Genomic DNA, 48704 nt, shown 5'->3' on the forward strand with positions numbered 1-48704 from the left:
TAGATAAAAGCGACGGTGTCGCTCCGTGCCGTCGGGGGTCGTAAGTGTCTGTCTGCACATAGTTTTGGATAGGACTGCAGCGGCACCGCATGAAGTGGCCTGGTGCCGCTCGAACCGAGAAGGCATTCAAAATCAACGTTCCGAGCGCCATCGTTCGCAGCATGGCGTCTTGTTGCGCGTGCTCGGCGGGATGTCCGGCCATGATCGCATGGGAGGCCACTGCCGGACCAACGGAGCGCCGTCAAGCGCTTCGCGCGACCGGCTCCGCCGGCTTGCGGGCCTTGACTGCGCTCCGCTGGCCCCGCTCTTTTGCTTCCATGCGTCCATGGCCTGCTCTGCGCGATCGCGCTCAAGCGGCTGTACGACGCCATCGAAAATGGGGTCGCCGACGTCTCCGATCCGCTGCTCAAAGAGCGCGTGACCGAGTTGAAGTCCATCCGCGATCAGGCCCGCGCCTGACGCAGAGCGGGCCAAGGGCGCGCTTGATCGGGCTGGGCCGAGCAATCACACCCCAGGCACTCAAAACCTTCGCCGGCTAGGCCCGTAGGCGGATGCGAACCGAGGCGGGCGGCTACCGGCGCGACCACCTCCGTGCGCTGGCCCAGAGCGTCGAAGTGGACGCGAAGGAAGTTCGCATCATGGGATCGAAAAGCGTGCTCTTGCGCACTCTCGTCGCCGCGTCCGGCGCAAAAACGGCAGGTTTTGGAGTGCCCAGTTTTGTACCGAAATGGCGCGCCCGGAACGATTCGAACGTCCGACCCTCAGATTCGTAGTCTGATGCTCTATCCAGCTGAGCTACGGGCGCGTGTTTCGCAAACAGCGATTGCGGGCATGGCCCGCATCTTCCGGACGGAGCCGGAAGCGGTGCGAAAGAGCGCTCTGACTAACCGCTCTTTCCTCGGTTGGCAAGGTCCGGGATGAGGGTATTTGGGGCATTTTCCGCCTCCTCCTGGTCATTCCGGGATGGCCCCATCGGGTCCGGCCTTCGGCCGGCCCGATGGCAGGCTCCGGGCTCGCGACTTCGTCGCGCCCCGGAATGACACGTGTGGAGTATGCGAACTCCAAAATGACAACTGGGAAAGCACTCGGCCGCTGGCCTAGCCTTACGCCCTCGCCCGCTCGTTGCGGATGGAGAGGAGTTCCACGGGGCGGTCGGGGATGACGATCCGGAAGGTGGCGCCGATGGTGCCTTCGACCAGATGAATGTCGCCGCCATGGGCGCGGACGAGCTCGGCGGCGATCGCAAGACCGAGACCGCTGCCGCCGGGGCGCCCCGACGTCTGGAACGCCTCGAACAGGTGCTCCCGGGTCTTTTCGGGCACGCCCGGGCCGGTGTCGGAGACTTCCAGGATCGCGACCGCGCCTTCGCGCTTGCCGGTGATCCGGATCTGCTGCACGCCACCGTCGCCGGACGAATGGGTCTCCAGTGCCTGGGCGGCATTGCGCACGAGATTCAGCAGCACGCGGAAGAGCTGATCGGGATCGGCATCGATCGCGAGCCCACGCTCGATCGCGGCAACCCAGGCGATTGATGCGTCAGTGACGAGGCCCGCGGTCTCGCGCACCTCGGCGACCACCGGCTCGATCAGGATCATGCGGCGGTCGGGCGCGGCCTCCTGAGCGCGGCCGTAGGACAGCGTCGACTGGCAGAAGGCGATGGCGCGCTCGAGCGAGCGCACGAGCTTCGGCGCAAAGCGTTGCACCCGCGGATCGGGCACGCTGGCGAGCTGGTCCGACAAAAGCTGCGCCGAAGCGAGCAGATTGCGCAGGTCGTGGTTGATCTTGGAGACGGCAAGGCCGAGGGCCGCGAGCCGGCTCTTCTGATGCAGCATCGACATCAGGTCGCGCTGCATGTCCGACAGCTCGCGCTCGGCCACCCCGATCTCGTCGCCGCGCTGACTCGGCACGATGATGCGCGCCGAGCTCTCGGGATTCTCGTGGAAACCGACCAGGCTCGCGGTGAGCCGCCGCATCGGCCGCACGAAGAGATAGTGGAGCGCGAGGTAGACCAGGCCCGCGGTCAGGGCCGCGATGATCAGCGCGACCACCACGACATTGCGGGAGAAGCGGTACATCGATTGCCGCAGCGGCTGCTCGTCGGTGACGATTTCGATGAACTGGGCATTGCCCACGCCGGGGCCGACGATGCGGATGGCCTGGTTGCCGGTCTCCAGCATCATCTCGAACGAGCCGGTGATCGCCTGCCACGCCGTCATGTCGCGCAGGTCGATGTCGTGCTCGATCGCGGCCGGCAGGTTGTCGCTGGCGAGCAGCCGGCGCTGCTGGCCCATCTTGATCGCGACCGCGCGCGCATTGATGCTTTTCAGGATCTGCCGCGACAGCGAATCGGGAACCATGCCGAGCGGCGCCGCGTCGAGCACGAGAGCTGCGGTGTTGGCTGCGGCGACACGGTCGTTCAGGCGGTTGACCCAGAAATTCGCGATCGCCGGCACGTAGAGCAGGCTGGCCGCGATCATCACCAGGGGAACGGTCAGCACCAGCAGCTTGCCGGACAAGCCGAGCCGGCGCGGCTCACGCGGCCGCGGCGCCGGCCGGTCCGGCTGATCCATCTCCTGGGTCGGCTGGAGGTCTGTCGCTGCCACGAAATTCGCCCTCACTGCCTTCGCTTGTGAAGAATGCGGTCCGCTGCCAGCCCCGGTCAAATTACGGATCGCTAATCTCCCGGGGTCGGATGTAAGCCCGGAAGCCGCGAGTCGCTACCTCTTCGGTTAAAAACACCGCCGAAACAGCGATATTCACTCGACCTGCGCCTACCTGCGGCGTTGACGAAAAGGAGGCGCTCGCATATAAGCCGCGCCGAATTGTCCGCGATGACCCGGCTTGGTCGGGAGCGGCTCTCTTGGGGCCGGAAAGGGCCGCTTTGGGCCGCATCTTCCGGACTTTACCATCAATTCTACAGGCAAATTGCCCGGTCAGCGGAGAACAACCCGTGAAGCGGACTTATCAACCCAGCAAACTGGTGCGCAAGCGCCGTCACGGCTTCCGCGCCCGTCTCGCCACCGCCGGCGGCCGCAAGGTCCTCGCCGCCCGCCGCGCCCGCGGCCGCAAGCGTCTGAGCGCCTGAGCCGGACCCTTTTGGGATTTCATCATGGAACGGCTGAGGCAGCGGGCGGATTTCCTCGCCGTTGCCAATAGCGCGCGGGTGAACGCCAGCGCGTTCATCCTGCAAAGCCGTCGCCGTGATGACAGCGGCCCGATCCGGGTCGGCTTTACCGTTACCAAGAAGAACGGCACCGCCACCGAGCGCAATCGCATTCGGCGCAGGCTTCGCGAATTGGTGAAGCGGCTCGAGCCGGTGTCAATGCTCCCCCATCATGACTATGTACTAGTCGGCCGAAGGGAGGCGCTCACGCGCGACTTCGCGACGATGCTCGACGACCTCCGCGCCGCGTTCAGGAAGCCCGCGCGGCAGGCGCCCAAGGGACTGCCGAAGGGACCGTCGAAGGGACGCGGCGTGAAGCCCGCCCCGTCCTCCGCGACCAGCCGCAAACCGGATTGATGACGAGACACAAGAGATGACCGACAACCGCAACACCATTCTCGCCGTCATTCTGTCCGGCCTGGTGCTGATCGCCTGGCAGTATTTCTACAACGTGCCGCAGATGGAGAAGCAGCGCGCCCAGCAGCAGGTGCAGGCCGAGTTGCAGAAGAACGCGCCCCAGCCGGCGGCCTCTCCGACGCCGGGCGCCACGCCGCAGTCGGGCAACGCGCCACAGCCCGCCGCGACGCCAGGTGCAAGCCAGCAGGCGCAGCCGGCCGTCAGCCGCGAGACCGCGATTGCCGCGGCTCCGCGCGTGAAGATCGACACACCGCGGCTTGCCGGCTCGATCTCGCTGAAGGGCGGCCGCATCGACGACCTCGCGCTGGTGCAGTACCGCGAGACGGTCGACCCGAAATCGCCGCCGATCATCCTCTATTCTCCTTCCGGCACGGCCGAACCCTATTACGCGGAGTTCGGCTGGGTAGCAGCGACGGGCGTGACGGCGAAGATGCCAGACGCCCAGACCGTCTGGCAGCAGGACGGCAGCGGCAACCTGACGCCGTCGACGCCGGTGACGCTGAAATGGGACAATGGCGAGGGGCTCACCTTCCGCCGGACCATCTCGGTCGACGACCACTATCTCTTCACGGTCAAGGACGAGGTGAGCAATGTCGGCAACGCGCCGGTCACGCTCTATCCGTTCGCGCTGATCTCGCGCCACGGCACGCCGCAGGTCTCGGGCTACTACATCCTGCATGAAGGCCTGATCGGCTATCTCGGCGAGCACGGCCTGCAGGAATATGCCTACAAGAAGATCGACGAAGCCAAGCAGGTGAATTTCAAGGCCACCAATGGCTGGCTCGGCATCACCGACAAGTATTGGGCCTCGGCGCTGTTGCCCGACACCAGCGCGCAGCTTCAGGCGCGCTTCTCGTCGAACCCCACCGGCAACGTACACACCTACCAGACCGACTATCTGCTCGATCCCGTCACCGTTGCGATCGGCGGCACGGCGACGGCGAAGGCGCGGCTGTTCGCGGGCGCCAAGGAAGCCGGTGTCGTCGGCATCAACTTCCCACTGGCGGGCCTCGGCGGCTACAACAGGGAGCTCGGCCTCAACCACTTCGATCTCTTGATCGACTGGGGCTGGTTCTACTTCATCACCAAGCCGATGTTCCTCGGCCTCGACTTCTTCTACCGCTTCTTCGGCAATTTCGGCATCTCGATCCTGCTTGTCACCGTGATCGTGAAGCTGCTGTTCTTCCCGCTGGCGAACAAGTCCTACGCCTCGATGGCGAAGATGAAGTCGATCCAGCCGCAGCTTCAGGCGCTCAAGGAGCGCTATCCCGACGACAAGGTGAAGCAGCAGCAGGAGATGATGGAGATCTACCGCAAGGAGAAGATCAACCCGGTCGCCGGCTGTCTTCCCGTAGTGATCCAGATCCCGGTGTTCTTCTCGCTCTACAAGGTGTTGTTCGTCACCATCGAGATGCGGCACGCGCCGTTCTACGGCTGGATCAAGGATCTCTCGGCGCCCGATCCGACCAACCTGTTTACCCTGTTCGGCTTGATCCCATTCGATCCGACCACGATCCCGGTGTTCGGCCATTATCTCGCGCTCGGCATCTGGCCGATCATCATGGGCATCACGATGTGGTTCCAGATGAAGCTGAACCCGACGCCGCCGGATCCGACGCAGCAGATCATCTTCAACTGGATGCCGCTGATCTTCACCTTCATGCTGGCGGGCTTCCCGGCGGGCCTCGTGATCTACTGGGCCTGGAACAACACGCTCTCGGTGGTCCAGCAGAGCTTCATCATGCGCCGCAACGGCGTGAAGGTGGAGCTGTTCGACAATCTCAAGGCGACGTTCGCAAGGAAGGCGACGTAACCGTCATTGCGAGGAGCGAAGCGACGAAGCAATCCAGACTGTTTCCGCGGAGAGAGTCTGGATTGCCTCGCTTCGCTCGCAATGACGTGAGGAAACAGCGAGCCTTCGCATGAACGACGATAAAGATGCGAAGCTGATCGAAGCCGGGCGAAAGCTGTTCGCCCGCGACTGGCAGTTCATCTGGGCCTCGCCCTCGATTGCGACGCTGCCACCGATGGCGGGGCTGGAGATCGCCTTTGCCGGTCGCTCCAATGTCGGCAAGTCGAGCTTGATCAACGCGCTGACCGGCCGCAACAACCTCGCGCGCACCTCGCATACGCCGGGCCGCACGCAGGAGCTGATCTTCTTCGAAGTCCCGGGAAGGTCCGACCTGCGGCTCGTCGACATGCCCGGCTATGGCTACGCCAAGGCGCCGAAGACGCAGGTCGCGTCCTGGACCGGCCTGATCCACAAATTCCTGCTCGGGCGCGCCAGCCTCGCGCGCGTCTACGTGCTGATCGATGCGCGGCACGGGCTGAAAGACGTCGATCTCGAGATCCTGAAGACGCTCGACCGCTCGGCCGTCAGCTACCAGATCGTGCTGACCAAGGCCGACCAGGTGAAGGCCTCCGAGCTTGCCGCGCGTATCGCCGAGACCGAAGCCGCGCTGACCAAACACCCGGCCGCCTTCCCGAACGTGCTTGCCACCTCCTCGCGCAGCTCGGCCGGCATGGCGGAGCTGCGTGCCGCGATGGCGCGGCTCCTGGACGAGCGGGGCTCGTGATGGCAGCCTTGCGCGTGCTGATCGGGCTTGCCGGCCTGATGGGCGCCGCCGGCGTGGCGCTGGCGGCCGCGTCCGCCCACGGCGCCGATGCCGGCCGGCTCGCCTCCGCGAGCGCCATGCTGCTGTTTCATGCAACCGCCATACTCGCCTCAGTCGCACTGCTCGCACGCGGACTTCTGCACGGCGGAATTGGCCTTACCGCCGCGTTCGGCTTCGTGATCGCGGCGACGCTGTTCGCCGGCGACCTCAGCTTGCGCCAATACGCCGGCCATTCGCTGTTTCCCTACGCCGCGCCGACGGGCGGGACGCTGATGATCGTGAGCTGGCTGGCGGTGACGCTGGCGGCGGTGTGGCGGCGGAATTAGCGCCGTCTTCCTTCTCCCCTTGTGGGAGAAGGTGGCGCGCAGCGCCGGATGAGGGGTCTGTCTCCGCGGTTAGAGACCAGAGGGTAGAGCACAACGCTTTGCGCCAGCCCCGCCAATCGGATAGAACGCGGCCCGACAGTCCCGCCAGCGAGATCCGCCCATGACCGACATCTCCCCGCTCGACCAGGCCCGCATCCTGTCCGAAGCGCTGCCGCACATGCAGCAGTATGACGAAGAGACCATCGTCATCAAATATGGCGGTCATGCCATGGGCGACGAGGAGACTGCGAAGAACTTTGCCCGCGACATCGTGCTGCTCGAGCAGACCGCGATCAATCCGGTGGTGGTGCATGGCGGCGGGCCGCAGATCGCGACCATGCTGAAGCGCCTCGGCATCCAGTCGGAGTTCGCCGCCGGCCTGCGCATCACCGATGCCGCGACCATCGAGATCGTCGAGATGGTGCTGGCCGGCTCCATCAACAAGCAGCTCGTCGGTTACATCAACGAAGCCGGCGGCAAGGCCGTCGGCCTCTGCGGCAAGGACGGCAACATGGTTCGCGCCACCAAGGCGACGCGCACCATGATCGATCCCGGCTCCAACATCGAGAAGGTGGTCGATCTCGGCTTCGTCGGCGAACCGGAGAAGGTCGACCTGACGCTGCTCAATCAGCTCATCGGCTACGAGCTGATCCCGGTGCTGGCGCCGCTCGCGACCTCGAAGGAGGGCCAGACCTTCAACGTCAACGCCGACACCTTTGCAGGTGCCGTGGCCGGCGCGCTCAAGGCCAAGCGCCTGCTGCTCCTCACCGACGTGCCGGGCGTGCTCGACAAGTCCAAGAAGCTGATCCCGCAGCTTTCGGTGAAGGACGCGCGCAAGCTGATCGCCGACGGCACCATTTCCGGCGGCATGATCCCGAAGGTCGAGACCTGCATCTATGCGCTCGAACAGGGCGTGCAGGGCGTCGTCATCATCGACGGCAAGATGCAGCACGCCGTGCTGCTCGAGCTCTTCACCAATCAGGGCACGGGTACGCTGATCCATAAGTGATGCGGGAACGCGAGCAGCGGAAAAAGGTCGTCATGCCCGGGCAAGAGCGCGAAGCGCGTCTTCGCTCAAATGACCCGGGCATCCACGCCTCTCCGCACGCGCGGGCGCACCTGGATGGCCGGGACTTGTCGGTTGAGACGCGCTCCGCGCTTTTGCCCGGCCATGACGAGCGGAGAGCGAGGCGGCACCGCCGCTCGGCCTTCACCCGCTTCCTGATGACGTTACCGGCCGCAGCCGTCTCGTTCTTCTTCTCCTCCGCACCGGCCATCGCCGATCTCAAGATCTGCAACCGCATGTCCTACGTCGTGGAGGCCGCGATCGGCATCGACGACAAAGCCGCGACAGCGACGCGCGGCTGGTTCAGAATCGATCCCGCCACCTGCCGCGTGGTGGTGCAGGGCACGCTGACCGCCGACCGCATCCTGCTCAACGCCCGCGCCCTCGGCGTTTACGGCACCTCGCCCATCCCGCAGAACGGCCGCGACATGCTCTGCGTGGCGCAGGACAATTTCGTCATCGCCGCGGCGCGGCAATGCCGCAGCGGTCAGACCCAAGCCGCCTTCACGCAAGTGACGCCGACGCGGGGCGACGACGACAATTTCGTCGCCTATCTCGCCGAGGATTCCGAATATGACGACGAGCAGGCACGGCTCGCCGGCATCCAGCGGCTCTTGGTGATCGCGGGCTATGACGCCGCGCCGATCGACGGTGTCGACGGGCCGAAGACGCAAGGAGCACTTGCCGCGTTCCTGAAGAGCCGCGGGCTTTCGTCCGACATCGTGTCATCGCCGAACTTCTTCAAGACCATGGTGGATGCGGTGCAGACGCCCTCGGCAAGCGGTCTGACCTGGTGCAATGACACGCCCCACAAGGTGATGGCGGCGGTCGCCACCGATGACGGCAAGTCCGTGACGAGCCGTGGCTGGTATCGCATCGATCCCGGCAAATGCCTGCATCCCGACGTGACCGGCCAGCCGAAGCAGCTCTTCAGCTTCGCCGAGGCCGTCGATGGCGACAACCGTACCATCAAGCTGAAGGACCGCCCGCTCAACTGGGGCGGCGACAGGCAGCTCTGCACGCGCGACAGCAAGTTCGAAACCCACGAGCAGAACGATTGTCCCGCACGCGGCTTTGCTGCCACGGGCTTTGCTGCGGTCGACATGTCGAGCGGCGGCAAGACGCTGCGCTTTGCGATGCCGTGATGGCTGAAGCCATGATCGCTGCTGCAATGATCGGAACGCTGGCGCCACAAACACCGCCGTCGTCCCGGCGAAGGCCGGGACCCATAGCCACAGGATTTGGTTGTGATGCGAGATGGTGGTTGTCAGTCTTCGCCAAACCACTCCCTGGGGTTATGGGTCCCGGCCTTCGCCGCGACGACGATTGAGGGCGGGGCCACCGCCTCAATGGACGGATAGAGTATTGTGATGAACCAACCCCGCACCTTCGCGCACGTCGACACCTGGGTGTTCGATCTCGACAACACGCTCTATCCGCATCACGTCAACCTATGGCAGCAGGTCGACGCGCGGATTGGGGAGTTCGTGTGCAATTGGCTGAACGTAACGCCCGAGGAAGCGCGCAAAATCCAGAAGGACTATTACCTGCGCTTCGGCACGACCATGCGCGGCATGATGACCCTGCATGGCGTGCGCGCCGACGACTATCTCGCCTATGTCCACAAGATCGACCATTCGCCGCTGGAGCCGAACCCGGCGCTCGGCGAAGCCATCGCGAAGCTGCCGGGACGCAAGCTGATCCTGACCAACGGCTCGGTCGACCACGTCGACGCGGTGCTGGCGCGGCTTGGCCTGGTCTCGCATTTCGACGGCGTGTTCGACATCATCGCCGCCGAGTTCGAACCGAAGCCGGCGCCGCAGACCTACCGGAAATTTCTCGCAGACCATGCCGTCGATCCGACCCGCAGCGCGATGTTCGAGGACCTCGCGCGCAACCTCACCGTCCCGCACACGCTCGGCATGACCACCGTTCTGGTGGTGCCCGACGGCACGCAGGAGGTGGTGCGCGAAGACTGGGAACTGGAGGGCCGGGACGCCGCCCATGTCGACCACGTCACCGACGACCTGACGGGGTTTTTGGCGAGGCTGTCGCGGTGACGCCGTAGCGGAGATGAAGCCCCAATGAGGCGTCATACCCCGCGAAGGCGGGGTATCCAGTAGTCACTGCTGTCTCGATTCATCACGACCGCCGCGGCGTACTGGATCACCCGCTTTCGCGGGTGATGACGGCGAACCAAGCTTGACTCCTCCCACCCAAATCCCGAAAAAGCCCCCCAATCCATCGCCAGACCCTGCCTTCCCGAGAGGAAATCCCGATGTCCCTCCAAGCCCTCGAATCCACCATCAACAGCGCCTTCGACGCGCGCGACGGCATCTCGACCTCGACCAAGGGCGAGGTCCGCGAGGCCGTGGATCAGGCGCTGGAGATCCTGGACAAGGGCGAGGCGCGCGTCGCCGAGCGCGGGACCGACGGCAAGTGGAAGGTCAATCAGTGGCTGAAGAAGGCGGTGCTGCTCTCCTTCCGCCTCAACGACATGGGCGTCATTCCCGGCGGCCCGGGCAAGGCGACCTGGTGGGACAAGGTGCCCTCGAAGTTCGAAGGCTGGGGCGAGAACCGCTTTCGCGATGCCGGCTTTCGCGCGGTGCCGGGCGCGGTGGTGCGCCGCTCGGCCTTCATCGCCAAGAACGTCGTGCTGATGCCCTCCTTCGTCAATCTCGGCGCCTTCGTCGATGAGAGCACCATGGTCGACACCTGGGCCACCGTCGGCTCCTGCGCGCAGATCGGCAAGCGCGTCCACATCTCCGGCGGCGCCGGCATCGGCGGCGTGCTCGAGCCGCTGCAGGCCGAGCCTGTCATCGTCGAGGACGACTGCTTCATCGGCGCGCGCTCGGAGGTCGCCGAGGGCGTGATCGTGCGCAAGGGCGCGGTGCTGGCGATGGGCGTGTTCCTGGGCGCCTCGACCAAGATCGTCGACCGCGAAACCGGCGAAGTCTTCATTGGCGAAGTGCCTGAGTATTCGGTGGTGGTGCCTGGCGCCCTTCCCGGCAAGCCGATGAAGAACGGCCAGATCGGCCCGAGCACCGCCTGCGCCGTGATCGTCAAGCGCGTCGACGAGCGCACCCGCGCCAAGACCAGCATTAACGAATTGCTGCGGGATTGAGACTCGATCCTCTCCCTCTCCCCGTTCTTACGGGGAGAGTGTTGGGGTGAGGGGCACATCCGCAAAGACGGTGGGTGTTGCCCTCGCGGAGAGTCCCCCTCACCCGGTCGCTTCGCGACCGACCTCTCCCAGCAAGCGGGGCGAGGTGAACTGCGGCGCCAGCCCACTCAATCGAACCCACCATCCCTCCATCGCGCCAATCACCGGGCGGCCTCTAGCCCGCCCGGCAGCATGCATGTTAAGCGGAGCACATGACCGATGCTCTCTCCATTGCCCGCGATCTCATCCGCTGTCCCTCGGTAACCCCGGCCGATGCCGGTGCGCTGGGAGTTCTTGAAAAAGCGCTCACGACGGCCGGCTTCATTTGCCACCGCGTGACCTTCTCGGAGGCAGGCACCGCCGACGTCGACAATCTCTACGCGCGGATCGGCACCGAAGGTCCGCACATTACTTTTGCCGGTCACACCGACGTGGTGCCGCCCGGCGACGAGAGCGCCTGGAGCGTCGGTGCGTTCTCCGGCGAGGTGAAAGACGGCTTCCTGCACGGCCGCGGCGCGGTCGACATGAAGGGCGGGATCGCCTGCTCGGTTGCCGCGGTGCTGGAGCATCTCGCCGCGAACGGCGGCAAGCCGCGCGCGGACGGCCAAGAATCAGGCTCGGGCTCGATCTCGTTCCTGATCACCGGCGACGAGGAAGACGTCTCCATCAACGGCACGATCAAGCTGTTGAAATGGGCCGCCGAGCGCGGCGAAAAATTCGATCATTGCGTGCTCGGCGAACCCTCCAATGTCGAGGTGCTCGGCGACACCATCAAGGTCGGCCGCCGCGGCTCGCAATCCGGCACGCTCTACGTCGACGGCGTGCAGGGCCATGTCGCCTATCCGCACCGCGCGTCCAATCCGGTGCCGGACATCTCGCGGCTGATCGTGGCAATCTCCGACGAGCCGCTCGACCATGGCAGCGCGCAGTTCCAGGCTTCCAATCTCGAATTCACCTCGGTCGACGTCGGGAACAGCGCCTCCAACGTCATCCCCGGCCAGGCCCGCGCCAAGTTCAACATCCGCTACAACGACAACCACACCCAGGCGAGCCTGCGCGAGCTGGTCGAGGCGCGGCTGGCAAAAGCCTGCGGCAACCGCATCCGCGCCCGCATCGTCTGGGAGCCCTCGAACTCCAACGTGTTCGTGACCAAGCCCGGCCCGTTCACCGACCTCGCCGTCGCCGCGATCGAGGAGGTGACGGGGCGCAAGCCCGAGCTATCGACGAGCGGCGGCACGTCGGACGCGCGCTTCATCTCGAGCTACTGCCCGGTGATCGAGTTCGGCCTGGTCGGCCAGACCATGCACCAGGTCGACGAGCGCGTGCCGGTGGTGGATCTGGAGAAGCTGACGAAGGTCTATCGCGGGATACTTGCGCGGTATTTCGCTTAAACTCTGATGCGCCACACGTTCTGCCGTCATCGCCCGACCTGATCGGGCGATCCAGTATTCCAGAGACTGCGACGAATACGGAGAAGCCGCGGCGTACTGGATGCCCCGCCTTCGCGGGGCATGACAGTGGTGGGTGTGGCGAGAGCGCGCCCTCGCGTCAGTAATCCACCCGCACCAGATACAGCCCCTCCGGCGGGGCGACGATGCCGCAGGCGGCGCGGTTGCGGGCTTCGAGGGCGGCGGAGAGATCGTCTGCGGTCCAGCGGCCTTCGCCGACCCAGACCAGCGAGCCGACCATCGAACGAACCTGGCTGTGCAGGAACGAGCGCGCTGAGGTGAGAATCGTTACCTCGCGGCCGTCGCGCAGCACGTCGAGCTGATCGAGCGTCTTCTCCGGCGACTTGGCCTGGCATTCGGTATCGCGAAACGTCGTGAAATCGTGCTTGCCGATCAGGCGCTGGGCTGCCCCATGCATCGCATCGGTGTCGAGCCTGCGCGGCACGCGCCAGGCGTGACCGACATCAAGCGCGAGATTGGCGCGGGTGTTGACGATGCGGTAGCGGTAATGGCGCTTGATCGCCGAGAAGCGCGCCTCAAAACTCTCGGGCACGATCTCAGCATCGAGCACGGCGATCGGATTCGGGCGCAGATGCGCATTCAGCCCGTCGCGAATGCGGTCCGGCGCAAACGGCTTCTCGATGTCGACATGCGCGACCTGCCCGAGCGCGTGCACGCCGGCATCGGTGCGGCCGGCGCCATGCACCCGCACATCCGCGCCGGTCATCGCCTTCACAGCTTTCTCGAGCGCGCCCTGCACCGAGGGCAGCGTCTCCTGCACCTGCCAGCCGCAGAACGGCGCGCCGTCATATTCGATGGTGAGCTTGTAGCGGGGCATCTCAATCCGGGTGGTGTCATCGTCCGCCTTGTGCGGGCGATCCAGTACTCCGCAGCCTATCCGTTCAACCGAGGGGTCTCGGCGTACTGGATACCTCGCCTTCGCGGGGTATGACAGTGTTAGGTGAATCTCGTGCCCGCCTTCAGCGGCACGCCGCGCAAGAAGTCCGCGGCCTGCATCCGCGCCTTGCCTTCGCGCTGCAGCTCGATGATGCGGATGGCGCCCTCGCCGCAGGCGATGGTGAACTGGTCGTCGAGGACATCGCCCGGCGCGCCCGCGCCCTTCGCCAGTTTGCAGCGCAGGATCTTTACGCGCGCATTCTCGTTCAGCCCGGCGAGCTCGGCCCAGGCGCCGGGAAACGGCGACAGGCCATGGATGTGGCGCAGCACCGCGCGCGCGGGCTTGCTCCAGTCGATGCGTGCCTCGGCCTTGTCGATCTTGGCGGCGTAGGTGACGCCGTCCTCGCTCTGCCTTGAGAGCTGGAGGCCGCCGCGGTCGAGCGCGGCCATCGCGCGCACCGTCAGATCGGCGCCGAGGCGGGCGAGGCGATCGTGCAGATCGGCAGCGGTCATGTTGTCGGTAATTGCAAGACGCTCGGCCATGGCGACATCGCCGGTGTCGAGGCCGACGTCCATCTTCATCACCATGACGCCGGTCTCGGCGTCGCCGGCCATGATCGCACGATTGATCGGCGCCGCCCCGCGCCAGCGCGGCAGCAGCGAGGCATGCAGATTGTAGCAGCCGAGCTTTGGCGCATCGAGGATCGCCTGCGGCAGGATCATGCCGTAGGCGACGACGACGGCCGCGTCCGCGTCGAACGCGCGAAACGCGTCGAGCGCTTCCTGTGTCTTCAGCGTCTTCGGCGTCAGCACGGGCACGCCGAGCTTTCGCGCCGCTTCCTCGACCGGCGTCGGCTGCAATTGCAGGCCGCGCCGCCCGCCCGGCTTCGGCGCGCGGGTATAGACCGCCGCGATCTCGTGGCCATGCGCCACCAGCTCGAGCAGCGTCGGCACGGAAAAATCGGGCGTACCCATGAAGATCAGGCGGAGGGACATGACAAGGACTCGGTACGTTCCCTCCCCCTTGCGGGGGAGGGCTAGGGAGGGGGTGCCACACGGCATGCACGCTCGGCTCGAGAGCGAACTAGTTCTTCGCCCCAGATACACCATTTCCTGGGCCACCCCCTCCCCGCCCCTCCCCCGCAAGGGGGGAGGGAGTGCAGGAAGTACGGGGCAGCACGAAAACTCACTCTCCGGCGCGCTTGGCGGCTTTCTCGAACTTCTTGAACACGCGGTCGCGCTTGAGCTTCGACAGATAGTCGACGAACAGCACGCCGTTGAGATGGTCGATCTCGTGCTGGATGCAGGTGGCGTAGAGCCCCTCGGCGTCCTCCTCGTGCACCTTGCCGTCGAGATCGGTGAAGCGCACGCGCACCTTCGCGGGCCGCTCGACCTCCTCGTAATATTCGGGGATCGAGAGGCAGCCCTCCTCGTAGACCGAGAGCTCCTCGGACGCGGAAAGGATCTCGGGATTGATGAAGACGCGCGGCTCGTGCTTGGTCTCGCCGTTCTCGTCGCGCTTGGCGAGATCCATGGTGATCAGGCGCAGCGGTTGCGCGACCTGGATCGCCGCCAGGCCAATGCCGGGCGCGTCATACATGGTCTCGAACATGTCGTCGGCAAGCTTGCGGATCTCCGGCGTGACCTTCTCGATCGGCTTGGAGACCAGACGCAACTGCTTGTCGGGCAGGATGATGATTTCTCTGAGGGCCATGGCGGCGATTTAAGCCGCGCGCCGGATGCGGTCAATGCGCTGGGAACCCGTTAACGGTCCGGTAACCATAAAACTTAGGGTCTCGTTAACCATAAAAAATTAGCGGACTGTTAACCGAACGCGTTCCCTCTTCGTTCGCCTCTGTGTGCGAATCGGCTAGAAGGGCTGCATGAACGAGATCATTTTCATGGCTGGCGACTGGCCGGTGCGCACCATCGATGCGTTGATTGGCTTCGGCGCGCTGGTCATCATCCTGCTCGTGGCGATCGCCACCATCATCGCACGCTCTTCCCGGCGCGGCGCGGAACTTGCGATGGCCCAGACCATCCGGGCCGACGAGCTCGAGGAGCGGCTGAGCGAGATGCTGCGAGCCCAGAGCGAGGCCTCGGGCCGGGTCGATGCCATGACCCAGGCGCTCGCCGGCCGCCAGGCCGAGATGGCGCGCGCGGTCAACGAGCGGCTGGATTCGGTGACCCATCGCGTCGGCCAGTCGATGGAGCACTCGACCCGCAACACCATGGAGAGCCTGCGCGCACTGCACGAGCGGCTCGGCATCATCGACAGCGCGCACAAGAACCTCACCGACCTCACCACGCAGGTGACCACCCTGCGCGACGTGCTCGCCAATAAGCAGTCGCGCGGTGCGTTCGGCCAGGCGCGGATGGAAGCGATCGTCCAGGACGGACTGCCGAAGGGCTCCTACGAGTTCCAGTTCACGCTCTCGACCGGAAAGCGGCCGGACTGCGTGGTGTTCCTGCCGGATCAGCGGCCGCTCTGCATCGACGCGAAATTTCCGCTGGAAGCCATGACCGCGCTGCACGATGCGCGCAGCGATGAAGAGCGGCGAATTGCCACGCAGAGGCTGCGCGGCGACGTCATGAAGCATGTCAGCGACATCGCCGAAAAATATCTCGTCACCGGCGAGACCCAGGAGATGGCGCTGATGTTCGTGCCGTCGGAATCGGTCTACGCCGAGATCCATGACGGCTTTGACGACGTGATCCAGAAGGCCTATCGCGCCCGCGTCGTGCTGGTGTCGCCTTCGCTCTTGATGCTGGCGATCCAGGTGATGCAGCAGATCATGAAGGACGCGCGCATGCGCGACGCCGCCGACCAGATCCGCACCGAAGTGATCAAGCTCGGCGACGATCTCGGCCGCCTGCGCGACCGCGTGCTGAAGCTGCAGAAGCATTTTTCCGACGTGAACGAGGACGTGCGGCAGGTGCTGATCTCCGCCGACAAGATCGAAAAGCGCGCCGGAAGAATCGAAGAGCTCGATTTCAGCAAGAGCGACACGCCTGAGGGGCCGCGATTGGTGACAAGCGCGCCCGAGCTGTTCCCGCGCAAGCTCCAGGCGGGGGAGTGATTCTCCTCCCAGGTCCGGTACGCTGTCGCCCCAATTTCGCTGTCGTCGCCCGGCTTGACCGGGCGACCCAGTATTCCAGAGACGGCAGATGGGCGCACGCAGCTACTACGTCTACATTCTCGCCAGCAAGATTGGTGGCACGCTCTACATCGGCGTGACCAACGATCTCATCCGCCGGGTGGCAGAACATAAGCTGAAACTGATTGAGAGCTTCACGAAGGACTACGACGTCGTAAGGCTCGTCTACTTCGAGCAGTTCGATGATCCCGAGAATGCGATCAAGCGGGAGAAGCGGCTGAAGAAGTGGAAGCGCGCGTGGAAAATCGCGCTGATCGAGAAGGACAACCTAGACTGGAACGATCTCTATTCGGGAATAGCGGGTCCCCGATAACTTCGGCCTCTTGAATACTGGGTCGCCCGGTCAAGCCGGGCGACGACACCTCGCTTGTGGCGGCCAGAATCTGCTAACACCTCCCCATGACCGCACCCGACGCGACTTCCGGAACTGCCCCGGCGACCGCCGGCACTGAGGCCTCCGCCGCCTCCTGGCGCGATAGCCTTGCCGTGTACCTGCAACCGCGGGTGCTGATCGTGCTATTTCTCGGCTTTTCCTCCGGGCTGCCGCTGGCGCTATCGGGATCGACGCTTTTGGTGTGGATGCGGGAATCCGGGGTCGATCTCGGGACCATCGGGCTGTTCGCGCTGGTCGGCACGCCCTACACGCTGAAGTTCCTGTGGGCGCCGCTGGTGGATGCGCTGCATGTGCCGCTATTCACGCGCGCCTTCGGCCGCCGGCGCGGCTGGCTCTTGTTCTCGCAGCTTCTGCTGATCGTCTCGATCCTGCTGCTGGCGCTGACCGATCCGGCGCGCTCGCCATTCTTCGTCGCGGTCGGCGCGCTGCTCGTCGCGACGACATCGTCGACGCAGGACATCGTGGTCGACGCTTTTCGCGTGGAGAGCCTGCCTGAAAGCGAGCAGGCCGCCGGCATGGCGTCCTATGTCGCAGCCTACCGCATCGGCATGCTGGTCTCGACAGCCGGCGCGCTGTTCATCGTCTCCGGCTTCGAGGGCACCGGCATTGCGAGGTCGTCCGCCTGGATGTGGGGCTATGTGGTGATGGCGGCGATGGTGCTGATCGGCACGATCACGGCGCTTATCGCGACCGAGCCCGAGCAATCGGTGCGGGCCGAAGCCGCGACGCAAGCCGAAACCGCGATCGCGCGCGTGCTGCATGCCGCGATCGGCGCCTTCTCGGAATTCCTGTCGCGCAAGGATGCGCTCGCCGCGCTCGCCTTCGTTGTACTGTTCAAATTCACCGACGCATTCTCAGGCACCATGACGGCGCCGTTCGTGATCGATCTCGGCTTTTCCCGCAACGACTATGCGGCGATCGTGAAGGGTGTCGGCCTTGCTGCAACGCTGATCGGCGGCTTCGCCGGCGGTTTCGTCGCGCGGCGCTATTCGCTGGCGACGAGCTTGTGGATCGGCGGCGTGGTGCAGGCGATCGCGAACCTGTCCTTCTCCTGGCTCGCGCTGGTCGGCACCAACCAATGGGCGCTCGCATTTGCCATCACCTGCGAGAATTTCACCAGCGCTATCGGCACCGTGATCTTCGTCGCCTACCTCTCGGCGCTGTGCCAGAATCCGCTGCACACCGCGACACAATATGCACTGCTCACCGCGCTCGCCGCCGTAGGACGCACATATCTGTCTTCGGGCGCAGGGTTCGTCGCGAAGCTGACGGGCTGGCCGCTGTTCTTCATGATCTGCGTCGTGGTCGCGGTGCCCAGCCTGATCCTGCTCGCGTACTTGCAGAAGCGCAGGCATTTCGAGACGCTGGGGCCGGTGCGGGTTTGATCACCGCTCGCTGTCATGCGCCGCGGAAGGGGGGCATCCAGTATTCCAGAGACAGTAGTGATTGACCGAGAGGCCGCGGCGTACTGGATCGCCCGGTCGAGCCGGGCGATGACACTGAAGTCGTGGAGAGGTCCTTGCCTCCCTACTGCTTCTTGATCAGGCTCCACTTCGTGATCACGGCCTCGCTCATCTGGCCGGCATCGCTGGCGCAGGCGATCTCGTCGACCTTGACCGAGATCTCCTTGCCGACGAGCGATTTCAACTGCGTGGCCTGCGCGTCGCTCGAGGTGACGAGTTGGAAGGTCTCGGGTCCCGTCTCGAGATTGCACAGACCACTCGGCGGCGGCAGGCGGCGCGGCTCGGACGTGATCAGGTAGGTCGCAACCCTCTTGCCGCCGTTCTTGACGTCGCGCACGCGCATGGCGTTCAGCTCGCCAGAGAGCACGTCGCCGGTGTTGATCGGCTTGCCGGGCTTCGGCGGCGGAGGCGGTGCCTCGTCGCCGGGCTGCGCGGCGACGGCGGGTGTCACCAGCGTCATCATCGTCGCGACCAAGGCCAGCCGTTTGGCGAATCGTTTCGTCATGTCGTCCGTTCCGTAACTTCCGTGGGATTGCTAGAACAGGGTGCGCTGCCGCATCGCGGCCGATAGCGTACCTTCATCGAGATAATCAAGCTCGCCGCCGACCGGCACGCCATGGGCGAGCCGCGTCACCTTGACGTTGGCGTCCTGGAGCAGGTCGGTGATGTAATGCGCGGTGGTCTGGCCGTCGACCGTCGCGTTCAGGGCAAGGATGATTTCGTGCACCTGCGCATCATGCGCGCGGGCGACCAGCGCATCAATGGTGAGATCCTGCGGGCCGACGCCGTCGAGCGGCGACAATGTCGCGCCAAGCACATGATAGCGGCCCTGCGTCGCGTTGGCCCGTTCCAGCGCCCAGAGATCGGCGACGTCGGCGACGACGACGATGATTGAGGGATCGCGCCGCGGATCGGTGCAGACCGTGCAGGGATTTTGGGTGTCGATATTGCCGCAGGTCTTGCAGACCTGGACCTTGTCGAGCGCGACCTGCAAGGCGCCCGACAGCGGCATCATCAGCGCCTCGCGCTTCTTGATCAGATGCAGCGCCGCGCGCCGCGCCGAGCGCGGACCGAGGCCCGGCAGCCGCGCGAGAAGCTGGACCAGCCGCTCGATCTCGGGACCTGCAACTGCGCCCATGTTTATTGGCCGAACAGCCCCGGCGGCAGGCCGAGCCCGCCGGTGAGCGACTGCATCTTTTCCTGCATCGCCGTCTCCGCCTTGCGGCGCGCATCGCTGAATGCGGTGACGAGCAAGTCCTCGAGCACCTCGCGCTCTTCCGGCTTCATCAGCGAGGGATCGATCCTGACGCCCTTCACGTCCATCTTCGCGGTCATGCGCACCGCAACCAGGCCGCCACCGGAGATGCCCTCGACCTCGACATTGCCGAGTTGCTCCTGCATCTCCTGCATCTTGGATTGGAGCTGCGCCGCCTGCTTCATCATGCCGAGAAAATCAGCCATCGGTTATGTCCTTGGAAAGCTGGCTCAGAGATCGTCGCTGTCGGAACCGTCGACCGGATCATCACTGCCATAGTCCGAGTTAATATTGGATTCCGGCGCCTCGGGGGCAAGCCTGCGAACCTCGACGACCTTCGCACCGGGAAAGCGCGACAGCACCTCCTGCACGCGCGGATCGGCCTCGGCGGTACGCGCATGCTCCTGCTTGGCGGCCTGGTTGACCGAACGCAGCGTCGGCTGGCCCTGCTCGTTCGAGACGATCACTGTCCAGCGGCGGCCGGTCCAGAGCTCGAACTTGCGCGCAAGCTCGGTGATTGTCGTCTTGGAGGCGTTGGGTTCGAGCGCAACCTCCAGCCGCCCCTCCTCGAAACGGACGAGGCGCATATCGCCTTCAAGCGCGCCCTTGGTCATGAGATCGCGCTTCTGCCCGGCGAGCGCGACGAGCTGGGTGAAGCTCGTGATGCGCAGCGCGGGCGCGGCGCCCTGCGGATCGGGCGCGGGAGCCGCCATCTGCGGCCGGGCACCGCCGCCGAACGATGACGGCGGCGAGGTCGGCATGCGGACCGGAGCAGCGGAGGCCACCGGCGCTGCCGGCGCACTGCGCGTCGCGCTTCCGCCGCCGGCGCCTAGCGATCCGCCGCCATTCTGCTCCAGCATCTTGATCGCTTCGTCCGGGGTCGGCAGGTCCGCGACATAGGCGATGCGCACCAGCACCATCTCTGCGGCGGCCGCAGGCCGGGTCGCGGCCTGCACCTCGGTGATGCCTTTGAGCAGCATCTGCCACATCCGCGACAGCACCCGCATCGAGATCTTCGCGGCGAAATCGCGCGCGCACAACCGCTCGGTCTCGCCATAGGCGACGTTATCGGCGGTCGCCGGCACGATCTTCACCCGGGTGACGAAGTTGACGAATTCGGCGAGGTCCGAGAGCACGACGATCGGATCGGCACCGGTGTCGTACTGGTCGCGGAACTCCTTGAAGGCGGCCGCGATGTCGCCGCGCACCAGCGAATCGAAGAGGTCGATGACACGGGTGCGGTCGGCGAGCCCCAGCATCTGCCTGACGGCATCGGCCTTCACCTGGCCCGCCGCATGCGCGATCGCCTGATCAAGCAGCGACAAGGAATCGCGCACGGAACCTTCCGCCGCGCGCGCGATGATGCCGAGCGCCTCCGGCTCGATCTCGACGCTCTCTTTCGCCGCGATGTTGGCGAGGTGCTTCATCAGCACGTCGGCCTCAACCCGGCGCAGGTCGAAACGCTGGCAGCGCGACAGCACGGTCACCGGAACCTTGCGGATCTCGGTGGTCGCGAACACGAACTTGGCGTGCTCCGGCGGCTCTTCCAGCGTCTTCAGGAACGCGTTGAACGCCGCCGTCGACAGCATGTGGACTTCGTCGATAATGTAGACCTTGTAGCGGGCGCTGGCCGGCGCATAGCGCACGCTGTCATTGATTTGGCGGACGTCGTCGACGCCGGTGTGCGAGGCGGCGTCCATCTCCAGCACGTCCATGTGCCGGCTTTCCATGATCGCCTGGCAATGCACGCCCAGCGTCGGCATATGGATGGTCGGGCCCTTCACCGAGCCGTCCGGCATCTCGTAGTTGAGCGCACGGGCGAGGATGCGCGCGGTGGTGGTCTTGCCGACGCCGCGGACGCCGGTGAGGATCCAGGCCTGCGGGATGCGGCCGGTTTCGAACGCGTTGGAGACGGTACGGACCACCGCCTCCTGGCCGATCAGGTCCTCGAAGCTGGAGGGGCGGTATTTGCGCGCCAGCACCCGGTAAGGCGCGGCGCTGTCGTTATTGGGAGGGGCGCCAGCATCGGTCATCGGTCGATCCGCAATGAAATGTCTCTCGGCTGGCTTTTGCGGAAAGGAGCGCGCGGGCGGCTATTGCCGCCAGCGCAATTCGCTCGAAAAAACAGGTAGGAGACTGACGAGCGACCCGATCCAGACCTCGTTAGGGCTGCTTCCTTCCGGACCTGACCCGGTTGGCGAGTGGCTCGTCCACCGCCAATCTCCCGGTCCCTATTTGGAGCTAAAAGGCTCGGAAAGCAAGCGGGGTATCGCCTGATAAGGGCTTTGGCCTTTCGCCTTGCCCAGCATCCGGGCAATTCCCGGTCTGCCCAGCCGATAGGTTGTGCGTGTGCGACGGCGTCGTGGTCGAGAAAGTCCGTCGCGGCAGGTGATCGACGCGCCGCGCGGGATCGCGACGCGCGCGTTCCTCAGCTATTTCCACCGCACCGGCGCGCTGCGGCCGGGCACAACGGCATCGTGATGCCCGACATTAATCGCGTCTATCTCGTCACCGGCGCCGCCAGCGCCATCGGCACGCCTCCGGACGAGTTCCGCCGCGCGATGGACGAATCCGCGCTGACCTTCACGCGGCCGGTCGATGCCGCGCTGTCACTGCCGCGCCGCTCGGCGCTGGAAGCATTGGTGCGCCTCACCGCGGTCGAGCTCGCCAAGGACGGCATCACCGTCAACGCGGTTGCGCCCGGCCTCATCGTCAAGGACAAGCCGAGCGAGAGCAGACTTTCGCCCGAGCAGATCGCAGCGACGGAAGCGCTGATCCCGATGCGCCATCGCGGACGCCCGGACGAAGTGGCCGAGATCATCGCCTTCCTGGCCTCACCGAAAGCGGTCGCGATCGAGATGGCGCTGCTCGATATCGTCGGGAAATCGTCCGGGCTTTCGGTTGCCGACCTGCTCGGCGGCCGCGTGCGTGATACGATTCCCCTCTCGCTCTCGATCGCCGATCTGGATTTCGCCGCCGATCTGGTGGAGGCGTAAAGGCGTGTCGGCATAGCGGCCGGAGTTGCCGCAAACTCAATCGTCGTCCTGGGCAGGCGTAAGCGCAGACCCCGAGAAGTCGTTGCGACGGCTGGTGGCCGCCAGCGTGCTCGACAACTCAATCCTGTGGTTATCGCGACGCGCGCAAGCGCTCGCGCGGGGGTCCCGGATCGGCGCTTCGCTACGGGACAGCGCTACGCTTGCCCGCGACGATGATTGAGTATGCGGGCTGCGCAGAGCGCGATCCTTCCCCTATCGGAAGCGGTATCGTATGGTCGGGACCAACCAATCAGAGGCCTTGCCTCTCCGCCCGCTTCCGTCGGGCCATCCGGAAACCCTTCATGCCCGAACCCGCCTGGTCGCTGCACTCCCGCTTGAAAGAGGACACCATCGATATCGGCGATCTGCCGCTGTCGAAGGTGCTCGTCATCAAGGACGCTCATTACCCCTGGCTGCTGCTGGTGCCGCGGCGCGCTGACACGGTCGAGATCATCGATCTCGATGAGGTGCAGCAGGCCCAGCTCATGACGGAGATCTCGCGCGTCTCGCGCGCGCTGAAGGAGATCACCAAATGCGACAAGCTCAATGTCGCAGCGCTGGGCAATCTCGTGCCGCAGCTTCATGTTCACATCATAGCGCGACGAACCGGCGATGCCGCCTGGCCGCGGCCGGTGTGGGGCGTGATGCCGCCCTTGGCACATGACGCCACCGAGGTGCAGAATTTCATCAGCGCGCTTCGCCGCAAGATCTGGTTGGGTTGAAAGAACAAGAAATGTCAGCATTCAGTTCGTTTCCGCTGGGGCAACCGGCCTTCGTCACCAACGTCCTCGATCGTGCCGCGCATCTGCGCCGCGATGATGAAAAGCTGTTTGCGATGGAGCAGAAGCCGTCGTCGCGCGCCTACGTCGTCTACCGCGACTCGCTGCTGGTGAAGCGCGAGGGCGAGCGCGTGCGCGCGCTGCTGTCGATCGACGAGGCGCTGAAATGCGGCGCCAACCCCGGCACGATCTTCTTGGGCCTGCGCGACGGCGCGGCGGTGTTCGGCATGGGCCTGTCGCAGGCCGCGGCCGAGAAGATGGTCGGCCGCGACGACTACACCGTCACCGAGCTGCGCGGCATGGCGATGCAGGGCGCGATCCCGCCCGATGAACTCTCAGCGGTCGCGATGGCGAAATCGATGGTGAGCTGGCACCAGCGCCACGGCTATTGCGCCAATTGCGGCACGCGCAGCGCGATGAAAGAAGGTGGCTGGAAGCGCGATTGCCCTGCTTGCAAGGCGGAGCATTTCCCGCGCACCGATCCGGTGGTGATCATGCTGGTAGCCTCCGGCGACAAATGCCTGCTCGGCCGCCAGAAGCACTTTCCGCCGGGCATGTATTCCTGCCTCGCCGGCTTCGTCGAGGCGGCCGAGACCATCGAGGACGCCGTGCGCCGCGAAATCCTCGAGGAGTCCGGAATCCGCTGCACCGACGTCCAGTACTACATGACCCAGCCCTGGCCCTATCCCTCGTCGCTGATGATCGGCTGCAGCGCGCGGGCGCTCAATGAGGACGTCGTCGTCGACCGGACGGAGCTGGAGGACGCACGCTGGTTCACGCGCGACGAAGCACGCCTGATGCTGGCGCGAACCCATCCCGACGGGCTCGCTGGCCCGCACCCCTTCGCCATCGCGCATCATTTGCTCGGACGCTGGGTGCACGACGCCAGCGGCGACTAGCGGCACGGGTCGATGGCTTCAACAAGAATCGCGCCGCGCATCCTCTGCGTCGGCATTCCCGTGCGCGACCTCAGCTTTCGCGTCGAGGGCGTGCCCAAGCGTGGCAGCAAGGCCAACGCCAACGATCTCACGGAAATCTGCGGCGGCAACGCGCTCAATGCCGCGATTGCGATCGCGCGGCTCGGCGGCCGCGTCGCCTTCGCAGGTCCCATGGGCGATACGCGGGAGACATCCAGCGGCTTCATTCTCGAGCGGATGGCCGTTGAGGGAATCGACGCCAGACACGTCATCCGCATGCCGGGCCTGACCACGCCGGTCTCGGCGATCATGATCGAGCCCTCCGGCGAGCGGACGCTCGTCATCTATCGCGACCCGGCTCTGTGGACGGTGAGACTGCCCGATGCCGATGAGCTGCTCGCCGACTGTCGCGCGATCCTGGTCGAAAGCCGCTGCGCTGCATTCTGCGGCGATCTCTGCACCGAGGCGCACCGGCGCGACATTCCCGTCATCGTCGGCGTCGATCGCGCGATGTCGCTGAGCGACAGCCTGCTCACGGCCGCCTCACATCTCCTGTTCGCGAGCGAGCAAGTGCAGGAGACTGCAGGCGCTGCCGACGACGAGGAGGCACTGCGGATCTTGGCGAAGCTGACGCCGGCCTTCCTGGCCGCCACCCGCGGCCCGCACGGCACGGTCTGGCTGAACGAGGCCGGCGCATTGGAGGAGACACCGGCCTTTCCCGTCCAGGCCGTGGACACGCTCGGCGCCGGCGACATCTTCCATGGTGCCTTCACGCTGCGCCTCGCCGAGGGAGAGGACGTGCGCGAAGCGCTGCGATTTGCCGCGGCTGCGGCCGCGCTGGAATGCACACGCCTCGGCGGCGGCCTGGCCGCCCCGCAACGTATTGAAGTTGAAGAGTTTTTGCGCGCACCGCGGGGACTCGACCCCGGCCCGTCGCCAAGAATATAGGCTTGCTATAGAAGGATTTTCTCTATATCAGGGAAATCGACCCTTGAAATGGAACAAAGTTCTTCAGATGACCGACTTCGCCGTCCCGATCCCCGAGACCAGCCGCCGCCTCGACGCCATCGACCGCAAGATCCTGATGGTGCTCCAGGAAGACGCCTCCTTGTCGGTTGCCGAGATCGGGGACCGGGTTGGGCTGTCCTCGACGCCCTGCTGGAAGCGCATCCAGCGCCTCGAGGCCGACGGCGTGATCCTGAAGCGGGTGGCGCTGGTCGACCAGAACAAGATCGGGCTCGGTATCTCCGTATTCGTCTCGGTCGAGAGTTCCGACCATTCCGACGCCTGGCTGAAGAAGTTCGCCGAGGCTGTCAGCGCCATGCCCGAGGTGATGGAGTTCTACCGGATGGCCGGCGACGTCGACTACATGCTGCGCGTCGTGGTGGCGGACATGCAGAGCTACGACGTCTTCTACAAGAAGCTGATCAGTGCCGTGCCGCTGAAGAACGTCACTTCGCGCTTTGCGATGGAGAAGATCAAGTCGGTCACCGCGCTGCCGATCCCGGCGGTGGTGGCGACGTAAGCGCGCCAGGGCCGGCGAGAGTTCGACCTTTCTTCAACCAGAGATTTACGCGCGGTTAGCTTCGTGACGATATGATCCTCGCTGATGGAGTCGGGGAACGTCGTCAGAAGGACATGGCTGCCCGCATGGCTTCCCGCAGCAGCGTTGCTGCTGGTGAGCTGGGTTGCGGTCGCAGCATTTTCGTTGCAGGTGCGACCGGACGCCGAGGTGGTGGCCGTGGCATTCCCGCCATGGTGGAATACCCAGCGGGCGTTGCTGGCCGCCGCATCGGCGAATGCCGCGTTCGTGCGAATGACGGCTGTGCCTTCCGTCCTGGTGCTGCGCCCCGACGGCCACGACGGATTGAAAAAGCTGCGCGAGGCGGGGGCCTGGCTGGCCCTCGACCCGCAAGCGATCGATGCCTGTTTCAAAAACAAATCATTGGGGATTGGGGAATGACCTTCGAAGGTGATGAGCTGGCAATCCTGCGCGAAACGGCGAGCAAGATATTGTTCGCGGTACTCTGGTTGCATGTCCCGATCGCCGTCGTCGTCGGCCTGACGCTCGGGACCGGCTGGCTCATGCCGGCAGCGTTTATGGCCGCGATGGCGCTGGCGTCGACCGCGTCATGGTATCTCGCGGGGAACGAGGCTTCGACCCGCATGATCGTTGCCGTCGCCCTGATGGCCGGCGTGTCGATGCTGGTCTTCCAGTTCGAAGGTCATGCGTGGCAGGTCGACATGCACATGTATTTCTTCGCGGCGCTCGCATGTCTCGTCGCCTATTGCGACTATCGGCCGATCGTCGCAGGCACGGTCGCCGTTGCATTGCACCATCTGACGCTGAACTTCTTTTTGCCCGCGGCCATCTACCCGGGCGGCGCCGATTTCGGCCGGGTCGTCCTCCATGCCGTGATTCTCGTGATCGAGGCCGGCATCCTGATCTGGCTCGCGCACACGCTCACGCAACTGTTCGAGATGGCAGCACGGAAGACAGCGGAAGCTACAGCCGCAAGCGCTGCCGAGGCCCGCGCCAACGCCGAGCGAAATGAGGCTGAACAGGCCAAGCGAAACCGGGACGAAGGCAGGCGCAAACTCGCAGCCGGCTTCGAGCAGAGGATCAGCGACGTCGTCGAGGCGGTTGCGCTGGCAGCAAGCGAGATGCGGCAACTCTCGGCGTCCATGAACGGCAGCAATGCCGAAGCAATCCAGCAGACGACTGCGGCAACCGCGGCCTCGACGCAAGCCTCGGCAAATGTGGACACCGTTGCAGCAGCGACAGAAGAGCTCACGGCTTCGATCAACAGCATCGCCGAGCAAGTGACGCGCTCCGCCCAGATTGCGGCCAAGGCAGCCGACGAAGCCCGTCGCACGAACACCGTCGTGGAAATGCTTGCTGCCGGCACGCAGAAGATCGGGGAGGTCGTGACGCTGATCCAGAGCATCGCGAGCCAGACCAACCTCCTGGCCTTGAATGCGACCATCGAGGCGGCCCGCGCCGGCGAACACGGCCGCGGGTTTGCAGTCGTCGCGAGCGAGGTCAAGGCCCTGGCCAATCAAACGGCAAAGGCGACCGAGGAAATTTCGGCGCAGATCCAGGAGATTCAGGCCGCGACCGGCGAGGCCGTCAGCGCGATCTCGGCGATCGGCGGCACGATCGCCGAGATCGATCGGATCTCCGGCGAGATTGCAGCCGCTGTAGATCAGCAGGGCGGCGCGACGCGTGAGATCGCCGGAAACCTGCAACAGGCGGCCGACCGTACAAGGGACGTCAACAAGAACATCATCAGCGTCAGCCACGCCTCCGAAGAGGCAAGCCAGGCGACCGCGCGGCTGCTCGATGCCGCGAATGGCCTTTCGTCGCAGTCCGATCGCCTGAAATCCGAGGTCGCCGCTTTTCTCGGCTCGCTCCAGGCGGCCTGAGCCGCCCTCGCAACGCATCAACGGCGGCGTTCCGGTGATCGGTTCGCCGCTATCGCAGCCGCCTCAGATCTTCTGATTGTACTCGCCGACCTCGGGATGGGTGCGCAGCACGCTATCGACCATCTCGAACATGTCGCGCATGCGCTGCTCGGAGACCGGGCTCTCGACGACGACCACGAGCTCGGGCTTGTTCGAGGAGGCGCGCACCAGGCCCCAGCTTCCGTCTTGCACCGTGACGCGAACGCCGTTGACGGTGACGAGATCGCGGATCGATTGTCCCCCGATCTTCTCGCCCTTCTTCTGCAGCGCCTCGAAATGCTTCACCACGGCGTCGATGACGCCGTATTTGACCTCGTCGGCGCAGTGCGGCGACATCGTCGGCGACGACCACGTCTTCGGCAGCGCGTTCTTCAGATCGGCCATCGACTTGCCGGGCGCGCGGTCGAGCATGTCGCAGATCGCAAGTGCCGAGACGAGGCCATCGTCATAGCCGCGGCCAAACGGCTTGTTGAAGAAGAAGTGGCCGGACTTCTCGAAGCCGGCGAGCGCGCCCATCTCGTTAGTGTGGCGCTTCATGTAGGAATGGCCCGTCTTCCAATAGGCTGCCTTCGCGCCCTGCTTCTGCAGCACCGGATCGGTGATGAAGAGGCCGGTGGACTTCACGTCGACGACGAATTGCGCGTCCTTGTGGATCGCCGACATGTCGCGCGCCAACATCACGCCGACCTTGTCGGCAAAGATCTCCTCGCCGGTGTTGTCGACCACGCCGCAGCGGTCGCCGTCGCCGTCGAAGCCGAGGCCGACGTCGGCCTTGTGATGCAGCACCGCATCGCGGATCGCGTGCAGCATCTCGAGATCTTCCGGGTTCGGATTGTATTTCGGGAAGGTGTGGTCGAGCTCGGTGTCGAGCGGGATCACCTCGCAACCGATCGCTTCCAGCACCTGCGGCGCGAACGCGCCGGCGGTGCCGTTGCCGCAGGCCGCGATCACCTTGAGCTTGCGCTTCAGCTTCGGACGGTTGGTGAGATCGGCGATGTAGCGCGCCGGATAGTTTTCGTGGAACTGGTAGGAGCCGCCGGCCTTGTTGTTGAATTCGGCATTGAGCACGATCTGCTTCAGCCGCGTCATCTCGTCGGGGCCGAAGGTCAGCGGACGGTTGGCGCCCATCTTGACTCCGGTCCAGCCATTGTCGTTGTGGGAAGCCGTGACCATCGTGACGCAGGGCACGTCGAGGTCGAACTGCGCGAAATAGGCCATCGGCGTCACCGCGAGCCCGATGTCGTGCACCTTGCACCCCGCAGCCATCAGGCCCGAGATCAGCGCATATTTGATCGAGGCGGAATAGCCGCGGAAGTCGTGACCGGTGACGATTTCCTGGCTGACGCCGAGTTCGGCGATCAGCGCGCCCAGCCCCATGCCGAGCGCCTGCACCCCCATCAGGTTGATTTCCTTGTTGAACAGCCAGCGGGCGTCGTATTCGCGGAAGCCCGTGGCCTTCACCATCGGCTCGGATTCGAAGGCGTAGGTATTGGGCAACAATACGGACTTCGGCTTGGGAAACATTGAGCGGGTCTCGTGGAACGGGGCAGGAAAATCGCTGCAGCCTTAGCGAATGCCGGGCCGCAGCGAAAGGCGGGATTGCCAGCTTATGGCTTATAATTGCGGCAGTTTGGTAACGCGCAAAAAGGTTACCCGGGGTCGATTCTGGCTGCTAGGCGCTCCGACACCGTCGAGCAACAAGTCGACATCGCTGACTGGACTTGTACGTCCCCGCGCTACGGCAGGCGTTCAAGCCCGCTTACTGCTCCAGCACCATCTGTCCGTTGGCGTATTCGAAGCGCTTGAGGCGGGACAGGAAGGAGAGCCCGAGCAGGTTTTCGGACAACGCCTCGTCCGGCAGCACCATGGCATCGACGTCGCGCACGATGAGGCCGCCGACTTCGAGCATGGCGATGCGGGTACGCGCGGCCTTGATGGTCCCGTTGGCAGTAGAGACGGTCGCGTTGTAGTCGCTGCGTGAAGGCCGCAGACCGAAGCGGGCGGCCGAAGTCTCGTTCAGCGCCACCACGGAGGCGCCGGTATCGACCATGAAGCCGATACGCTGTCCGTCGATCCGCCCTTCGGTCTGGAAATGGCCGCGCGCGTCGCGGGGGATGGTGAGGCTGCGACTACTGGCCGGCGGGGTGGCTGCAAGGGCAACCGTCGTGCGCGGCGCGGATGTCGCGGACGCGGAGCTCATCTTGTCCGCCATCTGCGCCATGAAGGTGCCCAGGCCGATCATGATGGCCGCGAAGATCATAATGTTACGCATGACACCACTCGGAACCGAAAGCTCGATTTCACCACGCAAGGCGCCGGCCCGCGAGCAAGGGCGCGGCCGGAACGGTGCCATTTTGGCGAAAAGGGTGACGGAAGCGTTAATGCGAGCTTGCGAATGTGCGGAGCGGACCCATGATGCCGACAAATGGCGGCCTTGCCCGTGAGCAGGCCGGAAGCAACGCTGTCGATTCTCGACTTGTCAGGCGGCTTTCGCGACGGGACTCGACATCGTGACACGCAGCACATAATAAACCGCGCCCGCGATCGCCACACCGAAGAACCATCCATAGACCGCCCACCAGGACGGCAGGATGGACGTGAAGTTCGGCAAGATGGACGAGAACAGCGCACCGATCGCGGCGGCGATGAACGCGCTGACGTTCCAGCCGTTCTGGAAATGGTATTCGCCATTTTCCTGATACAGGGCCGGCACGTTCACCCTGCCCTTCGCGATGAGATAATAGTCGACCATCATGACGCCGAAGATCGGTCCCATCGTCGCGCCGATCCCCCCGACGAATGAAGCGGCGCTCCCTTCCCAAGGCGCGAAGGGATAAAGCAGTAGCGCAATCAGAGCCGCGATATAGCCGCCTTTCTTGAAATCGATGTACTTGGGGAAAACGTTCGAGAAATCGAACGCCGGCGAGACGAAATTTGCGACGACATTGATGCCGAGTGTTGCCACCGCGAACGTGATCGCCGCGAGCAGTGCCAGGGACCAGCTATCGAATTTCGCCGAGATCTGGTCGGGATGCAGCAGCACCTCCTGATAAACGTGGAAAGCCGCAATCGTGGTCACGCCCGCGACCAGCGAGAACAGGATCAAGTTGACGGGCAGACCCCAGATATTGCCCTTGCGCAACGCGGCGGCATCCGGCGCGTAGCGAGAGAAGTCGCAGAAATTGAGGTAGAGCGCGGCGAAGTAGGTGATCCAGGTCGCAGCAACAGCGAATAGCGCGGCTGGAGAGCCGGGCACGCCGGGTACGCCGGCATCCTTGGTCTTCTCCAACAGCACGTCGTGCGGGATCGGCGAGATCACCGAGATGCCGCCGGCCTTGACGCAAAGATAGATCGCAAGGATCAGCATCATCAACCAAACGGCAGGTCCGGCCCAATCCTGAAAGCGGCGCACGGTCTCCATCCCGTGCTGAATGATCAAAAGCTGCAACGCCCAAACCACGACGAAGCAGATGACCTCGAGACCGGAATGTCCGAGCACATGGCTGGATTCGTGGAACGACTTGAAGGCATCCATGCGCGTCAGCAGCGCGACGATCGCATTCGAGGCGGCCGAAGTCTGCGCGCCATACCAGAAGCACGCGACGATCGCCCGCACCAGAGCGGGGAGGTTCGCGCCCCATACACCGAAGGAGGCGCGCGCCAGAACCGGATAGGGCACGCCGGTTCGGACGCCGGCATTGCCGATCAAGCTCATCAGGAAAAAGATGACGAGCGAACCTAGTCCGATCGCCAGGATGAAGTTGATGAATGTGCCGCAGAGGAGAAACAGGCTGGCGGCGAGGTAATAGCCCCAGAGGCTGTGAACGTCCGACGTCCAGACGTTGAAAATGCTGAAGGCGCCCCAATTGCGGACCCGCGCCGGTGCCAGATCTTCGTTGTAGAGCGATGGCGAGGCGTTCTTGATCTCCAAAGCGGCCTCCTGGGTACTGGCGCTTCCGTGATCCGGTCCGCAAATCTAAGCACTCTTTGGAGATCGCCGCTAGCGCCGAGAAGCGGCGCGAAATGATCACGTGCCGCGCGGCTTGGCCCGCCGGGTCGGCAGCGCGCTTGCGGGATCGTCCGGCCAGGGGTGGCGCGGATAGCGCCCGCGCAAGTCCGAGCGCACCGCGCTGTAGCTTCCGCGCCAGAAGCCGGGAAGGTCGCGCGTCACTTGCACCGGGCGCTGCGCCGGCGACAGCAATTCCAGCACCAGCGGCACCTTGCCGGCCGCGATCGAAGGATGCGTGTTGAGCCCGAACAACTCCTGGAGCCGCACCGCGATGGTCGGTCCCTGCTCGGCCTCATAGTCGATCGCGAGCATGGTGCCGGTCGGCGCCTCGAAATGGGTCGGCGCCTCGCGATCGAGTCGCGCACGCAATTCCCAGGGCAGCAGCGCCATCAGTGCATCGGAGAGATCGCCGGCGGACACATCCTTGAGCGCGGTCTTGTCGTAGAGCGCCGGCACCAGCCAGTCGTCGCGCCGCGCTATCAGCCCGTCGTCCGAGACGTCGGGCCAGCTTTCGCCTTCAGCCTTGCGCAGGAACATCACGCGGTCGCGCCATTGCCCGGCCTGTTTCGACCACGGCAGCCGCTCGAGCCCGGCGGCGATCAGCCCGTCGGCAAGGATGCGCGCGGTCGCTTCCGATGGCGAGAGCGCAAGCGGCGCCTCCGAGAGCGTGATCGCATGCAGCGCGCGCTTGCGCCGTGCCCGCAGCGCCATAGCGCTGCGATCGAACGAGATCTCATCAGTGACCTCGACATGCTCGGCGAAATGCCGCTCGATGTCATCCTGTGTGATCGGCGCCGCCAGCAGGATGCGTCCGCTCGCCGCCGTTCCCGTCATTTCCCCGACGGCGATGTAGGGCGCGCGCGCGAGCGAGGAGGTTTGCTCGACCGCGGCGCCGCGGCCGTTGGCGAGGACGAAGCTGCCATTGCCGCGGTTGCGCGCGACCCGGTCGGGAAAGGCATAGGCGAGCATCAGGCCTGTGGAGAGGTCATCCTGCTCCGGCGGGGCCTTCTCTGAACCCGCCACCTGCGAAGCCCAGCGCCGCGCCAGATCGCGGGCACTGGTCGCGCGCGGCGAACGGTCGCGACGGAATTGATCGAGCCTGTGCTCGAGATCGACGCTATCGCCGCCGAGCCCGCGCTCGGTGAGGATGGCGGCGATCTCGGCCGCCGCCTCGCCTGCGCCCGCGCGATGCGAATCCACGATCATGCGCGCGAGCCGCGGCGGCAGCGCCAGCGCGCGCAGGCTCTTGCCTTCCGCGGTGATGCGACCATCGCCATCGAGCGCGTTGAGTTCAGCGAGCAAGCTCCTGGCTTCCTTCCAGGCCGGCTGCGGCGGCGGATCGAGGAACGACAGCGCGGCGGGATCGGCAACGCCCCATTGCGCGAGGTCGAGCACCAGCGACGACAGATCGGCGCTGAGGATTTCCGGCTGGGTGTAGGGCGCAAGCGATGCCGTCTGCGGCTCGTCCCAGAGCCGGTAGCAGACGCCAGGCTCGGTTCGGCCGGCACGGCCGCGACGCTGGTCCACCGCCGCGCGCGAGGCACGCACGGTCTCGAGCCGCGTCAGCCCGATATCCGGCTCGTAACGCGGCACGCGGGCGAGCCCGGAATCGACGACGATGCGCACGCCTTCGATGGTCAACGAGGTCTCCGCGATCGAGGTCGCAAGCACCACCTTGCGCATCCCCTTGGGCGCCGGCGCAATCGCGCGGTCCTGCACGGCGGCGTCGAGCGCGCCAAACAGCGGCACGATCTCGGTGCTGGCATCCTGCACGCGCTCAGCGAGAAAATTCTGCGTGCGGCGGATTTCGGCCGCGCCCGGCAGAAACGCCAGCACGGAGCCGCTGTCTGCACGCAGCGCGGACGCGATCGCATCCGCCATCTGCCGCTCCACCGGCGCATCGGCCTTACGGCCGAGATAGCGCGTCTCGACGGGATAAGCGCGGCCCTCGCTTTCGACGACGGGCGCTTCGCCCAGCAGCCTTGCGACACGTGCACCGTCGAGTGTTGCCGACATCACGAGGATGCGCAAATCCTCGCGCAGGCCGAGTTGCGCGTCGCGCGCCAGGGCGAGGCCCAGATCGGCGTCAAGCGACCGCTCGTGGAATTCATCGAACAGGATGGCGGCCACGCCCGAGAGCTCGGGATCGTCGAGGATCTGGCGGGTGAAGATGCCTTCGGTCACCACCTCGATGCGCGTTGCCCGCGATATCTTCGAGCCGAAGCGGACGCGGTAGCCGACGGTCTCGCCGGCACGCTGGCCGAGCGACTTGGCCATGCGATCGGCGCTGGCGCGCGTAGCGATGCGCCGCGGCTCCAGCACGATGATCTTCTTGTCCCTGGCCCAGGGCGCATCCAGTAGCGCCAGCGGCACCCGCGTCGTCTTGCCGGCCCCCGGCGGCGCCACCAGAACGGCGGCGTTGTGCCGATCCAGCGTGCGCGACAGATCGTCGAGCACGGCGTCGATCGGAAGGGGCGTGTCGAAGCTGCGGGGCAAACTATTTATCCGTCATCGCCCGCGCAGGCGGGCGATCCAGTAAGCTCGGATCCAAGTTGTTACGAAGATCGCGGGTTACTGGATACCCCGCCTTCGCGGGGTATGACAATAAGATGTAGCGTCAGCCCTGCACCGGCGGCCGGCCGACGCTCTCATAGACGAAGCCGGCTGCGGCCATGTCCTCGGGGCGGAAGATGTTGCGCAAGTCGACGACGACGGGCCGCGCCAGGACGCTTCTGAGCCGGTCGAGGTCGAGTCCGCGGAACTGCACCCATTCGGTGACGACGACCAGCGCGTCGGCGCCTTGCGCGCAGGAATAGGCATCCTCGCAATAGGTGATGCTGGGGAGCTCAGTCTTGGCCTGCTCCATGCCGACCGGGTCGAAGGCGCGGACCTTCGCACCCATGTCGAGCAGACCGGTCACCAGCGGAATCGACGGCGCATCGCGCATATCGTCGGTGTCGGGCTTGAAAGTGAGGCCGAGTACGGCGATGGTCTTGCCGCGCAGGGCGCCGCCGAGCGCGTGGCTGACCTTGCGCGCCATCGCGCGCTTGCGGTTCTCGTTGACCGCCAGCACGGACTCCACGATGCGAAGCTGCACGTCGTAGTCCTGCGCGATCTTGATCAGCGCCTTGGTGTCCTTCGGAAAGCAGGAGCCGCCGAAGCCGGGCCCCGCATGCAGGAACTTGGTGCCGATGCGGTTGTCGAGGCCGATGCCGCGGGCCACCTCCTGCACATTGGCGCCGACCTTCTCCGAGAGATCGGCGATCTCGTTGATGAAGGTGATCTTGGTGGCAAGGAACGCGTTCGCCGCGTATTTGATCATCTCCGCGGTGCGGCGTTCCGTGAACATCAGGGGTGCCTGGTTCAGCGACAGCGGCCGGTAGATATCGCCCATCAACTTGCGGCCGCGCTCGTCCGACGTGCCGACGACGACGCGATCGGGGAACTTGAAATCGCGGATCGCCGCGCCCTCACGCAGGAATTCGGGGTTGGAGGCGACCACGACGTCGGCTTGCGGATTGGTCTCGCGGATGATGCGCTCGACCTCGTCGCCGGTGCCGACCGGAACGGTCGATTTCGTCACCACGACGGTGAAGCCCGAGAGCGACTGCGCGATTTCGCGCGCGGCGGCGTAGACGTAGGACAGATCGGCATGACCATCGCCGCGGCGCGAAGGCGTGCCGACCGCGATGAAGACCGCGTCGGCTTCCGCCACCGGCTTGGACAGGTCGGTGGTGAAGCTCAGGCGCTTGGCTTTCACATTGGTTGCGACCAGCTCGTCGAGCCCGGGCTCGTAGATCGGGATCTCGCCGCGGTGGAGCGCTGCGATCTTGCCCTGATCCTTGTCGACGCAGGTAACGTCGTGACCGAAATCCGCAAAGCAGGCCCCGGATACCAATCCCACGTAACCCGTGCCGATCATCGCGATTCGCATAGAAGACCCTGTTTGTCCTGGTTAACGAAACCCCAATTCGGGGCGGTTTAGCATTTTCCCGAGGGGAGGGAAGAGCCCGCGTTCGGAAACCGGCACGCGATTTGTACCGATAAAGAAGTCGGAAACCGCTGAGGCCCCACACTGCCCCGGCCCCGGACAGATCCGGGGCGCCGGCGCCTCGAAAAGGGACACCATGACACTATCAGGCACAATGGTCGCGAGCGGAGACTCCAAGCGCCCGGCCGGCCCGCGCGTCGACTGGGTCGACTACGCCAAGGGCATCTGCATCGTCATGGTGGTGATGATGCATTCCGTGCTGGGGGTCGAGCTCGCCGCTGGCGAGACCGGGTTCATGCATGTGCTGGTGGCCTTCGCAAAGCCGTTCCGGATGCCGGATTTCTTCCTGATTTCGGGCCTGTTCCTTCCCCTCGTGATCGGCCGGGACTGGCGAACCTATCTCGACCGCAAGGTCGTGCATTTCGCTTATTTTTATGTCGTCTGGGTGACAATCCAGTTCGCCTTCAAGGCACCGGCCTTCGCCGCGTCATCGAGCTGGCGCGCCGCCGTCGGCCTGCTCTATCTCGAATCCTTCATCGAGCCGTTCGGCACGCTCTGGTTCATCTACCTGCTGCCGATCTTCTTTGTCGTCACAAAACTGACACGGCGAATCCCGCCGCTCGCGATTTGGCTCATTGCCGCCTCGCTGGAGACGGCGCGCATCGCGACCGGCTGGACCGTGATCGACGAGTTCTGCGCGCGCTTCGTATATTTCTACTCCGGCTATCTGTTCGCCGATTACGTCTTCGCGCTGTCGGACCGCGCGCGGCGGCACCCTGCGATTGCGCTCGCCGCGCTCGCAGCATGGGCGATCATCAACGCAAGCCTCGTCGCGCTCGGCGCGAGCGAATGGAAGATCGTGTCGCTGATGCTGGGCTTTTCCGGCGCCTGTGCGATCATCACGATCGGCACGCTGCTCGCGCGCGCCCACTGGCTGAACTTCTTTCGCTTCTGCGGCGAGCATTCGATCGTGATCTATCTCGCCTTCTTCCTGCCGATGGCCGCGACCCGAACGCTGCTGCTCCGCACGGGCGTCATTCCCGACATCGGCACGGTGTCGCTGATCGTGACCATCTTCGGCGTGATCGGATCGCTCGCGATCTGGCAGGCCGCGCTGCGGCTCAATGCCAAATTCCTGTTCGAGCGGCCCGAGGCGTTCTGGATCGCGCCGAAGAAGGCCGCGGCGGTGTTGCAGGCGGCGGAGTAACGCTCTCTCCACACCGTCATTGCGAGCGCAGCGAAGCAATCCAGAATCCCTCCGCGGAAAGACTCTGGATTGCTTCGCTGCGCTCGCAATGACGGGGTTGAAGCGGCCGAGCGCCGCTGAACTCGGGGACCCATACCCCCAGGGAGAGGTTGTGGCGGGAGACGGCAACCACGAGTCTTCGCCAAACTTCTCCGCGCTGCCCGGCGCTGCGCTTGTCCGGGACGACAGTGAAGTGTGGGAATCAGCCCAAAATTCCCCCATCCAAGGCTGTCAAATGCCGCAAAAATTCATACATTGCGGCCATGCCCAAAACCTCCCCGAAGACCACCGCCAAAGCTGACACCAAGGCTGCTGCGCCCAAGGCAGCCGCCGACACCAAGCCCGCTGCTGCCAAGTCTGCTGCCAAACCGGTCGCGGCCAAGGCCGCCGGAAAGGGCGACCACGTCTTCCTGGTCGACGGTTCCTCCTACATCTTCCGCGCCTACCACGCGCTGCCGCCGCTCAACCGCAAATCCGATGGCTTGCAGGTCAATGCCGTGCTCGGTTTCTGCAACATGCTGTGGAAGCTGCTGCGCGACATGCCCCCCGACAACCGGCCGACCCATCTGGCGATCGTGTTCGACAAGTCGGAGGTCACCTTCCGCAATACGATCTATCCCGACTACAAGGCGCACCGGCCGCCGGCGCCGGACGATCTGATCCCGCAATTCGCGCTGATCCGCGAGGCGGTGCGCGCCTTCGACCTGCCCTGCCTGGAACAGGCCGGCTTCGAGGCCGACGACCTGATCGCCACCTATGTGCGCGAGGCCTGCGAGCGCGGCGCGACCGCAACCATCGTGTCCTCGGACAAGGATCTGATGCAGCTCGTGACCGATTGCGTCACCATGTACGACACCATGAAGGATCGCCGCATCGGCATCCCCGAGGTGGTCGAGAAATTCGGCGTGCCGCCGGAGAAGGTGGTCGAGGTGCAGGCGCTGGCCGGCGACTACACCGACAACGTGCCGGGCGTGCCCGGCATCGGTGTCAAGACCGCGGCACAACTGATCATCGAATATGGCGACCTCGAGCAGTTGCTGTTCCGCGCCGGCGAGATCAAGCAACCTAAGCGCCGCGAGGCGCTGCTCGAGAATGCGGAGAAAGCGCGGATCTCGCGCCAGCTCGTGCTGCTCGACGACAAGGTGAAGCTGGACGTGCCGCTCGACGACCTCGTCGTCCACGAGCCCGACGCGCGCAAGCTGATCGCCTTCCTGAAGGCGATGGAGTTTTCCACGCTGACGCGACGCGTTGCCGACTATTCGCAGATCGATCCCGCCGATGTAGAGGCCGATCCCGGATACAAGAGCGGTGCCAGCGTGTTCTCGCCGCTGCCGCCTTCGGACGTCGTGCCGGCACCAGGCCCCGGCACAGCGGCGCAAGCTGCACCGGGCGCCAAGGAACGCAATAAAACCGCCGGCAAGGAGGACAAGGCCGCGAGCCTAAAGGGCGCGCCGATCTCGCTCGCGGCCGCGCGCGAGGAGGCGCTGAAAAAGCTCCCGGTCGACCGTAGCAAATACCAGACGATCAAGACGCGCGCCGAGCTCGACGCTTTCGTCGCACGCATTCACGAGGTTGGCCACGTCGCGATCGAAACCAAGGCGAACTCCATCAACCCGATGCAGGCTGATCTCTGTGGCATCGCGCTGGCGCTGGCGCCGAACGATGCCTGCTACGTGCCGCTGGCGCACAAGCAGTCCGGCGGCGGCGCCGGCCTGTTCGATGCCGGCCTCGCACCCGATCAGGTCAAGCATGCCGACGCCATCGACGCGCTGCGGCCGGTGCTGGAATCGATCGGCATCCTCAAGGTCGGCTTCGACGTGAAATTCACCGCTGTCGCGCTGGCACAGCACGGCATCAGCCTGCGCAACTATGACGACGCGCTGCTCATCTCCTACGTGCTCGACGCCGGGCGCGGCTCGCACGCGCTGGCCTCGCTCGCGGAACGCTGGTTCGGCCACGCCATGCTGGCGGAGAACGGCCTGCTCGGCAGCGGCAAGAACAAGCTCACCTTCGACCAGGTCCCGATCGACAAGGCCACACCGCTGTCGGCCGAAACCGCCGATGTGATCCTGCGGGTGTGGCGCGTCTTGAAGCCGCGCCTCATCGCCGAGCACATGACCACGGTCTACGAGATGCTGGAGCGGCCGCTGGTCTCCGTGCTCGCGCGCATGGAGCGGCGCGGCATCGCGATCGACCGTCAGGTGCTGTCACGGCTGTCAGGCGAGTTCGCCCAGACCGCGGCGCGGGTCGAGGCCGAGATCCAGGAGATTGCGGGCGAGCCCGTCAATGTCGGCAGCCCCAAGCAGATCGGCGACATCCTGTTCGGCAAGATGGGATTGCCCGGCGGCAGCAAGACCAAGACCGGCGCGTGGTCGACCACGGCGCAGGTGCTGGACGACCTCGCCGAGCAGGGCTACGACTTCCCCAAGAAGATTCTGGAGTGGCGTCAGGTCTCGAAGCTGAAATCGACCTACACCGACGCGCTGCCGACTTACGTCAATCCGCAGACCCATCGCGTGCACACGACCTACGCGCTGGCGGCGACCACGACGGGCCGGTTGTCGTCCAACGAGCCGAACCTGCAAAACATTCCGGTGCGCACCGAGGATGGCCGCAAGATCCGCCGCGCCTTCATCGCGACGCCCGGCCACAAGCTGGTGTCCGCGGACTATTCACAGATCGAGCTCAGGCTGCTCGCCGAGATCGCCGACATCCCGGTCCTGAAGCAGGCGTTCCGCGACGGGCTCGACATTCACGCCATGACCGCGTCCGAAATGTTCGGCGTGCCGATCAAGGGCATGCCGAGCGAAATCCGCCGCCGCGCCAAGGCGATCAATTTCGGCATCATCTACGGCATCTCGGCGTTCGGCCTCGCCAACCAGCTCGGCATCGCCCGCGAGGAAGCGTCCGCCTACATCAAGAAGTATTTTGAGCGCTTCCCCGGCATCCGCGCCTATATGGACGAGACCAAGGAGTTCTGCCGGAGCTACGGCTATGTCACCACGCTGTTCGGCCGCAAGTGCCACTATCCCGACATCAAGGCGTCGAACGCCTCGGTGCGCGCGTTCAACGAACGCGCTGCGATCAACGCGCGGCTTCAGGGCACCGCCGCCGACATCATCCGCCGCGCCATGAACCGCGTCGAGGACGCGCTGGCCGAGAAGAAGCTGTCGGCGCAGATGCTGCTCCAGGTGCACGACGAGCTGATCTTCGAGGTGCCGGACGCGGAAGTCGAGGCGACGCTTCCGGTGGTGCAGCACGTCATGCAGGACGCACCGTTCCCCGCCGTGCTGCTCTCGGTGCCGCTGCACGTCGATGCACGTGCGGCGACGAACTGGGACGAGGCGCACTGATCTGTCCTCGCCTCTCCCCGCAAGAACGGGGGCAGGGAGCCCGCGAGAGCGCTGCGCCGCGTCCGGACGCGAGAGTCGAATTGTCCTCCGTGCAATTGCGCGATGGCTGCGCGGCGCGGCGCATATTAGAACGGTGCGATCTCCCACACAGGTTCACCCATGCCCCACGCCTCCGCCCTGCTCGGCTTCGCCCTCGTCTGCCTCGGTCTCGTGCTGACGCCGGGGCCGAACATGATCTACCTGATCTCGCGCTCGATCACGCAAGGGCCTGGGGCGGGCATCGTCTCGCTCGGCGGCGTCGCGCTCGGCTTCGTGTTCTACATGCTGTGCGCGGCATTCGGCATCACGGCACTGCTGCTCGCCGTTCCCTTTGCCTATGACGCGCTGCGCTTTGCCGGTGCCGGTTATCTGTTGTGGCTGGCCTGGCAGGCGGTGAAGCCGGGCGGCCGCTCGCCGTTCCAGGTCAGGAAGCTCGCCATCGACAGCCCGCGCAAATTGTTCGCGATGGGGTTCGTCACCAACCTGCTCAACCCGAAGATCGCGATGCTCTATCTGGCGCTGCTGCCGCAGTTCATCGATCCCGCCGCCGGCAGCGTGCTGGCACAATCGGTGGTGTTGGGCGCGATCCAGATCGCGATCAGCGTCAGCGTCAACGCCATGATCGCGCTCGCGGCGGGCTCGATCGCGCTGTTCCTGTCGAGCCGACCAAGCTGGATGCTGGTGCAGCGCTGGCTGATGGGCACGGTGCTGGCCGGGCTCGCGGTGCGGATGGCGGTCGAGGCGCGGAAGGTGTGAGCCGCTTCCCTCTCCCCTTGTAAGGGGAGAGGGATTAACGACCTCAATCCAGCTTCGCCTCCATGCCCCGCTGCACGGCCGGGCGCGCCATCAGGGCCTCGTACCAGCGCTTCACGTTGGGAAAATCTGCCAGCTCCACCTTGTGACGCGGGTGGCGCCAGGCCCAGCCGAGGATGGCGAAATCGGCGACCGAGAGGTCGCCCGCAACAAAGTCGCGGCCTTCGAGCCGACGATCCAGCACGCCATAGAGCCGACGCGTCTCCGCCATGAAGCGCTTCAAGCCGTAGGCGCGGTCCTGCTCGTTCTCGAGCGCGATGAAATGGTGCACCTGGCCGGGCATCGGCCCGAAACCGCCCATCTGCCACATCAACCATTCGTAGACAGGGATGCGGCCTGCCAGCGATTTCGGCAGGAATTTTCCGGTCTTCTCGCCGAGATAGAGCAGGATCGCGCCGGACTCGAATATGCTGACGGGCTTGCCGTCGGGACCCTCGGGGTCAACGATCGCGGGGATCTTGTTGTTCGGGCTGAGCTTGAGGAACCCTGGGGCCATCTGCTCACCCTTGGTGATGTTCACCGGGATCACCTTGTAGGGCAGCCCCATTTCCTCCAGCGCGACCGAGATTTTCCGGCCGTTCGGCGTGTTCCAGGTGTGGAGCTCGATGGTCATTCTCTGTTTCCTTCCCCAAGAGACGTGGCCTCACCTACTCCAGAAGGTTGCACTGCTACAACCGGCGTGCCGGAATGGCGGACCGGCCGCTGGCGCGGCCGCTCGCCTGTTGACGGGCGATTTGACGGGCCCGCCCCCTCTGGAATGTCACCGCGGCGGGGGATAAATTCCGCCACTTCCAAAAACGCTCCCGAGGGACCGACGTGTCGAAATCTGCCTCCCGCGCCCGCCTGTTCGAAATCATCCGCCGGCGCTCCTTCGGCCGCGGCGAGGTGACGCTCGCGTCGGGCCGCAAGAGCGATTTCTACTTCAATCTCAAGCCGACCATGCTCGACCCGGAGGGCGCGACGCTGCTCGCCGAGCTGACCTATGAAGCGCTGAAGGACGACCGGCTCGATTTCATCGGCGGCCTCGAGATGGGCGCGGTGCCGCTTGCCGGCGCGCTGGCGCAGATCTCCTGGATCAAGGGGCATCCGATCGCGGCCTTCTTCGTGCGCAAGAAGCCGAAGGAGCACGGCGCCAAGCTGGCGATCGAGGGCCTCGCCAAGGGCGAGACGCTTCAGGGCAAGCGCGTCGTGATCGTCGAGGACGTCACCACGACCGGCGCATCGGCGATGAAGGCGGTGGAATCGGTGCGCGAGGCCGGCGCCGATGTGGTGCTGGTGCTCACCATGGTCGACCGCGAGGAAGGCGCCACCGATACGTTCGGCCAAGCCGGCCTGCCGTTCCGCTCGCTCTACAAGGCTTCGGAGTTCTTGAAGGCCTAACGCGACGAAACATCCTGCGCCGTGATACCGGGGCGTGCCGCCTGCGCTCAAGCTTCGGCGGCTGAGCACCGTTGTGGCTCGGCTAGCCTTTGGCGGAACCGTGACCCGGAAGCAACGATCCGTCGGAAGCTGCGCCAGGCCTTAAAGAGGTCACCGCCTCGTCTTGAAACCGCCCCCGCGCAACTGCTCATTTACCATCCCGGAATATGGTGAATCATGTGCTGAGGCCTCGGTCCCAGCCAGTTCAGTAGCGTCGGGTGGAGCGAGCATTGCGTACAGAGTTGTCCCATGCGCGCCGGCGGCGGCGCACGATGCAGGTAGCCGCCCTCCTTGCAACTCCGATGCTCGCGGCATCGGCCCCGGCTTCGGCTGAGGGCCTGTTCGACTTCTTCTTCGGCGGATTGCAGCGGCAGCGGTCGCAGCAGGCAAGCACCTACACCGATCCCTTCACCGGCCAGCAGAATGCGCCGGTTCAGCAAGATGTCCCGCCGACTCGGACGGCGGCCGTCGGCGGCTCGGGTCCGGCCTTTTGCGTGCGCACCTGCGACGGAAAATACTTTCCGTTGATGCGCGGGCTCGCCTCGCCTGCACAGATGTGTCAGGCCTTCTGTCCCGCCAGCGCGACAAAGGTCTATTTCGGCTCCAGCATCGACGGCGCCTATGCGCAGACCGGCGAGCGTTACGCCGACAGCGAGAACGCGTTCGCCTACCGCAAGGCGCTGCGGTCCGATTGCACGTGCAACGGCCGCGAGCCGGTCGGCCTCGCTCCGGTTGATCTCGCGCTGGACTCGTCGCTGAAAGCCGGCGACGTGATCGCCACCTCCGACGGCCTCGTCGCCTATACCGGTATCCGCGTCGGCAACGACCAGACCGCGGATTTCACGCCGGTCGCGTCCTATCCCGGCCTCACCGCCCAGGTCCGCGCCCGCCTCGGCGAAATGAAGGTCGCCCCGGTGCGCGCGGAGACGGTGTCGACGGATGCACCGGCTGCGGAGATTGTCCGCGAGACCCCGCCTGATGTGTCGGTGCCGCAGACGCAGAAGCCGGCGAAGCGCGCGGGGCTGGAGTAGGACCCAACTGTAACCAAGCCGTCATTGCGAGCAAAGCGAAGCAATCCAGAAATGCTCCCGCGGCGACACTCTGGATTGCTTCGCTTCGCTCGCAATGACGAAGGATGTTTGCGTTACCGCCCGATGATCACCCCGATCACGTTCGGCGCCGCCAGATATTTCTCCTCGATCGCGGCACGCGCGGCGGCGCGGTTTTCCGGCGTCAGCAGGCCGCGCCTCTCAGCCAGAATCATCCAGCAAAAGCCCCACCAGTCGGTCAGCATGCCCTGGTCGTCGACGAGGTCATAGCCCTGCTCGGCCGCGAAGATGCGCGCATGCGCCTCATCCAGCGTGTCGAGGAACAGGTGATCCTCGACCGAAAACAGATCGTCGCTGATATCGTCGACCGTGTAGCCCCAGATCGACTGGCACACCGCGTTGAACTCGCGGTCGAACTGGTCGTCATCGACCGCGTAACGCCGCGCTGCCTGATGCAGGCGCGACAACGAGCGCGCGAAATCGGCGATCCGGGTGAGGGCGAATTGATGGAAGGCAATGGTGGACATGTAGTCCTCGCGAAGTCTGGCAGACCCTAGATATTGTGTCGGCAACGCACCGAATCACAATGATATATCAAAGACTTGCTAAAGTGTTCTTAATTCGTTCCAATGCTTCTACAATGTCGTCCCGGCGAAGGCCGGGACCCATAACCACTGCTTTCAGACGTTTCGGAAATGGGCGCCCAGCAATGAATGCCCCGTATTACGCCTACATTTTAGCGAGCCGACGCTACGGCACACTGTACATCGGCATTTGCCACGACCTTAGCGGTCGGCTTGCGTTGCATCGTTCAGGAAGAGGCTCGAAGTTTGTCAAGAAGTACGGCGTGACGCGACTCGTCTACGTCGAGACATACGCCTCGCCAGCCGAAGCGATCGCACGCGAGAAGGCGTTGAATGAATGGCATCGCGACTGGAAGATTCGTTTGATCGAGGGGGATCATCCCGATTGGCGCGACTTGTCCCATCTTCTCTGACAGCCGTGGTTATGGGTCCCGGCCTTCGCGGGGACGACATCATCTTCGTTACACCAATCACCCTCACCTCACCGCAGACATCAGCCTGTCGCCACATGCGCTCGCGTAAAACTTGCCGCCGCATTGACGCTTGATGGCGGCACAGCGCACGGCTGGCGTTGCGTTTTGCGGGAGCGAGACGGCGCAGCTTAAGGCATCGGCGCTGCGGCCCGGTTTGCCGGCGGCGAAGGCGGCGCTGGACGCGGTGATGCAGACGACGAGCAAGGCTGCAGCGGCGATTTCGATCAGCAGTCTCATGGGGCGCCTCCTCCACACTGATGGCCGAATTTGCGCGCAATCTAGCACCGAATTCAGGTTTCTCCGTGGGCTCCCGGGTTTCCAAACCGGCCCATTCCTTGCATAAAATTACGCCAGCGCAGTGCACGGCCGCGCCGGCAGCGGTTCCGGTGCCGGGGCAGGACGCGTAAGCTTGAGTTCGGTAGTCGACCAGGAAGTGACGGCTTTGCAAGATCCATCGTTCCAGCCCAATTTTCCCGCACCCGGCCAGCCCATCGACGAACTCGCGCTGGCGGAGATCAAGGGCGCGATCCTGGCGAAGCTGCGCCTTGCCGTCGGCAAGGACGCGGGCATGGCGACCAGGCACGACTGGTACCAGGCCGCCGCGCTGGCGTTGCGCGATCGCATCGTGCATCGCTGGCTCACCGCGGAGAAGGCCAGCTACGACGCGGGGCGCAAGCGCGTCTACTATCTCTCGCTCGAGTTCCTGATCGGCCGCCTCTTCACCGACGCGCTGAACAACATGGGACTGCTCAACATCTTCGAGGTCGCGCTCGGCGATCTCGGCGTCTCGCTCCCCGACTTGCGCAAATGCGAACCGGATGCGGCGCTCGGCAATGGCGGCCTCGGCCGGCTCGCCGCCTGCTTCATGGAGAGCATGGCGACGCTGTCGATCCCCGCGATCGGCTATGGCATCCGCTATGACTACGGCCTGTTCCGTCAGATCATCAATCAGGGCTGGCAGCAGGAATATCCGGACGAGTGGCTCAGCTTCGGCAACCCCTGGGAATTGCAGCGGCCGGAAGTGATCTATCACGTCCATTTCGGCGGCGGCGTCGAGCATGTCGACGACAAGGGCCGCGACCGCGCGATCTGGCATCCGGCCGAGACGGTGCAGGCGATCGCCTATGACACGCCGATCGTCGGCTGGCGCGGCCAGCACGTCAATGCGCTGCGCCTGTGGTCGGCGCGCTCGCCCGATCCGCTGAAGCTCGACGTGTTCAATTCCGGCGACTATGTCAGCGCAAGCTCCGAGCAGGCGCGCGCGGAAGCGATCTGCAAATTCCTCTATCCGAACGACGAGAGCCCCGCGGGCCGCGAGCTGCGGTTGCGCCAGGAATATTTCTTCGTCTCCGCGTCGCTCCAGGATCTCGTCAAGCGCCACCTCACCTCCGACGGACAGTTGCGCAGCCTGTCGATGAAGGTCGCGGTGCAGCTCAACGACACCCATCCGAGCCTCGCCGTCACCGAGCTGATGCGCATCCTGGTGGACGAGCACAATTTCCGCTGGGACGAGGCCTGGAAGATCACGGTCGCGACCCTGTCATACACCAACCACACGCTGCTGCCCGAGGCGCTGGAGACCTGGCCGGTCGAGCTGTTCGAGCGCCTGTTGCCGCGACATCTCGAGATCATCTACCGCATCAACGTCCAGCATCTGGCGCTTGCGGAAGCGCGCTGTCCCGGCGACATCGATTTCCGTGCTTCGGTCTCGCTGATCGACGAGAGGAGCGGGCGCCGCGTGCGCATGGGCCAGCTCGCCTTCGTCGGCTCGCACCGCATCAACGGCGTCTCGGCGATGCATTCGGACCTGATGCGCGAGACCGTGTTCCACGATCTCAACCATCTCTATCCCGGCCGCATCACCAACAAGACCAACGGCATCACCTTCCGCCGCTGGCTGATGCTGGCGAACCCGAAGCTGACCGACCTGTTGCGCGAGACCTGCGGCGAGGCGGTGCTTGACGATCCGACCCAGCTCAGCCTGATCGAGGCGCGCGCCAGCGACGTCGCGTTCCAGCAGAAATTCCGCGCCGTCAAGCATCACAACAAGACGGCCCTGGCGCGCCTGATCGGCGAGCGGCTCGGCATCAAGGTCGACCCGAGCGCGCTGTTCGATGTGCAGATCAAGCGCATTCACGAATACAAGCGCCAGCTCCTCAACATCATCGAGACGGTCGCGCTGTATCAGGCGATGAAAGACGATCCCAACGGCAACTGGGTGCCGCGGGTCAAAATCTTCGCGGGCAAGGCGGCGGCGAGCTACCGCTATGCCAAGCTGATCATCAAGCTGATCAACGACGTCGCCGACATCGTCAACAATGATCCCGCGATCGCGGGCAGGCTGAAGGTCGCCTTCCTGCCGGATTACAATGTCAGCCTTGCCGAGGTGATCATCCCGGCGGCCGACTTGTCCGAGCAGATCTCGACCGCCGGCATGGAAGCCTCCGGCACGGGCAACATGAAGCTGGCGCTGAACGGCGCCATCACCATCGGCACGCTCGACGGCGCCAACATCGAGATCCGCGACCATGTCGGGCCTGAGAACATCGCGATCTTCGGCATGGAAGCCGGCGACGTGATGATCCGCCGCAAGCAGGGGCTCGATGCTTCCGACGTGATCCGCAGGTCGCCAAAGCTTTTGCGCGCGATCAACTCGATCGCGACCGGCGAGTTCTCGCCCGGCGATCCCGGACGTTTCGAATCCATCGCGCATGCTTTGCGCTATCTCGACCACTACATGGTCAGCGCCGACTTCGACTCCTACTACGAGGCACAGCGCGGCATCGACGCGCGCTGGCAGGTGGTGCCGGCCTGGACGCGCGCCTCTATCCTCAACGTCGCGCGCATGACCTGGTTCTCCTCCGACCGCACCATCCGCGAATATGCCGAGGAGATCTGGAACGTGCCGGTCCATCCGACCACGCCCGTGCTGCCGGGCCTGCGCGACACCGCGGTCTGATTTTCCACGACGCGAAAATCCGCGTTACCCGCGAGGTTATTGCATCAGGCGCGGAGGATGATGATATGATCGTCATCATCCCCACAAGGCGGCGTCGGCGACGCTGACGCCGTTGCCTCAAACACCGTCATTTGCGAGCGCAGCGAAGCAATCCGGACTGCCTCCGCAGAAAGATTCTGAATTGCTTCGCTGCGCTCGCAATGTCGGTCGGGCGGGCTTCGAGGACTGACTATGCACGCCAAACTCCCGCACCCCTTCGACGAGGCGACGCGCGTTACTGCCGGCGACAGCCGATGGCAGGGGCACACCAGCGACGACTATTGGGCCTTTGTCGGCCCATTCGGCGGCGCGACCGCCGCGACCATCCTGCGCGCGCTGATCGATCATCCACAGCGCGCCGGCGATCCGTTGGCGCTCACCGTCAATTACTGCGCGCCGATCGCGAAGGGACCATTCGATCTCGACGTGCGGCTGGTGAAGGCCAACCGTTCGAGCCAGCACTGGAGCGTCGAACTGTCACAAGGCGGCGGCGAGGTCGCGACCCTCGCGACCGCCGTGTTTGCCGAGCGCCGGCCGTCCTGGTCGCATGCGGTCGCGAAATGCCCGGACGCAAAGCCGTTCGAGCAGACCCTGCCTTTTCCAAAGATCGCGGCATCCTGGGCCAACCAGTATGAATTCCGCTTCGTCGAGGGCGAGATGCGGATCGGCCCGCCACAAGCCGAGCTCGCAAGCACTTATTCCAAGGTCTGGATCGGCGACCGCACGCCGCGCAGGCTCGACATGCTGTCGCTGATGTCGATGTCGGACGCCTTCTTCGGCCGCATCTTCCACGCACGGCGCGAGCTGGTGCCGTTCGGTACGGTGTCGCTGACGACCTATTTCCATACGGATGCGGAGAGCCTTCTGGCCGAGGACATCACCCGCGTCCTCGCGACAGCCGATGCAAAGGTCTTCCACAAGAGCTACGGCGATCAGAACGGCGAGCTATGGTCCCCGAACGGCCGCCTGCTCGCGACCACGACGCAGATCGCGTATTTCAAGGTGTAGGTTCTGACCCTCTCCCCTTGTGGGAGAGGGTCGCTTCGCGAAGCGAAGCGGGGTGAGGGGTTCTCTCCGCGAATGAACCTCTATCAATCGAACGTGCAGAGAGAACCCCTCATCCGGCGCTT

General features: G+C 64.9%; 44 protein-coding genes, 1 tRNA gene, 1 other RNA gene and 1 pseudogene. 29 read left to right on the forward strand and 18 right to left on the reverse strand.

All coding sequences use genetic code 11. The features are described from left to right. Positions 1-309 precede the first annotated feature (309 nt). A complete protein-coding gene (locus MTR72_RS37985; protein WP_341512178.1) occupies positions 310-459 on the forward strand; it encodes a hypothetical protein in 150 nt (49 codons plus the stop codon). A 269-nt stretch (positions 460-728) separates the two neighbouring features. On the opposite strand, the gene MTR72_RS37990 is transcribed toward MTR72_RS37985, so the two are convergent. Continuing rightward, positions 729-805, reverse strand: a tRNA-Arg gene (locus MTR72_RS37990). Positions 806-1103: 298 nt separating this feature from the next. Continuing rightward, the gene (locus MTR72_RS37995; RefSeq protein WP_445819684.1) at positions 1104-2603 is read right to left on the reverse strand and encodes an ATP-binding protein; all 1500 of its coding nucleotides are present in this window, start codon (positions 2601-2603) and stop codon (positions 1104-1106) included. Between the two features lie 347 nt (positions 2604-2950). Between MTR72_RS37995 and rpmH the strand changes: the two genes are divergently transcribed. The 10 genes from rpmH to dapE all read left to right on the forward strand — a co-directional run bounded on the left by rpmH (position 2951) and on the right by dapE (position 12180). Next, positions 2951-3085 carry a 50S ribosomal protein L34 gene (rpmH, locus tag MTR72_RS38000; protein ID WP_008542748.1) on the forward strand — a complete coding sequence of 45 codons (135 nt, stop codon included), beginning with the start codon at positions 2951-2953 and terminating at the stop codon, positions 3083-3085. A 24-nt stretch (positions 3086-3109) separates the two neighbouring features. Next, the gene (rnpA, locus tag MTR72_RS38005; protein ID WP_280967985.1) at positions 3110-3520 is read left to right on the forward strand and encodes a ribonuclease P protein component; all 411 of its coding nucleotides are present in this window, start codon (positions 3110-3112) and stop codon (positions 3518-3520) included. Between the two features lie 16 nt (positions 3521-3536). Then, positions 3537-5393, forward strand: coding sequence for a membrane protein insertase YidC (yidC, locus tag MTR72_RS38010; protein ID WP_280967984.1), 1857 nt, complete (start codon positions 3537-3539; stop codon positions 5391-5393). Between the two features lie 109 nt (positions 5394-5502). Next, positions 5503-6156, forward strand: a complete 654-nt coding sequence (yihA, locus tag MTR72_RS38015; protein WP_280967983.1) for a ribosome biogenesis GTP-binding protein YihA/YsxC — start codon at positions 5503-5505, stop codon at positions 6154-6156. Beyond that, positions 6156-6521, forward strand: a complete 366-nt coding sequence (locus MTR72_RS38020; protein WP_341512179.1) for a DUF423 domain-containing protein — start codon at positions 6156-6158, stop codon at positions 6519-6521. The genes yihA and MTR72_RS38020 overlap by 1 nt, the downstream gene beginning before the upstream one ends. A gap of 160 nt (positions 6522-6681) precedes the next feature. Further along, on the forward strand, positions 6682-7569 hold the full coding sequence (gene argB, locus MTR72_RS38025; protein ID WP_279374515.1) for an acetylglutamate kinase: 888 nt from the start codon (positions 6682-6684) through the stop codon (positions 7567-7569). A gap of 215 nt (positions 7570-7784) precedes the next feature. Further along, positions 7785-8771: a DUF1036 domain-containing protein gene (locus tag MTR72_RS38030; protein WP_280970815.1), complete on the forward strand. Its 987-nt coding sequence runs from the start codon at positions 7785-7787 to the stop codon at positions 8769-8771. A 225-nt stretch (positions 8772-8996) separates the two neighbouring features. Then, the gene (locus MTR72_RS38035; protein WP_280967981.1) at positions 8997-9686 is read left to right on the forward strand and encodes a pyrimidine 5'-nucleotidase; all 690 of its coding nucleotides are present in this window, start codon (positions 8997-8999) and stop codon (positions 9684-9686) included. 218 nt (positions 9687-9904) lie between these two features. After that, positions 9905-10750, forward strand: coding sequence for a 2,3,4,5-tetrahydropyridine-2,6-dicarboxylate N-succinyltransferase (dapD, locus tag MTR72_RS38040; protein ID WP_280967980.1), 846 nt, complete (start codon positions 9905-9907; stop codon positions 10748-10750). A 251-nt stretch (positions 10751-11001) separates the two neighbouring features. Further along, positions 11002-12180, forward strand: a complete 1179-nt coding sequence (gene dapE, locus MTR72_RS38045; protein ID WP_280967979.1) for a succinyl-diaminopimelate desuccinylase — start codon at positions 11002-11004, stop codon at positions 12178-12180. 157 nt (positions 12181-12337) lie between these two features. Here dapE and truA read toward each other — a convergent pair whose 3' ends face one another. The 3 genes from truA to def all read right to left on the reverse strand — a co-directional run bounded on the left by truA (position 12338) and on the right by def (position 14848). Next, on the reverse strand, positions 12338-13075 hold the full coding sequence (truA, locus tag MTR72_RS38050; RefSeq protein WP_280967978.1) for a tRNA pseudouridine(38-40) synthase TruA: 738 nt from the start codon (positions 13073-13075) through the stop codon (positions 12338-12340). 119 nt (positions 13076-13194) lie between these two features. Beyond that, complete coding sequence (fmt, locus tag MTR72_RS38055) at positions 13195-14130, reverse strand: methionyl-tRNA formyltransferase (RefSeq protein ID WP_341512180.1); 936 nt, start codon at positions 14128-14130, stop codon at positions 13195-13197. A 190-nt stretch (positions 14131-14320) separates the two neighbouring features. Beyond that, positions 14321-14848 carry a peptide deformylase gene (gene def, locus MTR72_RS38060; protein WP_280967976.1) on the reverse strand — a complete coding sequence of 176 codons (528 nt, stop codon included), beginning with the start codon at positions 14846-14848 and terminating at the stop codon, positions 14321-14323. A gap of 169 nt (positions 14849-15017) precedes the next feature. Here def and MTR72_RS38065 point away from each other — a divergent pair, with 169 nt between their 5' ends. The 3 genes from MTR72_RS38065 to MTR72_RS38075 all read left to right on the forward strand — a co-directional run bounded on the left by MTR72_RS38065 (position 15018) and on the right by MTR72_RS38075 (position 18071). After that, positions 15018-16214 carry a DNA recombination protein RmuC gene (locus MTR72_RS38065; protein ID WP_280967975.1) on the forward strand — a complete coding sequence of 399 codons (1197 nt, stop codon included), beginning with the start codon at positions 15018-15020 and terminating at the stop codon, positions 16212-16214. Between the two features lie 88 nt (positions 16215-16302). Continuing rightward, positions 16303-16605 carry a GIY-YIG nuclease family protein gene (locus MTR72_RS38070; RefSeq protein WP_341512181.1) on the forward strand — a complete coding sequence of 101 codons (303 nt, stop codon included), beginning with the start codon at positions 16303-16305 and terminating at the stop codon, positions 16603-16605. 86 nt (positions 16606-16691) lie between these two features. Then, positions 16692-18071, forward strand: coding sequence for an AmpG family muropeptide MFS transporter (locus tag MTR72_RS38075; RefSeq protein WP_280967973.1), 1380 nt, complete (start codon positions 16692-16694; stop codon positions 18069-18071). Between the two features lie 142 nt (positions 18072-18213). On the opposite strand, the gene MTR72_RS38080 is transcribed toward MTR72_RS38075, so the two are convergent. The 5 genes from MTR72_RS38080 to ffs form a co-directional block, all read right to left on the reverse strand. After that, on the reverse strand, positions 18214-18654 hold the full coding sequence (locus tag MTR72_RS38080) for a hypothetical protein (protein ID WP_280967972.1): 441 nt from the start codon (positions 18652-18654) through the stop codon (positions 18214-18216). Positions 18655-18684: 30 nt separating this feature from the next. Beyond that, the gene (gene recR, locus MTR72_RS38085; RefSeq protein WP_063678502.1) at positions 18685-19287 is read right to left on the reverse strand and encodes a recombination mediator RecR; all 603 of its coding nucleotides are present in this window, start codon (positions 19285-19287) and stop codon (positions 18685-18687) included. Between the two features lie 2 nt (positions 19288-19289). After that, a complete protein-coding gene (locus tag MTR72_RS38090; RefSeq protein ID WP_280967971.1) occupies positions 19290-19610 on the reverse strand; it encodes a YbaB/EbfC family nucleoid-associated protein in 321 nt (106 codons plus the stop codon). Positions 19611-19634: 24 nt separating this feature from the next. After that, entirely contained in the window at positions 19635-21437 is a 1803-nt protein-coding gene (locus tag MTR72_RS38095; RefSeq protein ID WP_341512182.1) for a DNA polymerase III subunit gamma/tau, read from the reverse strand. 95 nt (positions 21438-21532) lie between these two features. Continuing rightward, positions 21533-21629: signal recognition particle sRNA small type (gene ffs / locus MTR72_RS38100), an RNA gene on the reverse strand. 336 nt (positions 21630-21965) lie between these two features. On the opposite strand from ffs, the pseudogene MTR72_RS40650 reads away from it, so the two are divergent. From MTR72_RS40650 to MTR72_RS38135, 7 genes and pseudogenes are all read left to right on the forward strand, one after another. Beyond that, positions 21966-22388, forward strand: a pseudogene (locus MTR72_RS40650) (SDR family oxidoreductase); the annotation flags it as partial. A gap of 353 nt (positions 22389-22741) precedes the next feature. Then, positions 22742-23161 carry an HIT domain-containing protein gene (locus tag MTR72_RS38110; protein ID WP_280967968.1) on the forward strand — a complete coding sequence of 140 codons (420 nt, stop codon included), beginning with the start codon at positions 22742-22744 and terminating at the stop codon, positions 23159-23161. Between the two features lie 11 nt (positions 23162-23172). Continuing rightward, positions 23173-24117: an NAD(+) diphosphatase gene (gene nudC / locus MTR72_RS38115; protein ID WP_280967967.1), complete on the forward strand. Its 945-nt coding sequence runs from the start codon at positions 23173-23175 to the stop codon at positions 24115-24117. A 12-nt stretch (positions 24118-24129) separates the two neighbouring features. Next, entirely contained in the window at positions 24130-25083 is a 954-nt protein-coding gene (locus tag MTR72_RS38120) for a sugar kinase (protein ID WP_341512184.1), read from the forward strand. Between the two features lie 67 nt (positions 25084-25150). Beyond that, complete coding sequence (locus MTR72_RS38125) at positions 25151-25660, forward strand: Lrp/AsnC family transcriptional regulator (RefSeq protein ID WP_280971181.1); 510 nt, start codon at positions 25151-25153, stop codon at positions 25658-25660. Between the two features lie 84 nt (positions 25661-25744). Then, positions 25745-26098, forward strand: coding sequence for a hypothetical protein (locus MTR72_RS38130; RefSeq protein ID WP_280967965.1), 354 nt, complete (start codon positions 25745-25747; stop codon positions 26096-26098). Further along, on the forward strand, positions 26095-27561 hold the full coding sequence (locus MTR72_RS38135; protein WP_280967964.1) for a methyl-accepting chemotaxis protein: 1467 nt from the start codon (positions 26095-26097) through the stop codon (positions 27559-27561). Before MTR72_RS38130 ends, MTR72_RS38135 begins: the two co-directional genes overlap by 4 nt. A 63-nt stretch (positions 27562-27624) precedes the next feature. Here the strand turns inward: MTR72_RS38135 and MTR72_RS38140 are convergent, their stop codons facing one another. The 5 genes from MTR72_RS38140 to MTR72_RS38160 form a co-directional block, all read right to left on the reverse strand. After that, positions 27625-29124, reverse strand: a complete 1500-nt coding sequence (locus tag MTR72_RS38140; protein ID WP_280967963.1) for a phosphomannomutase/phosphoglucomutase — start codon at positions 29122-29124, stop codon at positions 27625-27627. Positions 29125-29359: 235 nt separating this feature from the next. Beyond that, positions 29360-29872 carry a TIGR02281 family clan AA aspartic protease gene (locus MTR72_RS38145; protein ID WP_280967962.1) on the reverse strand — a complete coding sequence of 171 codons (513 nt, stop codon included), beginning with the start codon at positions 29870-29872 and terminating at the stop codon, positions 29360-29362. 207 nt (positions 29873-30079) lie between these two features. Then, positions 30080-31531 (reverse strand): NCS1 family nucleobase:cation symporter-1, encoded by a 1452-nt coding sequence (locus MTR72_RS38150; RefSeq protein ID WP_280967961.1) that lies wholly within the window; start codon positions 31529-31531, stop codon positions 30080-30082. A gap of 96 nt (positions 31532-31627) precedes the next feature. Further along, complete coding sequence (hrpB, locus tag MTR72_RS38155) at positions 31628-34105, reverse strand: ATP-dependent helicase HrpB (RefSeq protein WP_280967960.1); 2478 nt, start codon at positions 34103-34105, stop codon at positions 31628-31630. Positions 34106-34226: 121 nt separating this feature from the next. Continuing rightward, positions 34227-35543, reverse strand: coding sequence for a UDP-glucose dehydrogenase family protein (locus MTR72_RS38160; RefSeq protein ID WP_280967959.1), 1317 nt, complete (start codon positions 35541-35543; stop codon positions 34227-34229). A gap of 193 nt (positions 35544-35736) precedes the next feature. On the opposite strand from MTR72_RS38160, the gene MTR72_RS38165 reads away from it, so the two are divergent. The 3 genes from MTR72_RS38165 (at position 35737) to MTR72_RS38175 (ending at position 40994) form a co-directional block, all read left to right on the forward strand. After that, positions 35737-36807 (forward strand): acyltransferase family protein, encoded by a 1071-nt coding sequence (locus MTR72_RS38165; RefSeq protein WP_280967958.1) that lies wholly within the window; start codon positions 35737-35739, stop codon positions 36805-36807. A gap of 302 nt (positions 36808-37109) precedes the next feature. Beyond that, positions 37110-40199 (forward strand): DNA polymerase I, encoded by a 3090-nt coding sequence (polA, locus tag MTR72_RS38170; RefSeq protein ID WP_341512185.1) that lies wholly within the window; start codon positions 37110-37112, stop codon positions 40197-40199. A 159-nt stretch (positions 40200-40358) separates the two neighbouring features. Continuing rightward, complete coding sequence (locus MTR72_RS38175; RefSeq protein WP_280967956.1) at positions 40359-40994, forward strand: LysE family translocator; 636 nt, start codon at positions 40359-40361, stop codon at positions 40992-40994. A gap of 43 nt (positions 40995-41037) precedes the next feature. On the opposite strand, the gene MTR72_RS38180 is transcribed toward MTR72_RS38175, so the two are convergent. After that, the gene (locus MTR72_RS38180) at positions 41038-41664 is read right to left on the reverse strand and encodes a glutathione S-transferase family protein (protein WP_280967955.1); all 627 of its coding nucleotides are present in this window, start codon (positions 41662-41664) and stop codon (positions 41038-41040) included. Positions 41665-41867: 203 nt separating this feature from the next. Between MTR72_RS38180 and pyrE the strand changes: the two genes are divergently transcribed. Together pyrE and MTR72_RS38190 are read left to right on the forward strand one after the other, a co-directional pair. Further along, positions 41868-42431, forward strand: coding sequence for an orotate phosphoribosyltransferase (pyrE, locus tag MTR72_RS38185; RefSeq protein WP_280967954.1), 564 nt, complete (start codon positions 41868-41870; stop codon positions 42429-42431). 311 nt (positions 42432-42742) lie between these two features. Further along, a complete protein-coding gene (locus MTR72_RS38190; protein WP_280967953.1) occupies positions 42743-43501 on the forward strand; it encodes a DUF2865 domain-containing protein in 759 nt (252 codons plus the stop codon). A gap of 113 nt (positions 43502-43614) precedes the next feature. On the opposite strand, the gene MTR72_RS38195 is transcribed toward MTR72_RS38190, so the two are convergent. Then, positions 43615-44046 (reverse strand): hypothetical protein, encoded by a 432-nt coding sequence (locus MTR72_RS38195; RefSeq protein WP_280967952.1) that lies wholly within the window; start codon positions 44044-44046, stop codon positions 43615-43617. Positions 44047-44228: 182 nt separating this feature from the next. On the opposite strand from MTR72_RS38195, the gene MTR72_RS38200 reads away from it, so the two are divergent. Further along, positions 44229-44516 carry a GIY-YIG nuclease family protein gene (locus tag MTR72_RS38200; protein WP_280967951.1) on the forward strand — a complete coding sequence of 96 codons (288 nt, stop codon included), beginning with the start codon at positions 44229-44231 and terminating at the stop codon, positions 44514-44516. 63 nt (positions 44517-44579) lie between these two features. Here MTR72_RS38200 and MTR72_RS38205 read toward each other — a convergent pair whose 3' ends face one another. Next, positions 44580-44813: a hypothetical protein gene (locus tag MTR72_RS38205; RefSeq protein ID WP_280967950.1), complete on the reverse strand. Its 234-nt coding sequence runs from the start codon at positions 44811-44813 to the stop codon at positions 44580-44582. Between the two features lie 205 nt (positions 44814-45018). On the opposite strand from MTR72_RS38205, the gene MTR72_RS38210 reads away from it, so the two are divergent. Next, positions 45019-47535: a glycogen/starch/alpha-glucan phosphorylase gene (locus MTR72_RS38210; RefSeq protein ID WP_341512186.1), complete on the forward strand. Its 2517-nt coding sequence runs from the start codon at positions 45019-45021 to the stop codon at positions 47533-47535. 231 nt (positions 47536-47766) lie between these two features. After that, positions 47767-48582 carry an acyl-CoA thioesterase gene (locus tag MTR72_RS38215; RefSeq protein WP_280967949.1) on the forward strand — a complete coding sequence of 272 codons (816 nt, stop codon included), beginning with the start codon at positions 47767-47769 and terminating at the stop codon, positions 48580-48582. The last annotated feature ends 122 nt before the right edge of the window (positions 48583-48704 follow it).

Source organism: Bradyrhizobium sp. ISRA442 (assembly GCF_038085055.1).
Taxonomy (GTDB): domain Bacteria; phylum Pseudomonadota; class Alphaproteobacteria; order Rhizobiales; family Xanthobacteraceae; genus Bradyrhizobium.

What these genes read in the sequence shown, in the direction of transcription:
- rnpA (WP_280967985.1), top strand. Translation starts at nt 3,110, where the DNA reads ATGGAACGGCTGAGGCAGCGGGCGGATTTCCTCGCCGTTGCCAATAGC.
- yidC (WP_280967984.1), top strand. Translation starts at nt 3,537, where the DNA reads ATGACCGACAACCGCAACACCATTCTCGCCGTCATTCTGTCCGGCCTG.
- yihA (WP_280967983.1), top strand. Translation starts at nt 5,503, where the DNA reads ATGAACGACGATAAAGATGCGAAGCTGATCGAAGCCGGGCGAAAGCTG.
- MTR72_RS38020 (WP_341512179.1), top strand. Translation starts at nt 6,156, where the DNA reads ATGGCAGCCTTGCGCGTGCTGATCGGGCTTGCCGGCCTGATGGGCGCC.
- argB (WP_279374515.1), top strand. Translation starts at nt 6,682, where the DNA reads ATGACCGACATCTCCCCGCTCGACCAGGCCCGCATCCTGTCCGAAGCG.
- MTR72_RS38030 (WP_280970815.1), top strand. Translation starts at nt 7,785, where the DNA reads ATGACGTTACCGGCCGCAGCCGTCTCGTTCTTCTTCTCCTCCGCACCG.
- MTR72_RS38035 (WP_280967981.1), top strand. Translation starts at nt 8,997, where the DNA reads ATGAACCAACCCCGCACCTTCGCGCACGTCGACACCTGGGTGTTCGAT.
- dapD (WP_280967980.1), top strand. Translation starts at nt 9,905, where the DNA reads ATGTCCCTCCAAGCCCTCGAATCCACCATCAACAGCGCCTTCGACGCG.
- dapE (WP_280967979.1), top strand. Translation starts at nt 11,002, where the DNA reads ATGACCGATGCTCTCTCCATTGCCCGCGATCTCATCCGCTGTCCCTCG.
- truA (WP_280967978.1), bottom strand. Translation starts at nt 13,075, where the DNA reads ATGCCCCGCTACAAGCTCACCATCGAATATGACGGCGCGCCGTTCTGC.
- fmt (WP_341512180.1), bottom strand. Translation starts at nt 14,130, where the DNA reads ATGTCCCTCCGCCTGATCTTCATGGGTACGCCCGATTTTTCCGTGCCG.
- def (WP_280967976.1), bottom strand. Translation starts at nt 14,848, where the DNA reads ATGGCCCTCAGAGAAATCATCATCCTGCCCGACAAGCAGTTGCGTCTG.
- MTR72_RS38065 (WP_280967975.1), top strand. Translation starts at nt 15,018, where the DNA reads ATGAACGAGATCATTTTCATGGCTGGCGACTGGCCGGTGCGCACCATC.
- MTR72_RS38070 (WP_341512181.1), top strand. Translation starts at nt 16,303, where the DNA reads ATGGGCGCACGCAGCTACTACGTCTACATTCTCGCCAGCAAGATTGGT.
- MTR72_RS38075 (WP_280967973.1), top strand. Translation starts at nt 16,692, where the DNA reads ATGACCGCACCCGACGCGACTTCCGGAACTGCCCCGGCGACCGCCGGC.
- MTR72_RS38080 (WP_280967972.1), bottom strand. Translation starts at nt 18,654, where the DNA reads ATGACGAAACGATTCGCCAAACGGCTGGCCTTGGTCGCGACGATGATG.
- recR (WP_063678502.1), bottom strand. Translation starts at nt 19,287, where the DNA reads ATGGGCGCAGTTGCAGGTCCCGAGATCGAGCGGCTGGTCCAGCTTCTC.
- MTR72_RS38090 (WP_280967971.1), bottom strand. Translation starts at nt 19,610, where the DNA reads ATGGCTGATTTTCTCGGCATGATGAAGCAGGCGGCGCAGCTCCAATCC.
- MTR72_RS38095 (WP_341512182.1), bottom strand. Translation starts at nt 21,437, where the DNA reads ATGACCGATGCTGGCGCCCCTCCCAATAACGACAGCGCCGCGCCTTAC.
- MTR72_RS38110 (WP_280967968.1), top strand. Translation starts at nt 22,742, where the DNA reads ATGCCCGAACCCGCCTGGTCGCTGCACTCCCGCTTGAAAGAGGACACC.
- nudC (WP_280967967.1), top strand. Translation starts at nt 23,173, where the DNA reads ATGTCAGCATTCAGTTCGTTTCCGCTGGGGCAACCGGCCTTCGTCACC.
- MTR72_RS38120 (WP_341512184.1), top strand. Translation starts at nt 24,130, where the DNA reads ATGGCTTCAACAAGAATCGCGCCGCGCATCCTCTGCGTCGGCATTCCC.
- MTR72_RS38125 (WP_280971181.1), top strand. Translation starts at nt 25,151, where the DNA reads ATGACCGACTTCGCCGTCCCGATCCCCGAGACCAGCCGCCGCCTCGAC.
- MTR72_RS38130 (WP_280967965.1), top strand. Translation starts at nt 25,745, where the DNA reads ATGGAGTCGGGGAACGTCGTCAGAAGGACATGGCTGCCCGCATGGCTT.
- MTR72_RS38135 (WP_280967964.1), top strand. Translation starts at nt 26,095, where the DNA reads ATGACCTTCGAAGGTGATGAGCTGGCAATCCTGCGCGAAACGGCGAGC.
- MTR72_RS38140 (WP_280967963.1), bottom strand. Translation starts at nt 29,124, where the DNA reads ATGTTTCCCAAGCCGAAGTCCGTATTGTTGCCCAATACCTACGCCTTC.
- MTR72_RS38145 (WP_280967962.1), bottom strand. Translation starts at nt 29,872, where the DNA reads ATGCGTAACATTATGATCTTCGCGGCCATCATGATCGGCCTGGGCACC.
- MTR72_RS38160 (WP_280967959.1), bottom strand. Translation starts at nt 35,543, where the DNA reads ATGCGAATCGCGATGATCGGCACGGGTTACGTGGGATTGGTATCCGGG.
- MTR72_RS38165 (WP_280967958.1), top strand. Translation starts at nt 35,737, where the DNA reads ATGACACTATCAGGCACAATGGTCGCGAGCGGAGACTCCAAGCGCCCG.
- polA (WP_341512185.1), top strand. Translation starts at nt 37,110, where the DNA reads ATGCCCAAAACCTCCCCGAAGACCACCGCCAAAGCTGACACCAAGGCT.
- MTR72_RS38175 (WP_280967956.1), top strand. Translation starts at nt 40,359, where the DNA reads ATGCCCCACGCCTCCGCCCTGCTCGGCTTCGCCCTCGTCTGCCTCGGT.
- MTR72_RS38180 (WP_280967955.1), bottom strand. Translation starts at nt 41,664, where the DNA reads ATGACCATCGAGCTCCACACCTGGAACACGCCGAACGGCCGGAAAATC.
- MTR72_RS38190 (WP_280967953.1), top strand. Translation starts at nt 42,743, where the DNA reads ATGCAGGTAGCCGCCCTCCTTGCAACTCCGATGCTCGCGGCATCGGCC.
- MTR72_RS38195 (WP_280967952.1), bottom strand. Translation starts at nt 44,046, where the DNA reads ATGTCCACCATTGCCTTCCATCAATTCGCCCTCACCCGGATCGCCGAT.
- MTR72_RS38200 (WP_280967951.1), top strand. Translation starts at nt 44,229, where the DNA reads ATGAATGCCCCGTATTACGCCTACATTTTAGCGAGCCGACGCTACGGC.
- MTR72_RS38205 (WP_280967950.1), bottom strand. Translation starts at nt 44,813, where the DNA reads ATGAGACTGCTGATCGAAATCGCCGCTGCAGCCTTGCTCGTCGTCTGC.
- MTR72_RS38215 (WP_280967949.1), top strand. Translation starts at nt 47,767, where the DNA reads ATGCACGCCAAACTCCCGCACCCCTTCGACGAGGCGACGCGCGTTACT.